Below are 55,800 nucleotides of genomic sequence, written 5' to 3' on the forward strand. Positions count from 1 at the left end.
AACATTTTCCTTTTCTCCCTTTTTGCTTATTATATCCTGATTCAGACGCTAAAGCAATCCTTTATCCTACAGGGGATCCTCCACAGGCTTAAACAGGCGGATTGTCCCCGTTTCGTTTAAATGGCACAGCAGTGAGAGCAGAATCGGGAACCCGAAAAGCCCCACGACGCCAAAGAGCTGGAGGCCCACAAACATACTGGCCAGCGTGATTACGGGATGAAGTCCAATCTGGCTTCCCACAATTTTGGGCTCGATGATGTTGCGCACCACCGTCACCACCAGGTAAACCAGCAGCAGGCCCAGCGCCAGGGGATAATTGCCCTGCAAAGCCGTGATCACCGTCCAGGGAATCATAATGCCGCCTGTGCCCAGCACGGGCAGAATATCAAACACCGCGATGACAAAGGCGATGAGCAGGGCATTGTCCACGCCGATGAGGGTCAGGCCCAGCACAAGCTCCACAAAGGTAATGCTCATGATGAGCGCGTAAGAGCGGATACACACAAAGAGCGTGCCCACCACATACGCCTTGATCTGGACAAACACGGTTTTGGTTTTTCCGCTCAGCTGATGCATGACAAAGCCTGTGAGGCGGTCATAGTCGATGGCGATAAAAAAGGTGGAGATGATCATCAGCAGCAGCTTGATAAAAAGCCCGGGCAGCGAGGAAGCGATGTCCGACACCGCGCCCATGGCCCCCACAGACAGGCTGGAGACCATCTGCCCCAGCGACTGCACCAGGCGGTCAAACATCTCCTCAAGGGCCGCCACCAGGGCCGGGTCCATCCTGAGCACGGACTGCTCGACCCCGTCAAAAATGCCCATGAGCACAGGCTCCACATGCCCCGCATAGATCTGGGGCAGGTTAAAGATCAGCTCTCTGGCGACGGTAAAGGCCTTGATCCCAAGGAGTGCGATCAGAATCCCGATGGTGCCGTAAAAAACCAGCACCACCACCACTGCCGAGACCTTCCGGTTCAGGCGCAGCCGGTCCGACAGCAGCCGGACCGGGCCTCTCAGCAGATAAGCCAAAAGAAAGCCGATCACAAAGGGCGCCAGCAGGGGCAGCGCGTATTTAAGCGCCGCGAAGCACAGAAGCGCCAGAATGGCAAAATACGTGAAATGAATAATAAAGGCCCGCCGTTTTTCAGTCTCCATCACACACCCTACCTCGCATAGACTTCCTGGCCGGCATCTACAGCCGTGCCCTTGCTGCTGGCCTGTACCAGCACCTCCCCGATGCTCAGAATATGGTCGCCAATGCTCTCGATATCCATGAGGATCTCGGAATAGATCACGCAGGCTTCATCTGAGCAGCACCCTTTTTTCATCCTCGCCATCTGGTTTCTCTGGTATTCAAGGGTCAGGTCGTCCATCTCCTGCTCGTAGTCGGCAATCTCGGCCAGTCTTTTTTCGGTGATGGCCTCCAGCCGGCTGAGGGAATCCAGCACCCCGATGCTCACCTGCCGGAGTGACTGTATCTCCTCCTGGGCCTCGTCGGAAAACGCGATCTGCTTCTGCTCCAGCAGACGGGCCTGCTCGCTGATGTTGACCGCGTGGTCTCCGATACGCTCGAGGCTGCCGCATATCTTAAAAAACGCCGATACCAGAATACCGTCCTCCTCATTGAGCTCATAGGTGATTACATGGGAAATGTACCGGGAAATCTCTGTATTCAGGTAATTCACATACGCTTCAGACTCGGCCACCGCCTCGGTATAGCGGCTGCTCTTCTCGAGAACACCCTGGAAGCCCTGCTCCAGATTTTCGTTGACCATTTCCGCCATGCGCCGCAGCTCACGCCATACCCCGTTCACAATAATCGCCGAGGTTCCCATCTGGTATTCCAGCGATGCCTCCACAGGCTTGATGTACAGAAGCTGGCGGCCACCGCTTTTCTCGGACGGGCGCTCGGGCAGAATCCTGACCGCCGCCTTTGCAAGCAGCGTGCCAAAGGGCAGCAGCATCAGCGTTGTGGCAAGATTAAACAGCGTGTGCATGTTGGCGATCTGGGCCGCCGGGTTGGCGGGAGACAGCGACTGGACAAAGGCGGTGAGCGGTGTCAGTATGCAGATCACGGTGAAAACAGTGGTTCCAATCACATTAAACAGCAGATGGATCACGGTGGTGCGCTTGGCGTTGCGGCTGGTGCCAATGGACGCCAGCACCGCCGTGATGCAGGTGCCGATATTCTGCCCGAACAGCACGTACACCGCACTGGGCAGGCCGATCACGCCGCTGACGGCCAGGGCCTGCAGAATCCCGACGGAGGCCGACGAGGACTGGATCGCGGCTGTAAAGACCGCCCCGGCCAGAATCCCAAGGGCCGGGTTGGAAAATCGCGTCATCAGGCTTACAAAGGCCGGCGAGTCGCGCAGCGGCATCATGGCCGCGCTCATCATATCCATGCCGATGAACAAAATGCCCAGCCCGGCGACGATAAGCCCCCAGTGGTGCAGCTTCACCTTCTTGGTAAAAACCACCAGGGCGACCCCGCAGAAGGCGAACAGCGGCGCCAGAGCCCCCACGTCCAGCGCGATGAGCTGGCCCGTGATGGTCGTGCCGACATTGGCTCCCATAATGATCCAGACGGCCTGGATCAGGGTCATCATGCCTGAGTTGACAAAACCCACCACCATGACGGTTGTGGCCGATGAGGACTGAATAACCGCCGTGATGGCCGCCCCGACGGCCACTCCCAGAAACCGGTTCGACGTCAGCCGTTCCAGTATCTGCTTCATACGGTTGCCCGCTGCGGCCTCCAGGCCGGAGCTCATCATCTGCATTCCGTACAGAAACAGGGCCAGCCCTCCGAGCAGGCCCAAAACATCCGTAACACCCATAACTTTTCTCTTTCCTCCTACCGGACGAACCGCCGCCATACAAAAAGACACACCCCGTATCCCTGAGGGTACAGGCTGTGTCTCACCTCTGTGCAATGCGTTCATTTTCAATCAAGGCAAGCGCAGCAGCAGCATTGTTCATCATCATTTCTCCAAATACTTCATTGATGTCATTATAAAAGAGTCCCTGCCAAAACACAATAGAATGCGCAAGATTTAACAAACATTTAACATTGCACCCTTGACAGCCTGCGGCGAAACGCCGTATCCTGCCATTTGGCTTTTTGGCCCGGAGCTGTTACAATAAAGTCATAAAATATTCATTCAGGAGGCGCCTATGTTCAGTACCCTTTACCTCAGCCGCTTTTCCATCGACCGGGACGATCCGGCCTACGGCCAGAGCTATCTCTCCGACCTTCCGGTTATTCAGCGGCTTGAGTCCTTTTCCTTTGAGAAAAATATCACCTTTTTCTGCGGCGAAAACGGCACCGGCAAATCCACCCTGCTGGAGGCTCTCGCGGTACGGTATGGCTTTAACCCGGAGGGTGGATCGAAGAATTTTAATTTTCATTCCCGCGATACCCATTCGGCCCTCTACCAGTTTATCCGCCTGACCAGAGGGCTGGTGCTGCCTGAGGACAACTACTTTCTGAGGGCTGAGAGCTTTTACAATGTTGCCTCGGAAATCGAGAACCTTGAAACGCAGGAATATGGAGGCGGCGGCCTTTATAACAGCTACGGCGGCATTTCGCTTCACGCCCAGTCCCACGGTGAGAGCTTTCTGGCCCTGATCCAGAACCGTTTCCGGGGCAGGGGGCTTTATATCCTCGACGAACCCGAGGCCGCCCTGTCCGCCTCCCGCCAGATGACCCTGCTGTCTCTGATCCACAACCTGGCCGAGGGCGGCTCCCAGTTTATCATCGCGACCCATTCCCCCATCCTGCTGGCCTGCCCGGACGCGGATATCCATGTTTTATCGCCGGACGGCGGCCTGGCCCGGACGCCCTACAAAGAGACAGAGCCCTACCTTTTGACCAAAATGTTTCTTGAGGACCCGGAGCGCATGCTCCACTATTTGCTGAACTAAAAAAACTTTATTTTCTTCCTTGACTCTGCCATTGTGTGAGGGATTATACTAAGGATGAGCTCAAAAACACCAACTTTGAAAGGAGATGGGAACATGCTGAAGATCGGAGAATTTTCCAAGCTTTGCTACGTCAGTGTCCGTATGCTGCGCCATTTTGAGGAGATGGGGCTTCTGCTCCCGGAAAGGGTGGATCCTTTTACGGGCTACCGTTATTACACCGCCGCCCAGCTGACCACGGTCAGCACCATTGTCTCTTTGCAGCGCATGGGCCTGAGCCTTACGGCCATCGGCGAAATTCTTGAGAGCGGCAGCGGCTCCCAGGCTCTTGAAACACACATTGAGGCCTGCTACCGGAAAAAGCTGAAGGAAGCTGAAAAACTGCAGGTTCAGCTCAGACAGCTGAAAACCGCCGGTGAGAGGCTGCGCAGAAAGGAAGAAACCATGAAAAATTATACCGTTATTGCCAAAGAACTGCCATCCTGCCAGGTTGCGAGCCTGCGTGACACCCTGAGCACTTACACCGAGGAGGGCCGCCTGTGGGGGCAGCTGTATGCCGAAATCGCGCCCCAGCACGCAAAATTCACCACGCCGCCCTTTAACACCGCCACCTACCACGACGCCGAATACAACGAAACCAACCCGGATGTGGAGGTACAGGCCGCTGTGCTTGGCACTTACCAGGATACCGGGCACGTTACCTTTAAAACGCTGCCGGCACGCCTGGTGGCCAGCGTTACCTTTACCGGGGACTACGACCAGATCACCGGCGTGAACATCGCGGCCATGCACTGGATCGAGGAAAACGGCTACCGGACAAACGGCACCATGTTCAACGTCTACCATGTGGGCCCTGGCGATACCAGTGATTCTGAAAAATGGGTAACGGAATGCTGCTTCCCCATTGCCAAAAAATAAACGAAACGCCCCCGGCCGGAAAACGGCCGGAGGGCGTTTTTGCTTTAGATAATAATTTGTTTTTGCAGATACAGCAGATCCAGATGATAGACCTCTTCTGAGACTACCTGCTGCTGGCCGTACCATTTTTCAAGGTCTTCGGCGTTTAAGAGCAGCAAGTTGGGCAGCTGCGGGTCAAACGCTATTTTCAGCTGGGTGCCGAGCGTTACCGCGAAATGGAATTTTTTAAACCGCTCCGGTTTTTTCTTGCGGGTCATGCGGGCTGTCTGAAGCTCTGCGTAGATCCAGGGGGTCTCCCCGACCGGCCCCGGCTTTTTCAGGGAGTGGTACGGGTTCAAAAAGATCACGCATTCACTCTGGGCGATCATTTTGCCAAACACCATGTGCAGTAAGGGATAAACATGGCCGGGCGCGTAGCCCTCGGCTACCAGTGTATCCGCGGCCTGCCAGACCCATGCGTCCACAAAAGCGGAAACGCCCAGCTCCTCCCGGAGCCAGCGCTCGAGCCGGGACACCAGGGGCGCGTCTGCCTGAGCATGGGACAAAAACACCTGAAACTGAAGCTCGGGAAAGCATGCCGCCTGCAGGGCCTCGCCGTCAAAATCCGCGCCCATGTCAAGGTACCGCCTCAGGTCTTTTACGACCTTTTCCTGATTTTCGTTTTCATTTTGCTCTGAAACGGCGGCTTCCTTTTCCAGACGGGCCATCTCTTTTTCATCCATGGTTAAGTTAAAGGCTGTAAACATCTCGTACCTCATTTCAAAATAGAATTCGTTGAATTTCCGTTAAAATAAAATATCCGGGGTGCAGCTGCAATGGTTTACGTTTCCTGTAAGCCAATTATAACGGGTTTATTTCTTTTTGTAAAATAAATTTGCAGATATATTTTGACAAAAAAAACCCGGTTTTGTTGCCTGTTCCGCACACAAAACCGGGTAAACCATGTCCAATTATTCCACTTCTTGTTCTTCATTCAAAACATCTGCCGCTTCGCCCTCTGGCTCCCGGTCGTCATGCTCCGGACGATGCGGGCCATGCGGGCCCCGGCCGTGTTGCGGCCCATGATGCGGCCCGTGATGGGGGCCATGATGCGGGCCGTGGGGACCATGCGGGTGGGGAGCCGGCGGCATTTCCTCGTCCATATCCGCGACCTTTTCTTCCAGCGCGGTGATCAGCTTGTCGAAAAGCCCGAAGAGGGTTTCCTTTTCTTCTTCGGACAGAACGTCAAACAGAAAATCTGCGGATTCGTCCTTTCGGCTTTTGATGGTGTCTGCCAGCTCTTTTCCGGCCTCGGTCAGATAAACGTCCATGTTGCGCTTATCCGTCTCATTTTTGCGGCGTTCCACCAGCTGGTTCCGTTCCAGCTTGATGATGAGCTCGCTCAGGGATGCCGGGCGGATGCCGGACTGCTCGGTCAGCTGCTTCTGGCTGACGCCGTCATTTTCAGACAGCATCACCAGCACCTTGCCCTGCCCGTGGTGCGGGTCCTCCTTGGGGCCTTTCGGCGCAAAGCGGCGCATGCCCTGGTGCATTAAAAACTGGTATTTTCTAAACTGCTCCATTAATTCTTCATTGAGGTGATTCATTTTTTTCTCCTTTGTGCTCTTTGAAGATACGGCGTTTCGCCGCATCATCTATTATTCAGGTACCTTATTATTGTATTCTACACCTTTGTTTTCCTTTTGTCAAGGTACCTTATTAATTTTTTTGAGCTTTTGTTGCGCATAAACGTTCCAACGTGTAAAATAAGGGTATCCTATTTAAAAAAGAAAAGGAGCAAATTATGTTACAACAAGGTACCAAGGCACCGGATTTCACACTGCCTGACAAAGACAACAACCCGGTCAGCCTTTCTGATTTTAAAGGCAAAAAGGTCATTCTCTACTTTTACCCAAAGGACAATACCAAGGGCTGCACCACCCAGGCCTGCACCTTTCGCGACGCGTACTCCGAGTTTGAGGCCCTGGGCGCGGTGGTCATTGGCATCAGCAAGGACAGCACCCGCTCGCACACCAATTTCGCAGCGAAGTACGAGCTGCCCTTCCTGCTGCTCTCCGACCCGGAAACCCAGGTCATCCAGGCTTATGACGTCTGGAAGGAAAAGAAAATGTACGGCAAAACCTACATGGGCATTGTCCGCACCACCTATATCATCGACGAGGCCGGCATGATCGAAAAGGTCTACGAAAAGGTAAAGCCTGCGGAAAACGCCGATCAGATTTTAAAGCATTTAAAAGGCGAAGCGTAATTAAAAAAGCAGCCCGGAGTTTTACCCTGGGCTGCCTTTATTTCCAATTTTCCAGCAGATTTTTCACATCCCGGTGGCTGCGGCAGAGATAAACCCTCCGGGGATCCTTTTCCTGCAGGCCGCGGTACCAGTTCCGGTGGCGCTTGCTGCGCCCGTCCTTTAAAATCCACCTGGCAAACACGTAATCAAATTTTTCCTCACAGCCGTCGGCCATGCTGTCCCGGACCTGGTTTTTGGAGCTGCGGTAGCGCATATAGGCTCTCGGGAAGCAGACGCGCCTCGGCAGGCAGAGCATAATGATCTTATCGGCCTCGGCCATGCGCCGGTCCAGGTGGAGCTCGCCGTAGTTGCCGTCGATGATCCAGGAATCCTGCGCCATAAAGGACGCGACCATCTCCCGGGCTTCATCGCGGTCCCGCTCCTGCCAGCCGGGGAGAAAGTTGACCTTATCCAGGTGGAGCACCGGGCAGTCCAGGGCTTCCCCCAGTTTTTTGGCCAGCGTCGACTTGCCTGCGCCGCTGTAGCCAATCACCGCGATCTTCATCGGGCCTTGTTCCTGAGCAGTACCATGGCGGACAGCGCCATGGACAGCATGAGCAGCATGGGCAGCGCCGCACTCAGGGCGTCCTCAACCATACCCGTTTCGGGTGTTTCACCGGCTGCTTCGCTGGGCGGCACCGGGGCGGCCAGGGTACGGAAGGCGATTTCGGGGCCATAGTGCATACCCGATTCGGTTTTGACATAGGCCATGGCGGTGTAAGCCATATCTGGCAGCAGGGTATCCAGCGTATAGCCAAACCGGGTCACGCTGTTATCGCCGTGCATCACCACGGTTTTATAGTCCTCGTCGCCGGTCTCGGCCGGCTTATAGGCAAAGCCGCGCTCGGTGATGTCCGCGCCGTCTGTATAGTAGACCCCTCTCAAAATGGCGGAGGTGTCTGTTATGGTATCGGCCGGGCTTGTCGTGACTGTGATGGTTTCCTCCGCAAAAACCGACACGCAGAAGCAGGTCATCAAAACCAGCAGGGTACACAAAAGTGAAACGCTTTTTTCTCGCATCATCGACTCTCCTCTGTAAAATTTCGGTAGTTTATTATAGCATAAAATCAGGCGGCTGTCCTTAGCCAATATGCATGACGGCCACCAGCGTTACCATGATCACAATGCTGATAAGAATGGACACCGAGCCCGTAAAGCTGGACAGGCCCGCGTCTCCCCCGCATTTTTCTGTAAAGACGGGCGACAGCACCGTGACCGGTGAAAAGAGCAGAATGACCAGCACCTGCCGCATCAGCAGCGGCAGCGGCAGATAAAAATAGGCCAGCCAGGAAAGCCCCGCGGCGGCCGCGTAACGGATCACCAGAATGAGGGCGGCTGACTTCAGATACGCGGGCTTTGCCCTGAACTCAAACATCATGCCAATGACGAGCATGGCCATAAACCCGTTGGACGCGGCGATGGGGCTGAGCAGGGTATCGACCGCCTCTGGAATCCTGACGCCCAGGCCGGCCAGCGCCAGCATGACCATGTAGGTATCAAAGGGCGTTGAGGACAGCAGCCGTTTAAAAAAGGACCGGACCGTCACCGGGCTGCCGTCGCGATTGCCCACCAGACAGGCCGTGACCGCGTAGGCGCCGCCCGTACACATGATGGCATTGCCGGTGTCAAACATACAGGTTGCCACCACGCCGGAGGGCCCCATAAAATTCTGGATAAAGGGCAGGGTAAAGGCCCCGATATTGTAGCCCGGCAGGTTGAGGGTATACAGAGCCTTCTTCGGCCGGCTGCCGCGCAAAGTCATCAGATAGCCCACGAGGTACATGCCCACATTGCAGAGAAACCCCAAAACCACCAGCGCAAAGAGCGTGCCGCTTTTCTCAAAGCCGCAGAAGCCTGTGATAATGGCTGCGGGCAGCGTAATGTTCAGCATGATCTTGGTGACCGTATCCGCCGCCCCTGGCCCGAAAAGCCCGGCTCTTTTTAAACCATAGCCGAGCAGGATCACCAGGACGAAGGCCGCGGCTTTCAGTAAAATGGCGGTCATGTTGCTGTTTCCCTCCAGTGCCTATACTTTCAAGCTTGATTTTATCGTTTATATACGATTTCCACTATTAATTTTACTTTAGGCGGCTTACTGTTGTCAACCATTAATCGTTATGCCAAAGCGCAATTTCTACTGCTCTGCACTCCAGCATACGCTGGTGAATTACCGAATCAGATACTTTTACTTCAAAATATAAGCCTCTGCGGGTTGTAAGAATACCATTATAGCAAGCCCTGGGATTGTCTTTAATTAATTTTAGACCGACAGATGTAAAAAGGCCCCTGTTTTCTTTTAAAACCAATAAACGACTGGCCCGGCTTTATACAAATCGGTGAAAGACGGATATCTGTTTCACTATCCCTGAATATATCAATTATTATATGGGCGGCAATTCCAATACGATGTAGAACGGATATTCCCGTGCTATTTAAGATAAGCTCATAAAACCCTTCCATGTTCTCGTTTAGGATCAATTTATTTCCGTTGTCATAGTGGATTAATACACGATGGCGTTTTTCGTGATAAACGGGTTGAAAAGCCGTGACGTTTGAATTATATATCGTTTTCATTTCATTAACAGTATATTTATTCTGCATTTCAATCTCCTTTTAAATGTGTTATTATCTATACAAAAAAACCGAAAGCTATACCAAGCTCTCGGTTTTTTTGGGTCACAGAGTCTGCCCCAATGATTATTTTATTCTAAATATGTTTCTTTTTTGCAGCATAAGCTGCAGCTCCTGCTACAATTAAAATACCCAGTCCTACTGCTATACTCAAAGCTCCATTTTGTGCACTGAAAATAGCTGTTAAAGGATTAGAATTCTTGATTGTTACAGAGTTTGTCGTATTACTGCCTCCATTTTCTGGATTAACCGGATCAACTGGGGCCGGAACATCCGTCAAAACAAAGGCAAATGTACCTGTTTTGCCACTGTCAAATGTTAATATTCCCTCTTTATATTCTGATTTAAGGATATTAATTTCTCCCTTGGTATTTATATATACCACATTTACGGCTCTATTGCCCACTAAAGAAGGATTTAATGGAATGCTGTAATGAACTTGACTACCTTCAGTTAAAGCTGCTTCATAATCCTTACCGTTTTTCTCAGGATAAGCATACGACAGATCATAACTTCCAATCATACTTGGATTGTTTTTAAAAGATACCAGAACCGCTTGTTTTTGGTTGTTTTCAATTAAAGAAATCTTTGCGGTCAGTCGGGTTTTAAGCGGAAGAATATTCGCTTTACCATCTGCTGTAATGGTCACATTGTTGACAATATCTTCGCTGTGGAATGGCGCTTCAAAAAGTGCGACAGCTTTATTCAACACTTCAATATTTGTAACCGCATTCTTCTCAAGCTGTGTTTCTAATTTATCATAAGCTCCCTTTGCATTGTATACTGTCTTCCGGTCTGATTCGTACAGATTCTCAAGATCAATTTTATTTATCATGTCTATAACTTTTTCGACAGCAACTTTTGAAACAACCGTAACCTTCCACTCTGTAGATTTTTCACCATAAGTTACAGTAAGTGTTTGTTCCCCAGTTTTGTCTTTGTCATAACCTGTTACCGTTACATCTTTTTCGTTCATGGCAAGTGTATCTGTTGTGCCGTTATTATAGGCCAGAGTTAGTTCTCCATCTTCTAAGTTTAATGAGTTACCAACAAAATACTCATTTTGAGGTTGTTTTGAAATGTCGATACTTTCCAAAACTTTTGCCATAATTTTAATATTAAAGTTTGTTTTACGTCCATTATAGAGAACCGTTACCGGAACTTCATCAGCTACCTGATTCATATCAACATTACAGACTACTCCTTCAGCGTCCAGTTTAACGTCCTGTACATCTCCGCCTTCATAAGTTATAGAAAGAATACCTCCTGAAGGGTCAAATTCCGTACCTTCCACATATTCTGTTTTTGTTGGAAGTTTTTTGATTGAAATTGACTCAATGTTTTTTTCAAGTGTTTTAATTTCAATTGGCTCCGACCAATATTCTACGCCATCTATTACAGTCGTTCCAATAAAATAATAGGTAGTATTTGGTAGTAATCCTTTAACCGAACCTCTTGAATACCGTCCAATCAAATCAGTATCGCCAGCCCCCAAGTATACTTGTTTGTCACCGTGATTATCCTTTGAAATAGGCCGATCGCTGTAATAAATTTTGTCATTATGATAATCGGACGGAATCGTATTGATATTCATTTTTACGCCCAGACTGTCCGCACCCAGAAAGTTTTCGGACAATGTTAAAATGACCGGTGTATCCGCATCCAAAGTTCTGAAACTTATCTGCTCCGTCGTGTATGATTCCCCTTTATATAAATCTTTTGCGACAGCATAATAAGTAGTTCCTGGTTTTAAATTTGTTAAAAACTCATTCGAAACTTTTTCACCGGGATTCTCATTTGTAATCGGTGATTCACTGAAATAGGTTGTGAACTCGTCTCCATCTGCTTCCCTTGCAAAAAGAAAATTGCCATCTCTCCATCTTAAACAATTCGCCTGTGTTTTCCCAAGTCCATACATTTTTATAACTGGTGTTCCTGACCTATCATTCTCCTGTGCTCTTGCCATATTGGGCATACAACAAGCCACCATACCAAATAACACTAAAAGTGCAATACATACTGCTAAATATTTGCTTAATACCTTATTTTTCATTTTTTTCCTTTCCTATCAACGTATAAATGATACTATATTTCATAATTATATACTATTATTCATAAAATGTCGAGAGATTTATGATGCTATTTTAAAGTTTTACCCTCAAAGGTCTGATAACGCAATAATTTCTTCATTTTTTATAATCAGTCTTGTCTTACAACTAGAGCAATCCCAACCTGTTGAGTCCACTGGAAAATAGACCATATTTCCACATTTTGGACATTTTATTTCGTAAAAACTTATGGTTATTGGTATAATTCCCTGAATAAACGAATAAATACTCAATGCCACTAAAATGACATCTCCTACCACCAGGTACCAAGCCACGAAACTACCTGTACTTGATAATAAAAATCCTCCAAAACAGAGCGCGCCAAGGCCCCCTAACAAAATCTTATCCCATCTTCGGTTCGTCGTTTCTTTCACAGGATAGTTCATCATTTTTATCTATCCAATCTTTTATCAATTAATTGACTTCAATTAAACCAGTTTCCTTAATGAATGCATCGGAAACGGGAAGAATATAAAACATAAGACTCTTATCCTCAGTTAGTGCGACCTTATAACAAATATGGTTATAGACAATAGTGCTCTTTCCCTGAGTTGCGTATTGCCAGGCCAGATCATAAAGCTCTGCGGCTTTCACCGAGTCAACATCTGAGGCAGCCGCAATTGCAATGATTGATACCGCTTGAAAATTATCATTATATTTTTGAAAATTTTCATTCGGTGTTGTAATAAGTATCGAATTAATATCTGGCCGTCCAAGTTCAAGATTTACGCCCAGCATGCTTCCACCTAATATATAAAGCTTTTGTTTTAGGGGTGTTCCACTTCTAGCTTGTTTCGAGGACAGTCCATCTTCCCATTGGCTGTAGGTAATTGAGTTATTATTTTCAATTGCATTAAAACGGTTCGTAAAATCTAACAGTGAAAAGGTAAAATGCGCCCCATTGTCTCCAGGCCCTGATTCGACCAGATTACTGTAGTTTTTACCAACGCTCGCGTTTTCTCTCTGATCTGTTGATCGTCCCTCCGTAGTTGGTGAAGGTTCTGTTTCTTTCTGCGTACTGCTTGCCGCAGAACCCGTATCACCAAACCATTTTTTGTTTAATTCATCCATTTTACCGTTGCTTTTCAACTTCTTGATCGCCTCGTTTACTTTATCCGCAAAGGCCTGTTCGTCTTTTGGAATGGCAATTCCCACAGGACGTTCCGCCAAATTATTGGAAGTGATGCTGTAGGTATCAGGCTTTATTTTCATATAAAATTTTGCGACAGAAAGGTCTGTGATAAGGTAATCAACTGTTTTTTTCTCAAGGGCATCAAACTGCTCTAAGGTGCTGTCAAAAGGTATAATATCATAGGAAGTACCGCTGGTTACTTTTATGCTTTCGGCCTGACTGGCCGCATTGGTATCTCGTTGAACCCCTACCTTTTTATTTTCCAATTCTCTTGCGTTTTTTGCTTCAGTGTCACCTTTTCGACCAAAGATCACGGTGCCATCAATATAATATGGTTCGCTCATGATAAAGCTTTCTTTTCGTTGCTCTGTGATGGACAAGCCGGCCATTACAATCTCATAACTGCCATTATCCAGACCATTAAAAATGCCATCCCAGGAAGTATCCACCCATTCTGCCTTAACGCCAAGTTCCTCTGCCAACGCGTTACCGAGGTCGATATCAAATCCTACCAGGTCATTGTCTTCAGAACGATATTCCATTGGAACATACGTGGCGTTGGTACCGATTTTTAAGACACCGTCCTTCAATGGATCTTTTTCTGCTGGTTGTTTTTTGTCACATCCAGTAAGAGTGATGGATAGTATTAAAAGAATCACAATAAAAACTTTTCTCTGATCCATGCGTTTCTTTTTCATCTCTTTCCCCTTTTCTTCTAAATATATTATTGCCCTGAAAAGCTCATAAGTTTGCTGTTTAATTCTGTGATTTTCATTTGAATTTCAGCAGAAGACATTGACGGCCGTCCGCCCATAGCTTCTGTCGTAACGGCTTCTGGCAACAAATTAACATAGTAATCCAATTGCTTACGTACTGTTTCGATATCGTTATACTCCTTCATGGCGTTTGCATAGGGATCACTGGTTTTTGTTATTGTTTGTTCTTCCTGTTGACCATAATCTTCATCGGTTGTGCTCCCTGCTGGCATTTGTACTTCTGAAGTATAATTATTATCGGAAGTATTATCAACCTGGTACTGCACTCCTGCATTTCTACCAATATTAATTATAATCATGATCAGTACAAGACACACAAGGGTGCCACCAATACGAAATATGTCAGAGTGATTTTTATTTTGTTTTTTCTCCCTTACCACAGTTTCTACTTTTGCTTCATCCTCTTGTTTTTCTTGAATTAATTTTGCTCCACAATAACCGCAAAACTGGTCTTCTTTTTGTATTTCATGCCCACAGTTTGGACAATTTAATATGTTTAACATTTCATCCACTCCTTATAATCATAATTCTATACTATCATTCATAATCAAGATTGAAAACAACCCGCCTTCTGAGTGCATCATAACCCATAAGGCGGGTTTTGTCCTAAGCAGACGGCTTAATCTTTCTTTTGCGCTGTCAATAAAAAATCATAGCTCCATCCAGCGCCGTCCGCACCGGGGTACACAGATGGTATCACTTTCCATTGGCAGGCATGGTTATTAAATGTACCGTTCAGCGTACGTCCTTCTGTGGTATCTTCTAACATAAGTTTGTTTTTAAAATCGGTATTGCTTTTTAAAAAGGTTAAAAAAGAAGCATCTGGACTTTCCCGGGTAAAGGCTGTGAAAATCATCTCAATGAGCTGGCACACTGCCGTCTTATCGGCTTCATCGACATGCATTACACGAATATAAAAGTTCGTTCCTTCTCTGTTAAACCAGACTTCTGCCTTAATCCCCTCCAGCGCATCAATGCTGACGCCTGTATCCACGCCGTCAATGGGTTTATAGCTGCTTTCTGAGGTGTCTGAAAAGGCTGTGACTGCTTTAATTGGTATCTGCTTTTGATAGTGCAGCTCTTTTTGGGCTGCCATCAGGCTGTTTTCAAAAACGCCTGCGGGGCTATTGTCCTCCGGCTTTGTTTTCTGGGCAATAACATATCCAAATACTGCCCCCAAGATTAAAAGCAGCACAATGGCAATCGCTGTCAAAACTTTCCATTTAACGGACAGGCGCCTGTTTTTTGGTGGTTTTAACACTTCCTCCTGTAACAGTTTTGTCATGCAGTTTGGACAAAAGGTCGCCTCTTCTGGAAGGGGAGACCCGCAGTGCGGGCAATGCTTTCTTTTATCTGTTGTCTCCATAATGGTCATGCTTAATAACTGAACTCTTCATCCGACACGTCTTCTTTGAGGGGTTCATCACTGACATAAAGCCATTCTTCCCCATTGATGGTGATCAAACCATCGCCCATGGGCGAGCAGTTAACATAGACTTTCTTCCCATCACTCGATACAAGATACCCCTTTTCACCGTTACTGCCAGACTCCACTTCATAGGTAATTATATATTGAGTAAGCCCAGTGCCCTCTCTCCCGTATTGTTCTTTATTATCCTTAATAGACATTAAACGCGAACTTCCAGGTTTTGACCACCGCCCCTGCACATTCTGCTTAAACACGGTCAGCTCCTCATCAGCGGTCATTTCTTTTTTTGGCGCTGGTGTCGCGGCGGGCGCGCTGATGATGTACTCGGCGGATTTGATATCGCTGGTATTGCCGTTTTTATCCACCGCATAGCTCTTGAGGGTTAATGTGGTCTGAATCGATACGGGGCTCTCATATTTTGTGGACTGTTTGGTCGGGTTACTGCCATCCAGTGTATAATAGACAGCCACTTCCTCCCCTTCTGGCGGGTTGATTGTGACCTGCTGCTCTCCGGCGTAGGTTCCGGCGTTGAGCGAGTAGGTTGGTGCGTCAAGCACGATTGCTTTCTTGCTTTCGCCTGGCGTACACCCCGCCAACAAGAGAACACTTGTCAGTGAAAGCGCAAAAAACAGTTTATGCAGATTTTTCTTTTTCATTTCTTTCTCCTTATCTTTATTTTGCTGGTGTTGTCTGATAAGCTTTTTCACCGTTAATCAGAATGCTGCCGTCCTCCGTCTCGGCAAAATCGACCTCCAGGGTGGAAAAGTCAAGAGGCTTATCATATCGGTCCGGCATCGCTGATGATAGTCCTTTGTTATCAATATTTTTGAGCGTTAAAACAGCTATACTGCCGTCCTTCATCTGAACGTCATAATCTGCCTCAAACCACAACTGATTGGCCTTTGAACGGTAGGATTCATAAACGTATTCCAGATGGCCCTCCACAAATTTGTAACGGGTGATAAAGGTATTGGTGTCCTCTGTTTCCCAGGAACCGTTGAGCCTGCTAGCCGCTTCTTCGGCTGTCATGGCCTTTTCCTTTGGGAGCGTTTCTTCCTGCACGCTCTCTTCCGGGACGCTTTCGGAGATAGCCTGCTCGATGGTGGTCGGTGTGATTGTAAACTGGAGTCTCAGGCCAGAATTATTCAGGTTATTTCCTTTTTCCTGATAGTGAAGGTAATGGCTGACAGTTTCTTTTTCAGTACTGTTACGGTAATTGTGAAGCGGGTCGCCAAGCGTACCTAAGCTGCTGTAAATTGCTTCCAGATTTGCCTCTGAATCGCAGCTTCTGATAACGACGGCCTGCCATACGCGGTAGGGTTTATCAGTCCCGGCGTTCATATTGAAAAAATCACGCTGGCTGTAGGCCATGGACAGGCTGACGACCTTGCCGCTTTTAGTCTCCGTGACAATGGTTATCTCAGGGCGCGCTCCCTTTTCTTCACAGATGTAAGCTGTTTCGGTGTCGCTTTTAGTCTCCTCACGCCAGTCATCATCTGTAAAACGTTCCAGTATGCCATCTTCTTGCTTCTCGCTGTTGACACTGTCATTCAGCCCTGCTTTCTGATGCTCCGGCACGTCCGGAAAACAGGCCAGCCAATCGGTCGTGTCTGCAATGGTTTTATTAATCGTCTGCACCAGCTCATCTTTTGTAAAATTAAATCGCGCCTCTTTTCCAAAATGAATCACCTGTACCCTGCCATGGGTAACGCCGCAAAAATAAAAACAGGCTGTGACTCCACCAGTCAACGCTAGTATGATGACAATAATAAGCCCAATCACAGGTGCTTTCCCAACAGATTTTTTCTTTTTTTCCGGCATGTCCTCGGCAAACAGGGTGGGGTCTGTTCTGACGTCTGCTGTTTCCTTCAGCTCTGTCTGATCATTATCCTGCGGGTCTGTTTTAGTGGTTTCTGACACTTTTACCTCGACGGGATCATCCTGGGCTGCGCCGCAGCTTCGGCAAAAGTGGTCTCCGGGCTTTATTTCGTTTCCACAATTTTTACAGTACATTTTTATCTTCTCCTCGTATATTTTGCGTTTACATTTTCACCTTTATTATAATCGCATTTATTCTTAAGGTCAAATGATTCTTTTAGTTATTTTTTATGGCTTTCAGTGTATTCATTAATGGATTCAGTTTGATTAAAATAAGTTTATAAGGAGTTTACCATGAATAGAGAATTAAATTTCACTGCTCTGGGTGAACGTGTTAAATCTGAGAGAGAGAAGAAGCACCTCACCCAGGAACAGCTTGGAGAAATTTGCGGCCTTTCGACGTCTTATATCGGTCATATCGAACGGGGAAGCCGTAAGCTTTCGCTTGAGACGCTGTATAAAATTTCCTCTGCGCTGGACGTCAGCCTGGATTATCTGGTTTTTGATTCCTTAGACAGTGACAAAAACCTTTTTAACAACATCGACGCCATGCTTAAGGACAAAGATCCCGCAAAAGTTAAAACCTTTATGACGACCGTCCGTATTCTGGCTGAAAAAATTGACGAATACTAAAAGACCGTTAAAATGATTTTACATCATTTAGCGGTCTTTTGTCCTATGCTGGCTGCTTAGTATAGAATCGCCCGTTTCAGAGCCTTTGCGTTTGCATACCGCTTTGACGGCAGGACATTGATACATTTTCTTATGACTCGTCCCATATGGCCTTTAACAGCAGATTTTGAGGGATGCTCTCCTGTGAGCATAACATTCATTAAAATCCCCATAGCGTAAATATCCGTACGGCAGTCGGACTGACTGATGTCAAACTGCTCCGGGGCGGCATAACCGGCTGTCCCAAGCGCAACGGTATCTTTCGCTTTTCCCTGTTTAAAAGTGCGTGCGGCATCAAAATCGATGAGCACAATCCGGTTCTCTCTGGTGATCATAATGTTTTCCGGCTTAATATCCCTGTGCACAATTCCGTTTGCATGGAGGATTGTAAGTGCATCACACAGGGCCGCGCCAACTTTCCGTACACCATTTTGGCTGTACAGGCCCGTTTCCAGAACTTCGGCCACTGTAACGCCATCAATGTATTCTTCTAACACCGTTACTTTTCCCTGTTCCTCAAACATCTGATAAATCCGAGGTAAATTGGGATGCTGTAATGTTAATAATGTCTGATAAACACTTTTCTCCCCTTTAAAAACTCGCTTTACAATTTTCTGTTGCAGCTCATTATGTATCCAGACGGATATCTCTGATTTTTCAGTTCGCTTTAAAACTTTCACGCGTGTGTAAGTCTGGTTTAAGCTCTCATTCAGCCATTTTTCCATTGCAGTTCCATTCTTTTCCTATTTGTGCTTTTTATTATAACATGTTACACTATCCCTGTGAGGTGATCTTATGATAAAAAAACCGACAGACGCACTTTTAAACGCCCTGATGGCGTCCAATACACTTGAAAACTATTTTCAATCGAACAAGGATTATCTGATTGACTGTACGCTTCCAGAGCATTTAAACGCGCTGCTTGAGGTGAAAAAGCAGACAAAGGCCGCTGTGATAAAAAACGCTGAGTTAAACGAAATATACGGCTACCAGATTTTCTCAGGCAAACGAAAGCCTTCCCGGGATAAACTGATCATGCTGTGCATTGGAATGAAGCTCACGCTTGAAGAAATACAGCAGGTCCTCAAATTAGCTGGTCACGCGTTTCTTTATCCTAAAAAACATCGCGACTGTATTCTGATTTTTGGCTTGAAGCACGGGCTTTCAATCTATGAGATAAATGAAATTTTATATGACCGCAAAGAGGAAACCCTTAACTGAAAAGAGATGATACGGCAAAACGCCGCATCATCTCTTTTAAATTTTACCGCCTGCTCCGCCGCCCATTCCGCACGGTGCTCACATTGATCGTGTGGCTCAGGGACTCGTAAAAGATCTGGGTCTCACGGGTAAAGACGGAGATGAGCAGCTGGACGATGAACACAGCAAAGACCAGGCCAAAGGCCAGGGCGATGACCATGAGCACCGTGTGGGCTGTGCCGGTGTACAGGGGCAGCAGCTCGTACACCTTCATGGCGATAAAGGGTGCGGGCACGACCAGCAGGTACTGCAGGCCGTAGCGCACAATGTACTGAAAAAGCCTGGGCGGCCGCTTGTTCTCAGACATGAGCCGGATCCCGACCAGAAATTTGCCGATGGTTCTGCCCCTGGTGATCCAGGGCAGGACGATAAAATACAGCACAATGACGATAACGTACAGCATCACCGAACGTTTGCCGTCCATGGCCAGCATATCGCTGAGGGTGGGGCTGCCAAGCACCCGCCCGGCAAGGTGCAGGACACCGGTGAGAATGGCCCAGTCAAAGAGAAAGGCAAAGCCTCTGCGCATATAGGTGACGGTGCGCCCCCGCTTGTAGGACACCTCGTCCAGCCGGTCCCGCGAGGGCAGGAAAAAGCTGAAAAGCGGGGCGATCCAGAAGCCCACCAAAGCCCCGAAGGTGTTGTTGATCAGGTCGTCCACCTGGAACAGGCGGTAGGGCCTCGGGTAAATCCCGAACAGGGCGCTGAGCTGGATCAGCTCAAAGGACAGGCTCACCAGAAAGCCGATGAGTATGGTCTGCCACCAGCTCCGCCTGAAATAATACCGCAGATAGACGCCCAGGGGCACCAGCAGCAGAATATTAAAAAAGGGCTCGTAGAAGCATTGCTCCTTCATGGCCCCCAGGTAGGTGCTGGGGTCTGTAAGGACCAGACTGGTGTTCTCCCAGAAATTCGTCCAGGCGTTGAAGGGCACCAGATCCACGGTGGCGCTGGTGTAATGGGCCACCTCCGCGATGGGTGGCAAGGGCAGCATGGTCAGAAAATAGGCGCAGGTCATGTACAAAATGAATGAATAGACAATGACCACCCGCAGAACCAGCAGGGACCCGAATTTACGGTATTGGTAAACAGCGTAGGGAACGGTAAAAACCGCCGCCAGGACTGGAAAAACCAGACAGGCGAACTTGATGGGAAGTGTGTAGGCACTCAGCAGTTAAATCACCCCTTTTTTATTTTTAAGCATTTTTTTCAATATTATCGGTTAGCCTGTTTAGTATAGCACAGTTTCTTAAAAAAATGCATATAAACTTACCGGGATTGACGTTGAAAACGCCTGCGAATCTTTTCGTTGACAAATTTAACTTTACACTATAATATATGTACTGTAAACATATTTTAGTCTACAACAAAAGAAAGGGCGGACACTGCCATGTATATTGATGAGGTATTAAAATTCGCGGACATTTTGATCGACTATGTGAGACATGTGACCACTGAGATCGACGCGCTCTTTGCCGATGTGCTGAGCGATAACGGGCTTACGATCCTGCAGAGCCGGGTCCTGACAGAGGTCCGGCAGGCGCGCACCCTCACCATCGGGGCTTTGGCCGAGGCCCTGAAGCTGAATAAGGCCAATGTTTCCAACATGTGCAAGAAGCTGGCCCAGGCCGGCTTTCTGAACCGCTTCAGAGACAAAAATGACGAGCGGGTCGTCCTTGTCTCTCTGACCGAAAAGGGCGAGGAAACCCTGAAGGAAATCGACCGGGTGATCCAGGGGCGTTACGCCCAGGTGATAGAAAACACCCCGCCGGAGGATTTTGAAGCTCTGCAAACCGGAATGGACACCATCGAGGCCCTGCTTGCGCGCATGCACGAGGCCAATCAGAACAGAAAAAAAGAGGAACTGACAGATGAATAAAGAAAAAATCGCCGTGCTTACGGATTCCTGCGCGGATATTCCAAAGGCATTAATCGACAAGCACGACCTGCATATTCTGCCGCTGAAGATCATCTTCAGCGACCGGGCCTACACAGACGGGGCAGATATCACCGCCGCCGAGGTCTATGACCGCCTGCCACAGGAGATCCCCAAGACCTCCCTCCCCGCGCCCGAGGAGGTGCGGGCCCTTTTTCAGAAAATTTATGACAAGGGCTACCGCAGGGTTTTCGCCATTATCTTTTCCAGCGGCTTGAGCGGCACCTATAACCTGGTGCGGCTGATCGGCAGCGAGTTTGAGGGCCTGACCGTGCACGCGGTGGATACCCTGAGCGGCAGCCTGGGCACAGGCGCCATCGCGGTGCACACCGCCGAGCTCATCGGCGAGGGCCGGAGCTTTGGGGAAATCAAAACCATTCTGCCCCGCCTCATCGCCAACACCAGGGTATACTTCAGCATCGACACCTTGGAGTACCTGCAGAAGGGCGGACGCATCGGCCGGATTACAGCCATGACCGGCACCCTGCTCAACGTGAAGCCCATCATCACCTTCGACGACGACGGCCAGCTCATGAGCGTGGCCAAGGTACGGGGCCGCCGGAAATCGATCCAGAAAATGATCGACCTGGCGAGTTCCCACGCCCGGGAGGGTATGCGCTATATCCTGATGGTCGCCAACGGCGGCTGTCCAGAGGAGATGGCCGCCGTCAGGGAACACTACACCCGGGTGCTGCCTGATTTTGAGAACCTGTACGAGGGCGAGGTAGACTGCACTCTGGGCACCCATGTCGGCCCCCATCTGCTGGGCGCGGGCATTCTGGTGTTGGGCGAGAATGATTAAGGTATCCTAAAACCAACAGGAGGCACCGCGATGAAAATCAGCATTCCCATACTGGCAGAATCCCTGAAAATGTACCCAAACCGTTATGAAATCGCCGATACCATGGATATTTCCCTGGTCAATATCCGCTATTACAGAGCCGGCACGGCTTTTAAGGATTCCATCCTCTATCTGGCAGGCGATGCGGAAATATTGGACCGGAGCCAGCCGCTCCCTCAAAATTTAATGGTTGTTTTTTCCAAGGATGCTTATAAAAAGCACTGCGGGCTAAAGCTTTCCAGCCCCAATTATTTATTCATCTCGGGGCTGGATAAGGAGACCGCTTTCGAGAAGGTCCAGGATATTTTTGAAAAATACAACCGCCTTTACGATGAGCTCATGGCAGCGGGGCTCAATTACGGGAGCCGCTCTTTAAAGGAGCTGCTCAATCTCATTGTCCGGGTCATGGGGAACCCCCTGTTCATCATGGATGCCAAGCATACCCTTTACAACTACGGCCTCCTCTTTTTTGACAGCTGCGACGCCGCCTGGCGCGAAATCATCGACACCGGTGTGCTGAACCGGAGCATCAGCGCTTATCTGGAGAACGTCAAAACCCATCAGAAGGAAAACACCTATGATTTTATCGCCATTCCCGGCGAGGACGGCCGCCACCCGGGCTATGCCCTTTATGTGTACGAAAACGCGCAGCAGACCGAGCCCTTTTTTATTATGGCCGTCATCGAAAACCGGCAGTCTTTTCAGTTGTACCATCAGCAGCTGCTGGTCTGCTTTTCCCATATCATCCGCGCCCTGTTCAAGCGGGATTTTATGCTGAATTTCAGCAAGGTCGATCTGCTGGAGCGGCTGATCTTCCGCTCGCTGAACAATCGGAGCATCGACGCTGATTTTTTAAACCACGCCCTGAGCAAAAACCGCTGGAAAAACGGCGAGGGCTTTCTGCTCAGCCGGATCAAGATCACCGCGTCCCCAGACGAACGGACCAAAAACCAGGTGCTGCGCTCGCTGAAGACCACCTTCACCGACAGCATCGCTGTGATTCCCGCCTTTAATAAAATCGAAGGCACGGTCTACAAGGTGGCAGACGAGCTCATTCTGCTGACCTTCACCGGCGCCAGAGATTTCCATCTGAAAGGCTTCCTGGACCGCCTCAGCCAGTTTTTAGAGCTGCACCACAGCCAGGCTGTGGTCTCGGATAAATTTTACTGCTTTGAGGAACTGAACCGCCATTACCAGAACATGGAGTTCATCATCACTACCTGCTTTGACCGGGAAAAGGGCCGGCGGCTTTTTCTCTACAGCGACTATTACAACGCTCAAATCCTGCGCCTGCTGGCAGAGCAGCTGGAGCTCCAGAGCCTCTGCCACCCGGACGCCGTCAAGCTGAAGCAATACGACCAGCAGCACCAGAGCCAGCTTCTGCATACGCTATACATTTACTGGCAGTCCAACCACGCCCTGGTCGATTCTGCCAAAACCCTGTGTGTGCACCGGAACACGCTGGTCTACCGCCTTGACCGCATCCGTGAGCTTTTGGGCATTGATCAGTTTGACCATGCTTACACCACCCGCATGGCTTTTTCCTACGAGATCTTCCACTATCTGGAAAGCTTCTGATTATTTCAAACATACAAAGCGTTATTTTAAAAAACCTTTAAAAAAGGAAATACGCAAGCATTACAAAATTTTCCTGTGGCTTCTGAGCTGTGAAAAGGGCTGAAATCCTGCAAATATGTGATTTCAGCCTTTATTCAGGTGCTGAAGCGGACATTTTTTCCATTGTACGAATCGTACAAAAACCACTGCGCTTTTTTTGATTCTATGAATAATGACTTCCTTTGCAAAAATCCGTATAATGAACTCAGAAAGTATAAATCGATTTAATTTTCCGAAAATCCATCAAAAATAAGGGGTAATATTATGGCCGAAAATCTAAAAAACAACTCAATATCCTATTATATTCACTGTATCATCGCCATCGTGATCATGCTGTGCTTCCGGTTTATTCCCGCTGTCGATCCCATTACGCCGCTGGGCATGGAGCTTGTGGGCATCATGATCGGGCTGATCTACGCCTACTGCACGGTTGATAACATCTGGCCGAGTATTCTCGCACTGGTCCTGCTCGGGCTGAGTGGGTACTGTAAGGTGAGCGAGGCTTTTATCAAGGCTGCCGGGAACGATACGATTTTATTCATCCTGTTCCTTTTATTTTTCGGCGGCATTATTGCCTGCACCGGCATTGGCAAAGAAATCGCGGAGCGGGTAACGCTCTGGAAATTTTTTAAGGGCCGGCCCTGGTTCTTAACGGTCGGCATCTTAATTGCTGCTTTCCTGCTGTCCTCAATCATCGGCAGCATTCCAATCATTCTTATTTTCTGGAGCATCATCTACGGTATCTGTGAAACGGTTGGTTTCTCGAAGCACGACAAATGGCCTACCTATATCATTTTCGGGATCGCCCTTATCTGCGCGCAGGGCGGACTCTTTCTTCCCTTCCAGGTGCCCATAACCGGGCAGCTTGCTGTCTACAAGGCCCTGGATCCGGGATTCAGCCTTTCCTATCCGCACTACCTGTGTTTTTCAAGCATTATGGGGGTGTGTCTGATTACGGCTTACACGCTGGTCGGTAAAATTATTGTTCGTCCCAAAATGGATGCCATTCTGAATTATCAGAGTGCCGCCAAAAAAGACAGGCTTAATTTTGAGCATAAAATCGCCATCGGGCTGATCCTGGCCCTGGTTCTCCTTTTAATGCTGCCAGGACTGCTGCCGCCGTGCGGCCTTAAAACCTTTTTACAGTCCATTGGCAATACCGGGCTCACGGCTCTGGTCGTTGGCGCCGCCCTGTTAATTCGGAAAAACGGCAAAGCGGTCTTTAATATCAAGACCATCTCTGACCGGGGCGTTCTCTGGGGAATGCTGTTTATGGTCGCCACGGCAGTCACCATCTCAACGGCCATGACCTCCAAGGAAACCGGCGTCACGCAATTTCTCAATCAGCTGCTGGCCCCTGTCCTTTCCAACACCAGCCCCTATGTCTTTTTGGTCCTGATCACGGTCGCCTCCGTTGTGCTGACAAACTTTATCAACAACTCGGTTGTCGGAATCATGATGCTGACCATTCTGTTCAGCTTCAGCGACAGCCTGGGCGTGAACAGCACGGTTGGTTTTATTCTCATCTCCTACGCCTCCTGCCTGGGCTTTATGCTGCCCTCGGCCTCGCCGTCGGCCGCTCTGCTTTACGGGAACCGGGACTGGCTGGACAGCCGGAGCATCATAAAGATGGCCCTGATCGTCATGGTGATGATGAGCTTAATCTTCTCGCTGATCGGAATACCGCTGGGTAACATTATTTTTTAAAAAAGGAGCCTCACAATGGAAAATGTCAAAAACCTTCAGGAAGAACGCAAACAGCTTTTTAATGATTTTTATAACAACCGCATCCCAAAGCGGATGCCCATTCAAATTCAGGTCCCGCATACCATTATGGGCGCTGTGGGAAAAATCAGCCCCTTTGAGTACCAGTATCACTTTGATTTGCTCAAGGACGCCGCTGATAAGATCTGCCTGTCTTTAAACAGTGACACCTGCCCCATTATCGGCGTGGGCCACAACGCCCGGGTGCCTGCCTATTACCAGTTTCTGGCCTCCAACAATTTTCAGATGGGCGCCAACGGGCAGATGCAGCACCCGGAGGTCTCGGGTATGACCGCCGACGAATACGGCGCCCTGATCGCGGATCCCTACGCCTTTATGCTGGAAACCGCCATTCCCAGACATTACGGAAGCCTTGCTCTGGATAAGCCCGTCGAGCGCACTCTGGCCTTAAAGGCCGCCCAAAGCGCGGTTCAGAGGCTGACGGGGCAAATGGGCCAGACCCTCCGGCACTTAACCGAAAAGTACGGTTATTATCCCGGCGCGCCCCTGGGCTCCGGGGGCTTCGTGGCCGCGCCCTTTGATTTTCTGAGCGACCAGCTGCGCGGATTCAACGGCATCAGCATGGATTTAAGACGCCACAAGTCTCAAATCAAGGAGGCCTGCGAGGCGCTGCTGCCCCTGATGTACCGCTTTGCGCTTCCGCCGAACCCGCATCCGGAGGGCTTTATCGGCAACCCGCTGCACATGCCGCCTTTCATGCGGCCGAAGGATGTGGAGGAGCTCTGGTTCCCCACCTATAAAACATTACTGGAGCAGCTGGCGGCCAGGGGCGCCCGGGTCCGGGCCTTCTGCGAGGGTGACTGGACACGCTATCTGGACCTTCTCAGAGAGCTGCCCGCCGGAACCATGCTCGCCTTTGAGTACGGCGATCCCAAGCTGTTTAAGGAAAAGCTGGGCGACAAATTTATCCTGGTCGGCTTCTACCCTCTCGCCCTTCTGAAAACAGGCACGCCTCAGCAGTGCATCGACAAAGCCAAGGAGCTGCTGGACATTATGCTGCCCGGCGGCGGCTACCTCTTTAACTTCGATAAAGCGCCCATGGCGGCCGAGGATATGAATCTTGACAACCTCTACGCCCTGACGGATTTCCTCCGGGATTACGCGGTTTACGACAATGCCGGCGACTCTTACGGCATGGCCCTAAACACCGAAAACTACCGCCCCGATCCCTCCGTTGAGGCCTTTGACTCCAAATACGCCTTTGACTGGGACCGACACCAGCGGATTTATCCGCTCACCCCAGAGGACGCGCGGCCATTTCTGGAGACCACCTACAACCAGAGCTTCAGAGACAATATTCTTTTACTGGTCTGAAATAGAGAAGATGCGGCGAAACGCCGCATCTTCTTTTTAGTGCTTTCTTATTTCCGGTGGTAAATCTCGTGCAGCCTGCCGTAGAGCCCGGACAGGCAGCCGTAGATGTTTTTAAACACCTCGCGGTACAGCTCGGTGTAGATTTTGTGCTGCTCCATATCCGGGACAAAGACGTCCTTTTTGCGCACCATGGCGGCCACGGCCTCGCCGTAATCCTTAAAGGCGCCCAGGCCTACAAAGGCGGCCTCAGCGCAGCCGATGCCGGCTACCTCGTGGGTCTGGGTGCGGACCGCGGGAATGCCGAACATGTCGGCGGTGATCTGGCAGATCTCGTCGCTCTGGGAGCCGCCGCCGCCCAGATAGATTTCCTCGAAGCAGTGGCCTGCCCGTCTTTCCATGAGGCGCATGCCGTCCATGAGGGCGAAGTTAATGCCCTCGATGATGGCCCGGTAGATATGAATCCGGGTGTGGCAGTCGGAAAAGCCAATGACCGCGCCCCGGGCAGTGGGCATGGTCACATTGGGGGTAAAATAGGGCTGGAACAGCAGGCCCTCACAGCCTGCCGGGATCTCCTTGAGCCGCTGGTTCAGCAGCGCCTCGGCGGAAACACCCAGCGCGCTGGCCTGACGCACCTCCTTCTCGGCAAACTCCTGCTTAAACCAGGAGATGAGCCAGTAGCCCCGGAAGATTTCGATCTCGGGGTTATAGCTGCCGGGGATAATGGCGGGATAGGGCGGGATAAAGCGCTCGGGCTCCAGGTAGCGGTCGATGGTAAAGGTGATCATGGCAGTGGTGCCCAGGCCGATGGCGGCCTTTTCCCTGGTGGTGCAGCCCATGCCCAGCACCTCGCAGGCCTTGTCGGAGCCGGAGGCGATGAGGGGCAGTCCCACGGCCAGCCCGGTGGCCCCGGCGGCCTCGGGGCTGATCCGGCCCAGTGTCTCGCCGGATTCCACAATGGGACAGAGCTTGTCCGCCGCCACATCAAAGATGGGGCGGGTCAGCGCGCCCTTTTTCTGCCAGCTCCGCTGCTGGCTGTCAAAGGGGATATGTCCGACCTGGCTGGCGGCGGTGTCGGCCATCTCGCCGGTGAGGCGGTAGATCAGGTAGCCGCTGAGCAGCAGGTACTGATGGGTCTTTTCCCAGATTTCGGGCTCGTTCTCGGCGATCCAGTTGCAGTGGGATTTCTGGTACTGGAGCCGGGCGGTGGCGTCCATGCCCACGGCCTTAAACAGCATTTTGGAGAGCTGGGACAGCTTGGGCGCGCCGCTCGCCAGACGCTTGTCCAGCCACAGGATGGCCGGACGCAGGGGCTTTCCGTCTCTGCCCACGCACACTACAGTGTCGCGGATGGTGGTGATGGACACGGCCTCGATCCGGGGCCAGAGCGCGGGACAGTCCCTCTTCAGCTGCCTGGCTGCCTCGCAGATGTTCTGAAAGTAAAGCTCCGGGTCCCGCTCGGCAAAGCCGGGCTGCGCGGAGATGTAGGGCGGCTCGTGCCGGATCTGGCTTTTCCCCAAAATATCGCCGTGGTCGTTTATCAGCTCGGCCCTTGAGCTCTGGGTGCCAACGTCAAACACGAGTACAATACGGTCGTTCATGCTTACCTCCCCCTTTTCATTTGGCCTTTCTTTTATTCTTCCTTAAGAAACCGTTTCTCTCCTTCTTCCAGGTCCAGCCCCAGGGTGCCGCCTGGGTTCATGTTGTAGCCGGGGTCAAAATACTGCTTGAGGGCTTTGTAGACCCCGTATTCCCTCCGGCCGATCTGGCCCTCCAGCCAGGGGGCGAACATCTTGCCGATGCCGTGGTGGTGGCTCATGGCCGCGCCGGATTTCTGAATGGCGTCCAGAATGGTGGCGTGGTAGGCCCGGAAGGCCTCGGCGTCGGACATTCGGGTGATAAAGATAAAGTACAGGTTGGCGCCCTGGGGGTAGCAGTGGGACATATGCGTGGTGACAATGGTATTGGGCAGGGCGTGGCACACGGCGCGCACCTCCTTGTGCACCTTGCCCATATTGGACCAGTTGACAGAGCACTCCAGGGTGTCGGTCATGACGCCAAAGTCCAGCATGGTGTCTCGGAGGTACGGGTCGTTAAAGCGGCCCTTTTCCCAGCTTTTGGTCACGTAGGCGGTCAGGCTCATGCCGCCGTAGCGGCGGGCGATCCGCTTGATGTTTTTGGCCACGTTTTTGGAAAAGCCCTTCTCGCCGTCGGTAAAGCCCAAAAACAGGCAGCGCCGCATATCCTCGTAGCCCCGGATGTCCAAAAGCTTCCACAGCGGGGTCTCGTCCACATTGTAGAGCCGCAGCATGAGGTTGGTCTCCTCGGCGTCGGACAGGCGGAAAACTGAGGAATAGCCGGCCTCGCACTGCATCATCTCGCGGGCGGCCTTTCTGGCGGTTTCCCAGTCTTTAAAAATATAGGAGAAGCGTTTCCGGTTTTCGGGCATGTAGCGGAACACCTTGAGGGTGACCTCGGTAAGCACGCCGAAGGCGCCCTCGCCGCCCATCATGATCTGGTTGAGGTCGGGCCCGGTGGCTTCTCTGGGGTAGTGGCTGGTCTGTATCACGCCGATGGGCGTGGCGTATCGCTGGGACAGCACAATGTCGGTGATACAGCCGTAATAGGTGCTGTTCTGGCCCGCGCCCCGGGTGACGACCCAGCCGCCCACGCTGCTGTACTCAAAGGACTGGGGAAAATGCCCGCAGGTGTAGGCCCGTCTGGCCCCAAAGCGTGTCTCGGCGTTTTCCAGAGCGTCCTCCAGCTGGGGGCCGGAGATGCCGCTCTGCACGGTGATGGTCTGGTCGGTCTCGTTAAAGGACAGCACCCGGTTAAAGTTCTTGCGCATGTCCAGGGACACACCGCCCTTGATGGGCTCGACGCCCCGGGTCACGCTGCTGCCCCCGCCGTAGACGTAAAGCGGTATGCTGTGCCGGGTGCAGTAGTCCACGACCGCTTCGATTTCTTCGGTCTCGCTGGGGTAGAGCACCACGTCGGGCAGGCTGTCCACCCGTTTTTCACGGAGCCGGGCCGCGTCGTAGCCGGTTTTGCCGTAGGCCACGGCCAGCCTCGGGTAGTCCTCGGTGGTCACGTTCTGCGGCCCCACTATTTTCCTGAAGGCCTCCAGGTGCGCCTCGTCCAGCTGGCAGGGAGCGTCGAGCTTCACGCTGTCCATGCCGATGTCGCCCGCGTAGGTTTTGAAATCCTCGTCGGTCATCTGGAATTTTTCTTTCATCATCTTGAACAGGGATTCCTTGGGGTATTTGACAAATTCGGGATCGCCCCATCTGAAAATCGAGCGGTAGCTGTCCGCCGGGGCCGGGGTTTTGACCCACTTGGGCTCAAAGCCCTTATAAGGTTTATGACTCATGTTTTTCTCCTTTCACGCTCGCGGCCAGCACGTCGCTGGTCACCACCACATCCACGCCCAGGCCCAGCACGTCGGCTGCCAGCACAGCGCCGCGGCCCACCGGGGCGGTTACGGTGAGGCGGTTAATGGCCGCCATCACCTCAAAAATACGTGCCTTGGGGATCTCGCCCGACACCCGCACGGGCACCACGGGCACGGCCGGGCTGGTGGTCCGGACGGTGGTGCTGATGGTGCGCATGGGGTTTGTCAGCTCGCTTATGGCAAAGGCCTCCCCCTTGGGGCACTGGTTGCCTGTCACCACGATACGGCCCTCTGTCTCCTCAACGGTCAGACGGCAGCCATTGGGACAGGTGATACAGGTCATTTCCCGCATTTCAGGCTTCCCCCTTTTCGATGGCCGCGGTCAGGCGCGTGTCCTGCTCCAGGCCAAGCTTTTCAAAATCAATGAGAAGCCGCTCCATTTCCGGCGGCTTGAGGTTTTTGAGCTTCTTCTCAAACACGGGCCGGCCGTCAGCCCGCAGGACAAAGGTCCCGCGCTTCAGGCTCTTCCGGCTCCTGAAATAAAAGATCACTGGCTCCGCCGCCCCGTCCAGCCGGAGCCGCTGGGGCACCAGGCAGCCCAGGGAGGCGTCCGCCCCGATCTCGGGGCCGCTCACCGGCGCGCCCGGACGGTAGTCCGCCGCGGCCTGTCCGGCCAGCTCGCCGCTCTCGGACACATAGTCCACCAGGTCGTTGACATGGAGGGCGTTGCCGCAGCAGAACACCCCGTCCACGCTGGTCATAAAGCGGTTGTCGCAGACCGGGCCTCTGGTTCTGGGGTCAAGGGCCACGCCCAGGCGCTCGGCCATCTCGTTCTCAGGGATCAGGCCCACGGAGAGGATCAGGGCATCGCAGGCAATGGTCTCCTCGGTACCGGGAATGGGTTTCTGCCTCTCATCCACCCGGGCGACCACCACGCCCTCCACCCGTTCCGGGCCAAGGACCCGGGTGACAGTGTGGCTGAGGTGCAGCGGTATGCCGTAGTCCTCCAGACACTGGACGAGGTTGCGGGTGAGGCCCGAGGGCTCGGGCTTGACCTCGTACACGCCCAGCACCTGGGCGCCCTCCAGAGTCAGCCGCCTGGCCATGATGAGGCCGATGTCGCCGCTGCCCAGGATCACGCAGCGCCGCGTGGGCATCTGGCCCATGAGGTTGACAAAATGCTGGGCCGTGCCGGCGGTAAAGATGCCGGCCGGGCGGGTGCCGTGGATCTGCACCTGCCGGGCGGTGCGCTCCCGGCAGCCGGTGGCCAGGATAATGGTCCGGGCCGTCAGCCCTGCCACGCCGTCCCGGGTGACCGCGGTGATCTCAAACCCCGGCCCGGTGCGCAGCACCTCGGTCACAAAGGTCTGGAGGCTGGCCTCGATGCCCAGGGCGTAAAATTCGTCCATAAAACGCTCCACATACTCGGGGCCTGAGAGCCGCTCGCCAAAGCGGATCAGACCGAAGCCGTCGTGGATACACTGCTTCATGATGCCGCCCAGACGGGCCTCACGCTCGATCAGCAGCACCGAGGCGCCTTTCTTTTTTGCGGCGATGGCAGCCGCCAGCCCGGCGGGTCCCCCGCCGATCACTAAAACATCCACCTGTTTCATGCGCTCACTCCTTTGTCTTTCCATAGCTGATCACCGCGCCCTTGCCGGCCTTGCGCACATCCTCCACGGGCACGCCGGTGGCCTCGCTGATGATCTGTGTGACCAGCGGCATGCAGAAGCCGCCCTGACAGCGGCCCATGCCCGGGCGCACCCGCTTCTTCACGCCGTCCACGGTGGGCACCGGAAGGGGCGAGCGCAGCGCGTCCAGAATCTCGCCCTTGCTGATCTCCTCGCACCGGCACACGATCACGCCGTAATCCGGATTTTCCTGAATCATGCGGTGCCGCTCCTCTCTGGGCAGGTCCCGCAGAACCGGAATGCCCTTGCGCCTTGGGTTAAAGGCCCTGTTCGGGGCCACCTTACGCGTCTGCCCCAGCATGCCCACGGCCATTTTGGCAATGTCCACCGCCACGGCCGGCGCGGTGGTGAGGCCTGGGGACTGGATACCCGCGCAGTGGATCAGGTTTTTGGTCCGCCGCCCCGGCTCCAGAATAAAATCTTCCTCGAAGGTCGCGGGGCGCACCCCGGTAAAGTAGGTGATGATGTCCTGCTGCCTGAGCCCGGCCGCGGTCAGCTTCTGCTTGTCAAACACCGCGTCGATGGCGTCCTGCCCGGTGGCGAAGTTTTCCTTCTCCCAGGTTTCCACCGCATTGGGGCCCACCAGCAGGTTGCCGTGTACCGTGTGCAGGATACCGCCGCCCTTGGTGTGGGCCGCATTTTTGGCCAGGGTCTTGATGGAGGCGATGCCTGAGAGCAGTCCCCCGGCCTTTTTGTCCAGAATCGAGTTGGTTCCCCGGCGGGGATGGATGGAATAAAACCGGTCCCCGGCCATCCGGGCAATGTCCTCGGCAAATGCCCCGGCAGCGTTGATGACCAGCCGCGGGTACAGGGTGCCCCGGTTTGTCTCGACCGCGGCGATGGCGTCGTTTTCAAGCTTCATGCCCAGCACCGCCGTGTTCAGGCTGATGCGCGCGCCGTTTTCGACCGCGTTCTCGCCGTAGGCGATGGTGAGGCCGTAGGGGCACACACAGCCCGCGCTGGGGTTGTACATGGCGAATTTAAAATCCGGGTTGAGGTGCGGCTCCCGCTCCCGCAGCTCCCGCTGCCCCATGAGGCGGGTATCGGTCACGCCGCACACATGGCGGCGCTGCCAGGCGTAGGCCCAGATAATGGGATACAAAGCCCTGTCCGTAAAGCCCACGTATTGGCCGCACCGGTCAAAGGGCACGTCCAGCTCGCTGCAGACCGTATCAAACATCTGGTTGCCCCGCCGCACGTAGCGCTGCTTGAGCGAGCCCTTGTTCAGATCGACTCCGGGATGCACCTCGCCGTCGTTTCTGCCCGAGGCGTGCATGGCCAGGTCGGCCTCCTTGTCCACCAGCAGCACGTCCATCTGCCATCTTGTCAGCTCCCTGGCAATGCTGGCCCCCGAGATGCCGCCCCCGATGATGAGCACATCGGGCCGCTCCCCGTCCAGGGCCTTGTCCCGAAGGGCAGGCACGCGCATCTCAGGCATTTCGGCCCCTGTCAGCACCACGTCGTTGACCACGTGGGTGCCCGGCGCTTTGCTCACGCACATGGCGCAGGCTGCGACAATATCCTCCCAGCTTGAGAGCTGCCCTGTCACCCGTATGATCCGGTCCTCGGTCTGAACCGAGAGTGTGCCGCCAAACCGCTTGCGCAGCCTGCGGGTCAGTTTTTCCGCATTCACTTGATCACCCCTTTATTGAATCGCCAAACGGCGCATTTTCCGGCTTTTCTCTGCGAAACGCTGGTTTTAAAATAAGGAAACATATAGTCGGTCACACAGCCGACTTCTTAGGCTAATAGTAACAAATTTCCCGGGGCACTGTCAAGGTTTACTTGTCCTCTCTTAAAAACGGCTCGACAAAAAAGAGATTACAGGCTATACTGTAAAAAAATGAAGGGAGCGATGAACATGGCCGCACCGCGCAAGGACGACGTCCGGGAGCTGATCATCCAAAAAACCGAGGAACTTTTGCAGACCCGAAAAATTTCAGACATCTCGCTGGCCGAGATCGCCGAGGCCGCCGGGATCTCCAAGGGCACGCTTTACTACCACTACAAGAGCAAAAACGACATTCTATTCGACATTACCGACCGCTACCTGGACGAGCAGTACGAAAACCTGGTGGCCTGGGTCGAGAACCCCGAGAAGGACACCTCCCTGCACCGGCTGATCAAGTTTGTGCTGGAGGGCGACGTGGGCACCGCGGGCATGCGGCTCCACCTCTTTTACGACGCCACGCTGGGCAACGAGCGCATCCGGGAAAAGCTGCTGTCACGCTACCGTGAGTTCGCGGCCTACATCGCCCGCAGCGTGGACGCGCGCACCGACGCGGTGCCCGCCGACTATCTGGCCTGGCTGCTCCTGTTTTTGTCCGACGGGCTCTTTATCCACCAGACCCTGGGCAACGAGCACCTGGACATCGCCCGCTTTATCGAGCAGACCGAGGACATCATCCGGCGGATCGAGTGAGGCCGGCATAAAAAACCCCCGGCCGAAAGGGGCCGGGGCGCACGGGATACAGCTCGTCTCAGGATGCCGTTCCCAGGATGATTGACGCTTTGTGAAGCTGTCTTTATGATAGCATCCTGACACCCTTTAAAAAAGGCTGTTCTTGTTAAATCGGACACGCTGTTTTTTTACATTTCCTTTTCAGGCGGTGCTGCCTCTCCGGCCGCTGCGTATTTGTCCGCCGGAATCTGGCGCCTGCTCAGCCGTTTGGCCGTGGCCTCGCGCAGCAGCGCGTAGCAGACCGAGCACAGCGGAATGGTGATGATCATGCCCGTAATGCCCATGGCGCCGCCGCCGATGGTAACCGCCACCAGCACCCAGATCGAGGGCAGGCCCACCGAGCCGCCCACCACGTGGGGGTAGATCAGGTTGCCCTCAATCTGCTGGATCACCAGGAAGATGACAATAAACCAGAACGCCTGCACAGGGTTGACCATGAGGATCAGGAACGCCCCGATAAAACAGCCGATAAAGGCCCCGAAAATCGGGATCAGGGATAAGAAGCCGATGAGCACGCCGATCATCAGAGCGTAGGGCAGCCGGCAGACCAGCATGACCACCACGAACATGGTGCCCAAAATCACCGCCTCGGTGCACTGGCCGGTGACAAAGCTGCTGAAGGTGCTGTTGGACAAACGGCACACCTCCAGGATTTTATCCGTCACCCGTTCCGGCAGATAGGCGTAAAAGAGCTTCCGGAACTGGGAGCCCAGCTTTTCCTTTTGGAGCAGCACGTACAGGGCAAAGATGAAGCCCAGCGAAACGTTGACCACCCCGCTGGCAATGCTGCTGGCCACGTTAAAGGTGGAGCCCACAAAGCTCATGAGGCCCTTTTGCAGAAAATCGACGATTTCCGAGCCAAAGTTGGTCCAGTCGATGGTGATCTCGCTGACCTGTCTGGCGATGTCCGGATAGGTGCCCGCCAGGCCGGCGGCCCATTCCTCCACCTGCTTCACGAAGCCGGGCACGCTGTTGGCCAGAACGCCCACCGTATTGGCGATTTCGGGTACGATGATAAAGATCACCACCGCGATGATGAGCAGCACCAGCAGCAGGGCCAGCACCAGGCTCAGGGGCCGCGCCAGCCTGCGCAGCCTGGGCCGGCGGACCCGCTTTTCTGAAAAAAGATGGCGCTCGATAACGCTCATGGGAATGTTTAACAGAAAAGCCATGCAGGCTCCCAGAATAAAGGGAAAGACCAACCCGATCACAAAGTCGAACCCCTCCCAGACCGATCCAAAATTCCGCAGTCCCGCTGAGAGCAGCAGGGTCAAAACAATGAGGCCGATGATGGTACGGACGGTTTTTTTGCTTAACTCCATAAATTCCTCCAGTCTAAATCATTATGATTGAAAGCATGCTTTTATGAGTACTTTACCATATTTACTCTTTAAAAGCAACGCGGCCAGGCTGTCCCCCGCGCGGCCGCTTAACTCCATTATAGAGCCTCGCCGTCCCGGATTCAAGCCAACCGCCTCAATGGACCTTTTCACCGCACCAATACCCGGGGCCGCCCTGGCTCAGCGCCAGATTTCCACATGGTCAAAGGCCAGGCCGGGGTACTCGATAACCCCGAGCCCCAGGGCCCGGGCCTGAGCCGCCACCTCGTCATAGGGCACGCCGGGGCAGTACAGGTCCGCGGCGTGGCCGTAAAGGTGCCAGGAACCCGCAATGCCGCCCACCTCGGCGTTGCGGGCCGGGCACCGCACGCCCGAGGTGATGATGACCGGCCGTCCCAGGGCGTTCCGCAGGGCCTCGACATGCTCCAGCAGCACAGGGTCCATGGCGTTTGGAAAGCCGTCGCAGTAGCCCGGACAGTCGCAGGCGTATTCCGCCATCAAAAAGTGCTCTGTGGCCCAGGGCCCGTCGGTGAGAATGGGGTCCTCGGGCAGAGGGTGCTCGATGACCGTGCCGCCGGGCGGGCTTTCGGGCTCCTGCGGCTGCTCCTGGCCGGGCGGCTCTGGCGGCGGATCCGGTTCGGTTATGCCCGGCTCGGCCGCTGTGGCCTGCGGGGGCCGGGTCTCCGGCGGATCCCCCGCTCCGGCCTGAAAGCTGGCGAAAAAGACGCCGGATACCAGGACCAGGATGGCTGTCAAAATTGCCTGGATCAGCCTCCGGCTGACCTGTCTGTGGCCGTTTCTCATTAAAATCTCCTTTCCTGAATAAAGGAACCGCTTAAGCGCCCATTTGTGCGGCAGCCCTTTCGCGCCCACTGTCCATTAAAAAAGGGGCCTCTGCCCCTTTTTTTCATTTTGGCTACTCCACGGCCACGTCGGTTTTGGTGGTGTCGGTTTTCAACGCGGCCACGACCTTTGTCAGGGCAAAGCCGTCCGGCTCAAAGGCGGCCTGGTCCACAATGGTCTGGGCCCCGGTCTTGATCTCGGCGTCGGTGATGCCCTCCTTGTAGTCTGGAATGGTCATTTTATGCTCCCTGCCGTCCGCGCGCTCAAAGGTAATGGTTAAATCCTTGCTGGTTGTTGCTGCCATGTTTTTAATCTCCTTTATATTTTAATTTTGTTGCCTGTTTGCGGCACGACGGGGGCGTCGTGCCCTGCCTTTTTTAATGGAAAATTGAGAATGGAGAATGGAGAATTTTGGAACAAAATCGCTATGCAATTTCAACCAACTCCTCAGCGGTGACCTTTACCTGCTTTTCCCGGATGGGCTCCTGCATACCGGCGATGGCCTTGGCCGTGGCGATAAAGGCGTCGTCGGTCACGTTCTCCTTAACGTCACCATAGGTCTTTGAGGTTCTGACGTTCTTCCCGTTCACCTCGCCATGATTCACCGTGATCTTCATGCCCACGGATTCGGTTGTTTTTTCAACTGCCATGCTGTTTACCTCCTGTTTTTGGATTTGGCATTTCTGCCTACACCTATACATTCTATTTTTTGACGAAATAAACGGCACGGTTATAAAAATTTTTTTATTTTTTTCAGGGCGCGCTCGTGGTAGGAGCGTACCGTGCTGGGGCTCAGGCCCAGCTCCCGGGCGATCTGGAGCAGCGGCACGCCCTTCTGGTAATGGCAATAGACCACCTGCTTCTGCCTTTGGGTCAGCGCCGCGAGCCCTCTGCGCAGCCGGCTGTGCCAGTCCTGGCGGCTCTGGGCCCGCAGGTGGCCGCCCTCAATATCGGTCTGGCCGTCCGCCACGACCTCCAGCAGGGTGAGCCCCTGGCCCACCGGGGTGTCCAAGGTCATGGAGGGGCTGACCGAGCGGTTAAACTGGCCGCTGCGCCATTTCATAAAATAACGCCGCAGGTAGGCCTTGATAAAGGCGTTAAAGGGGCTGCCACAGCCGGGGTCAAACTTATTCAGGCCCTCCATAAAGGCGACGCAGCCGTCCTGAAAGCCGTCCTCGAGCCGGTTTTCCGGCACCGGGCACTGGCTTAAGACCGACAGCACCAGGGGCTTAAAGGTGATGAGCAGCAGCTGGCCCGCCGCCCGGGCGTTTTCGCGCTCCGGGCTGTTCCGGGGGCCTTTCCGCCCTGCCTTGTAACATTTTACCAAAGCGTCTATTTCCTGATATTCCTGCATGCGCGCCTCCTATGCGTCCTCATAAAGGTCGGTGATGCCCAGCACGATTTCGGGGTACCCGTCCTCCACCGCCTGGCAGTATTCGCCGAACAGATCCTCGGCCTCTTCGGGTGTCCGGGCGTAAAAGCCCACCCGCACGTGGCAGTCTGCCTCCACCAGGTAGGCCCGCTTTTTATGCCGCAGGCCCGGGCCGCTGCCGTATCGGTTCATGGTGTTTCTCCTCTCTGCTTTTTCTCCCGCGCTTCCCATATGGCGTTAAAGGCCCCTACCTCATCGCCGGGATACTGTGCCCGGATGGCGGCTTTCTCGTCCTCGCTGATCTGGGGCAGCAGATTAAACTGGGGCATGAACGGCGTCGCCTCCTGATTACCATAGAATAGAGAAGCTGGTTTAGGGTTTAAAGGATTTATGTATGGTTGGGCGCCGGGTCGGGCCGGGGGCGCCGTTTGTGTCCAGACCAGGGTCGGGCCCGGACGGCTCTCCGACGCAACCGAAACCGCGGCCAGGCCTTTGTCAAAGGGGATCATGCTGTACTGCCCGGCCCGGGAGCCAATACCCGGGGTGTAGGTCAGGCGTTCTGCCCGGATCAGGGTCTGGCGCTGTGCCCAGACGGCCTGGCGGTTTTTAAGCCGCAGCCGGGCCATGAGGGTGGTGTTGGGCACGTTAAAGCGCACTGGCCAGTACCAGAGGCCGTCGGCCGCCTGCACGGCCGCCTTGTTGTTGTAATACATGAGCAGGTGCCAGTAGGCCTGCAGCAGCGGTGACAGGGGGTGGCTCTCCATAAAGCGGTAGAAATCCAGAAGTTCAGTCAGATAGTTCACGGGGCTCACCTATAACCGGACGGCTGCGTCCGGCCCGGCAATGTGGGCCTCGGCAGAGTAATCACGGCTGTAATGGCGGGTGACCACCTCCATAAAGTACTGCTGTCCCCGGGCGGTGACCACGGGCTTGCGGTACAGGCGCGTCCGGCCGCTTTTGTCCTCGGCCCGGCCCTCGTAAAGTTCCAGAACGCCCAGCTCCAATGCCCGCTGGGTGGGGTCGTTCCAGAACGCTTTGCGCCGGCACAGGTAGCCCTGGGCCCGCATCCAGGCAAAGAGGCGGTTCTGGCCCATATCCTTTACCCGGTGGTGGATCAGCTTGGCCATGGCGCCCACGGTTATGCTGTCGACCGAGGCCTTGATATCACTGGCGAAGCGGACATCGGGCTGCTGGCGCTGCCAGGCCTGCCGCCACGCGTGGGATTCTTGGGTCTGCTGCTCCAGGGCGGTCTCGGCGCTCTGGCGTTTTTCGGACTCCTGGCTCAGGGTGGCGATGAGGGTATCCAGGGCGGCCCTGTCCACGCGCACCTGGCTGAGCACCGCGTCCTCGACGTGGGCCCCGTGGCGGCTGACAGAGGGCAGGATCACGCTGGTCACATAGTGCTTAAACTGCCGCGCCGCGGGCAGGCAGCTGCCCATGATGAGGGCGTACAGGCCGCTCTCGTTAATAACGGTGGTGGGCATACGCCGGCCTCTGGCGTCGATGATGCGGCGTTTCGCCGTATCCTGGGCCTCGGCATGGCGTTTTACCGCGTGGCTGGTATCCTTAAAGCCCAGGGCGGCGCACACGTCCCGGGCCACAAACCAGACCCGGGCAGGGCCGCTGCCGCCGCCCGGCAGCTCGGTGAGGGTGCGGATTTCGTGAAAACACTCGTGCTCAAAGGCCTGCTCGATGGTGAGGCTATTCAGGTGGTTTTTATTCACAGCGGCCACCTCCCCGGTAGCTTTTATGGGCTTCACACGCCATGCGGCGGGGAATCACCCCGAAAACCTCGTCCTCCAGGGCTTTGTCCTCCCGGCAGGGCGAGCCCTCGAGGAGCCTGCAGCCCACAGCCTTGCTGACAAAGGGCGCGATGTCGATGAGATAGGGGTTCGCCCCCAGCGGGCGGACCATGAAGCGCCACTCAAAATCGCAGGCGTGCTCGTGAAACCAGCCCTCGCCGTCCTCATAGCCAAAGAGGTCCAGAAGCTCATAGGCGTTGTACCAGGGCTCCAGCCCCTCGCCGTACAGCATGGCGACGCGGCGGCCGCCCAGGGCGGCGGCGTCCAGAAGCTGTGCACTGCCGAGGGTGCGGTCGTTCAGGGCCTGCACGCCGCGGGCACGGTTTAAAAACTGCTCAAAGGCCAGGATCTGGTTCAGCTCGGGGATACGTTTTTCTCTGTTCATGTTACATTCCTTTGGGAACACCGGTGTTCGTTTGATTTAAGCTTATGAACGCATTATATCCGGGTTGCGCCCGTGGTTCAAACGGGCTTAGCGGCCCGCTTTGGGGCCGGATGGGTAAAAAAACGTCCGGCTCCGGGCCGGAAAATTACCCCCGGGCATCAAAAAACCGCCTGGCCGGATGGGTAAGGCAGGCGGTTCACGTTTTTTGAATTAAGCTTTACTTAAGTTTCAGGGCCAGAGGGCCAGCTCCACACTGCGGCACTCCCGCATGCGGGCGTCGATGGCCGCGTCGGAGACGTCCAGGCAGAAGCGCTGGCCGGTGCGGGTCTCGAGGCAGCCGCTGTAGCGGGCCTGAAAATTGTCCTTAATTAATTTTAGACCGGCATACATAAAGGGGCCCCTGCTTGCGTTTAAAACCCATAAACGCCATACCGGGCTTTATGTATATCGGGGGAAGCCGGACCTTTTTCCGGCTGGTCCGGTGCTTTTCTTTTACGACCTCCGCGGCCAGGGCCTGGCGGTGCGGCACGGATACGCCGGTGCTGTGGAGAATCAGCTCAAAAAAGCCGCTCTTGTTCTCCTTTAACACCCGGCTCTGGCCGTCGCTGTAGTACACGCGCACCCGCCGCCGGCCTTTTTTGCGAAGTGTCTCAAAGGCCACGATCTCGGTATTGATGATGGTTTTCATTTCCTGTTTGCTGTATTTTTGCTGCATTTCTTACTCCTTCTGTGCTGTTTCTTTGGGGCTTTATGAACCAAAAAACCGAGCGCGACAAAATCGCCCTCGGTTTTTTTAATGGGTCACAGGATTGCCCCAACGCTCTCTGTTATTCTCCGGATCCTCCGGTTTTTTTGCGGCCGCGCGCCGGACCGCTTGCTGCATGCTTACCTGTTCAGTATACACTATTTTCAGGGCCTTTTGTTGCCCTGCACGCTTTTAGCGTCAAATTACACTTTTTTAGCAGGGCGTATTTGACAACGCGCGCTGTTTTTTGATAGAATCTAGGCAAAACACCATAAGGAGGTGTCGGGTTATGCTGCGAATCGCGATCTGTGACGACGAGGACCGGAAGCCTGAACAAAGGGGCGCCCAGGTGCCGGCCTACGCCTGGTCCCATCCGGAGCTCAACATTACCTGCTGCCGGTATGGCGTGCCTGAGGGCCCGGCGGCGGCACCGGAGCAGGAAACCCCGCCGGATCTCTACCTGCTCAACATCGAGGATAACCGCCGCCTGCTCCTGCCGACCCACCAGGGCCTGAACACCCTGCCCTTTTACCAGATTATCTATGTGGAGTCCTACCGCCACCGCTTTTCCTGCGGCCTGCTCGACGGCCGGCGCCTGGAGAGCACGACGCGGCGGGAGTCCTTCCGCCGGTTTATCGCCCCGCTGCTGGACGACGACCGCTTTGTGCAGACCTCGGCCTCTCACGCGGTTAACATGCAGCATATCCGCACCATCACCCGCGAGGGCTTCTGCATGAAGGATGGCACCACGGTGCCCGTCACCCGGACCTTTTCCGGGGCGCGGCAGGCCTACCGCGACTACCTGGCTCAAAAGGATTAACCGGATGAACCCGGGCCTGGCACCGCGGGCGCGGCAAAATTTACGACCTACCAAGGAGGTTCCCATGAACGACAACGACACACTCAACCAGGCCCTGCTCGCCTTTATCAAGAGCAGCCCCACGGTCTTTCACGCCGTGGACACCATGAAAACCCTGCTGGCCGGGGCGGGCTACAGCCCGCTGGAGGAAAGCCGCCCCTGGCAGCTGCACCCCGGGCACGGCTACTATGTTACCCGCAACGCCTCGGCCCTCATCGCCTTCCGAATCCCGGAGGGGCCTTACACAGGCTTCCAGATTGTGGCCAGCCACGGGGACTCCCCGGCCTTTAAAATCAAGGATCACCCCGAGATCGACGTGGAGGGACACTACACCAAGCTGAACGTGGAGGGCTACGGCGGCATGCTGCGCGCGCCCTGGCTCGACCGGCCCCTGTCCGCGGCCGGACGGGTGGTTCTGCTGCGTCAGGGACAAATCCAGACCCGCCTGGTGGATCTGGATCAGGATCTGTTCCTCATTCCCAACCTCGCCATCCATATGAACCGCAAGGCCAACGCCGGACACGAGTACAACCTCCAGAAGGACATGCTGCCCCTCATGGGCGACGGCGCGGCCAAAGGACGGCTCTCAGAGCTGGTGGCCGGGGCTGCCGGCGTGGCCCCGGCGGACATCGCCGCCACGGAGCTGTTCCTCTACAACCGCGACCCGGGCCGTATCTGGGGCGCGAACCAGGACTTTATCTCCACGCCCCGGCTGGATAACCTCCAGTGCGCCTTTGCCTCGCTCCGGGGCTTTCTGGACGCGGAGGCTCCCCAAAACGTGGCGGTGCACTGTGTCTTTGACAACGAGGAGGTGGGCAGCGGCACCAAGCAGGGCGCAGGCTCTACCTTTCTCAAGGACACCCTGGCCCGCATCGCGGACGCCACCGGCGCCACCCGGGAGGAGGCCTTCCAGGCCGTGGCCGGCAGCTTCATGGTCTCCGCCGACAACGCCCACGCCGTACACCCCAACTTCCCGGAAAAAACCGACGACACCAACCGGGCCTACCTGAACGGCGGCGTGGTGCTCAAGCACAGCGCCAACCAGAAATACACCACTGACGCGGTCTCCGCCGGTATTTTTAAGGCAGTCTGCCAAAAGGCCGGGGTGCCTGTCCAGAGCTTTGTCAACCGCTCCGACATGCCCGGCGGCTCCACTCTGGGCAACATCGCCAGCACCCACACGCCCATGAACACCGTGGACGTGGGCCTGGCCCAGCTGGCCATGCACTCCCCCTACGAAACCGGGGGCGCGAAAGACACGAAAAGCCTCGTGACAGCCCTGAAGTGCTTTTATGAAACCAGACTCCGCTGCGAGGGCGACGGGCAGTATGTGGTTGAGTAGACTGCCATAAGCAAAAAAAGATGATGCGGCATTTCGCCGCATCATCTCTTAGAGAAGGATAATTTATTTTAGGACAGTATTTTCATTTTCCGCGCATCAGCCTTTAACGCCTCCCTGAAATCAGGATGGGCGATGGCAATCAGCGCTCTGGTTCTTTCGGACAGGGTTTTTCCCCGCAGCTCCGCGATGCCGTATTCTGTCACGATACGGTCCACATCGTTTTTGCTGGTTGTGACGACTGCACCCTGCGTAAGCATGGGTTTGATCCGGCTGACCTTGCCGTTAATGGCCGTGGATGGGAAGGCGATAAAGCTTTTGCCGCCAGGGGACAGCCGGGCGCCTCTCACGTAATCGCTCTGGCCGCCGGTCCCCGAGATATGCCTGTTCCCCACAGATTCTGCACACACCTGGCCCCAGAAATCAACCTCCAGAGCCGAATTGACCGATATAAAATCCGGGTGCTTCGCAATCACCAGAGGGTTGTTCACATAGTCTACCGGCAGGATTTCGATGGCCGGATTGTCATTGACAAAATCGTACATATTCTGGCTGCCATAAGCAAATGTGGCCACAGAACGCCCGGGGTGGATGGCTTTCTGGCTGTTGTCCGCTGCTCCGGAGGCAATCAGCTCCATCATGCTGTCTGTGAACAGCTCGGTATGGATGCCCAGGTGACGCTTTTTCTTCAGGGCATGGCCCACCGCCTCGGGGATTCCGCCGATCCCCAGCTGAATGGTGGCCCCGTCGGGGATCTCCGCCGCGATCAATTTGCCGATGATCTGGCTGACAGCGTCCGGCTCTGAGGGCTCTGCGGCGGGCAGGGGCACATGGTTCTCACACAGCGCGGTAACCTGGGATATATGGATTACCGGGCTGCTGAGCGATCTCGGCATATTTTCGTTGACTTCCAGAAAGATATGTTCCGCCTTTTTAAGCATGGCAAGGCTGTTGGACGCGGTACAGCCGGTAGAGAAGTAGCCGTGCCGGTCCATTGGTGACACCGTCGCACAAAAGGCATCCATATCAATATAGTTTTCAAACAGCTCGGGCATATCCCGGTAGTAGCAGGGCATCACATCTCCCACGCCGGCTGCCACGCCCTGGCGCGCATATTTTCCCGAAAACCAGGACACCCCCAGCTTGCCCATAAGCCCTTCATCGTAGCAGGGCATGGGCTGCACATCCAGAATGGTGTGCAGCTGCACAGTAAAATCCGCTTCCTGCTGAACCCGGTTCATCACCGCGCTGTAAATGGCTGGCGGATAGCCCAGCGCGATGTCGGAGCAGCACACCCAGCCGCTTTCCATAAGGGCCGCGATCTGCTCCGGCCGCTTTAGCTTTTGCTTATACTGACTGATCACTGTTTTCATTCACACACATTCCTCTGGCCCTTATGCCCCGGGCTGCGCCAGGGCTCTGGCATAATCCTTTCCCCTTTCCAGCGCCTGCCGGTTAACGGGGATAAACTTCGCTTTATTTTCGCCGAACACCTTGGTAAAGGCTTCCAGAACCGCCTCCTCCGAGATGGTATGGTCCGCCTCCAGCAGAGCCCCCAGCAGCACCATATTCATGAGCTTCGGGTTGCCCAGTTCCTTGGCAATATCACTGGCCGGAACATAGATTGTCCGGATATCCGTCCGATCCGGTTTTAAAGCGATGAGGTTGGCGTTGACGATCATGGCGCCGCCCGGCGCGATCACATGCTCAAACTTGCGGAAGGACGGCTCATTCATGACGACCGCGGACGACGCGTTTTTCGTGACCACCGGAGAGCCAATGGGGTTATCCGAAATGATTACCGTACAGTTGGCTGTTCCGCCCCGCATCTCAGGGCCATAGGAGGGACACCAGGAAACCTCCTTGTCCTTTATCATCGCCGCATAGGCGAGCAGCTTGCCAACACTCAGAACCCCCTGGCCTCCAAAGCCTGCAAAACAAATTTTCTGCGTTTCCATTTTATGACTCTGCCTCCTTGGTAATGTCTTTATAAACCCCCAGCGGGTAGTAAGGGATCATTTCTTTTTCGATAAACTGCATGGCCTTGACGGGCGGCAGCCCCCAGTTGGTCGGGCAGCTTGACATCACCTCGATGAGTGAAAAGCCAAGCCCTTTTTTCTGAACCTCAAAGGCCTTTATCATCGCCTTTCTGGCCTTCATCACATTGAAGGGCGAATTGACCGCAACGCGTTGAACATAGGCGGCTCCCTCAAGGGTGCTCAGCATCTCCGACACGCGTATGGGATTTCCGTCAATTTTGGGGTCACGCCCACTCTGGCAGGTGGTTGCCTTCATACCGGGCAGGGTTGTCGGCGCCATCTGGCCGCCCGTCATCCCATAGATACCATTGTTGATAAAAATGGTCGTGATCTTCTCACCCCGGGCCGCCGCGTGAATGATTTCCGCGGTGCCGATGGAGGCCAGATCACCATCCCCCTGATAAGTAAAAACCGTATTATCCGGGTGTACCCGTTTGATCCCGGTGGCCGTAGCCGGCGCGCGGCCGTGGGCCGCCTGGATACCATCCGTATTGAAATAGCTGGTCGCCATGACCGCACAGCCCACCGGAACCACCGCGATGGCTTCCTCCAGCAGCCCCATCTCCTCGAGAACCTCACCGACAAGCCGGTGGACAATACCGTGTGTGCAGCCTGGGCAATAGTGGGTCTTTGCATCGGTCAGCCCCTGGGTGCGTTTAAATACAGTGGTCATTCTTTTCCACCTCCCATCACAGATTTCGCAAATTCAACAATTTCCTCCGGCGTCAGAATCACGCCGCCGGTACGTCCGTAAAACTCGACCTTATGGACATCCTCACAGGCCAGTTTAACGTCATCAACCATCTGGCCCAGGCTCATCTCAACATCCATGATCTTCTTGACCGAAAGGTTTTTAAAGGCCTTTTCCGGGAAGGGCCACAGCGTTTTTGGCCTTATCAGCCCTACGCGGTAACCTTCCTCACGCAGGCTTTTAATGGCCGTCTTGACAATCCGGGCAGCGGTGCCGTATGCGGCAAAGGCGTACTCAGCATCTTCCATCATAAAGCTTTCCGCCTGCTGCTCATTTTCCTGGATCTGCTCATATTTTTTCTGCATTTCAAAATTGGCGGCTTCCAGCCCCTTGGCCTCCAGATCCAGATTAATGACAAGATGGCGCTCGCCCTTCCCCTTTCCGGTCATGGCCCAATCCTTGGGCTTCAGTTCTTTGGATGGTTTGTAATTGAACTCCACAGGCTCCATCATCTGGCCGATCATTCCGTCGGACAGAATGATTACCGGTGTGCGGTAATAGTCCGCAAGGTCAAACCCCTCCATGACCATATCCGCAACCTCCTGTACCGTCGACGGCGCCAGGACAATATTATGGTAATCCCCGTTGCTGCCGCCCTTTACACACATGTGGTAATCGGCCTGGCTTGGCTGTATGCCGCCCAGTCCAGGGCCGCCGCGCATCATATTGACAATCACTGCCGGCAGCTCTGCCCGGGTGATATAACCGATGCCCTCCTGCTTTAAGGCGATTCCGGGTGAGGATGAGCTGGTCATAACCCGTGCGCCTGCTCCTGCCGCACCGTAGACCATATTGATCGCTGCCACCTCGGATTCGGACTGCACAAACGTCCCTCCGATTTTTGGCAGCTCTCTGGACAGATACTCTGGAACCTCACTCTGCGGCGTGATCGGATAGCCAAAAAAGAACCGGCATCCCGCCTCCATCGCCGCCTTGCCAACTGCTTCATTCCCCTTCATTAAAACCTTTGTCACTACTATCCCTCCCTAATCGCATTTTTCTACTGTGATGGCCGCTTCCGGACACATCTTAGCGCAGTTTGCACAGGCGATACACGCGTCCATATCGGTGACCATACAGGGGTTATACCCGCTGATGTTCAGGTGTGTTTCATCCAGTGCTAAGATATCCTTTGGGCAGACGGACACACACAGTTCACACCCTTTACAATAAAATTCATCAATGATGATGCTTCCTTTGGCTTTTGCCATGTCTACTCCTCCATATTTGGTTTATTACATCCATTCTTCCCGCATGAAAAACTTCAGCGGCAGCCGCTCGCCAGACAGCTTTTCCGGTACGCTGCCAAGGATTTCTTCCATATAAGACGTATACCGAATGGGTACCCCCGTCCGTTGTGAGACATCCCTCAACACCGCGTCGCCAGCGATCAGGTTCTCAAGGGTACTCTCTCTCACAAAGTTCGTATTGTTAATGAACCCTGTCACCTGAAAGCCGGAAGCGTATTCAAGGGACTCTTTCTGAAGGAGAATTCCCTCCACACTCGCGGTATCCGGCCGGTTTACATTAACGACCATGAAAAAATCAACCTCGTCCCGGCTCAGAAGCGGCCTCAGGCGGGCCAGCGTGGTGGTGCCCACACTGTTTCCCCCAAGATCGATGATATAGTCACACGCTTTATCCTTTACCGGCGTCCCGATCTCTGCTGAAATGGCTGGAAGATCACAGTTATCCTGCTCAATGGAGGATCCGATTACGCTCACGCCGTATTCCTCCAGCTCCTTACGCCTTTCCCTGGACCTGAAAAAAACATTGACAATGTCCAGATCTGCCAGCACCACCCTTGATGCTTTTTGGCTCAGGGCCACCGCGTAATTGACCGCAAATTCCGTCTTTCCACTTCCATAATGACCGGCAATGATTCGCACGCGTTTATCTTTTCCCAACATTTTTCACCTCCGCAGCGTTTTCAGCATAATGACCGGCTGCCTTTTTGCAAAGCTTATGATTTTTATCTGGCAGGCCAGTGAAATTAACGGCTTCACTGGCCTGCCGCCAAGGCTTTTTAGTAAGAATCAGGCACGTCCGGCCTTGATGATATCCATCGCGTAGTGGTCTGCGGCCTCGTAGGTTGTAATGCCCTTGTCCTTGGCGTAATGGATGATGTCGAGGGTGGTGTCGTAAATTTTATCAACCTTTTCAACCACCTTGCTGGCATCGTATGGCTTCGTCACAATTTCTTCACCACAGTTGATAACGCCGCCGGCATTGATGATATAATCCGGTAAATAAAGGATGCCTCTTTCTTCCAGCTCCTCGCCGCTCTTCGGGTCAACCAGCACGTTGTTGGCACAGCCGCCTACAATTTTGCACTTCAAGGCCTTGGCGTTGCCGGTGTTGATCACCGCGCCCAGAGCACATGGGGCAAAAATGTCACATTCGGTTGTCAGCACCTCGTCTGCGCTCAGCGGAGTGGCGTCGAATTCCTCAACAGCCCGCTTTACAGCGTCCGGATTAATGTCATAAACCTTCAAGATAGCGCCTTCGTCGTGCAGCAGCTTTGCGACCATATAGCCAACACTGCCGAGTCCCTGAACCACAACGGTTAATCCTTCAGCTGTGTCCGCGCCAAACTTTTCCTTGATGCCGGCTTTAATGCCCATAAAGGTTCCTCTGGCTGTATAGGGTGACGGATTGCCGCCGATTTCCCGGGTGCCGGTAACATACTTGGTTGTCTCCTGCATGTAGGCAATATCCTGCGTATTGATATTGACGTCCTCAGCAGTATAATATCTCCCGGCAAGGGATTCGATAAAGCGGCCATAGGCCTTAAAAAACGCTTCATTTTTAAGCTTTCTCGGATCGCCGATGATTACGGCTTTTCCGCCGCCGTTCTTTAATCCACAGCCCGCATTTTTAAGGCTCATGCCTCTGGACAGCCGCAGAACATCATAGAGAGCATCCTCCTCGCTCTCGTAGTTCCACATCCGGGTGCCGCCAAGCGCCGGGCCCAGGGTCGTGTCGTGAATGGCGATAATGGCCTTTAAACCCGTTTCCTCATCCCGTGCGAATACCAGTTCTTCGTGGCCATAGAAATCCATCTTTTCAAAAATACTCATTTGTCATACCTCCAAAATATAATTTTTAATAATAATATATAGATACCAGCGGTTCTTAATCCAGCCAGTATAGATAACCCTTATCTTTTTTCTTTCTGCACTGTCCCTGCGGGATCAGGCCCCGGGACAGATATCTCTGGGATTACTTTTTTCTTGTCTGCCTTGATAAAATACCCGATCACACCACAGATCACGGTTGGCAGCAGCCACCCGAACCCAAAGTGGTGAAGCGGTAAATAGTTGATAAACTGGAAGCCCAGGCCATGATTGGCGGCCGTTTCCAGAACGCCGACCACAAACGCGCCCAGCGCGGCAACTTTAAAGACATTGTCATTTTTGATCTTGTCACCCACAATGGTCAAAATGATCAGCGTGAGGGCCGGTGCGTAGACAATGGACAGGACCGGCTCTGAGATGGAGATGATCTCATCCAGGCCGATATTGGCAATGACCGGTGAAATCACACACACGATGGTGACAATAACCTTATAGCTGACACGCCCTTTGCTCAACCGTGAGAAATAGGTCCCGCTGGAGCTCACCAGCGCCACCGCTGTGGTAACACAGGCCAGCGCCACCACAATCCCAAAGATGACCATGCCGGCATTTCCGAGAAGGTTTTTAATGATCTCAAGAATCAGTGTTGACCTGGAAACCTCGACCCCATACATAGTCGAGACTGTTGCCCCGAGGTGGGCCAGACCAAAATAAACAATCAGGAGCCCTGCCCCGGCAACCAGTCCCGCGCCTCCGATTACAGCGTTCTTGGCTTTGATCTCCGTATAGCCCTTTTCCTTGACTGTTTTTACAATAATGACCCCAAAAATCAACGCTGCCAGCACATCCATTGTCTGGTAGCCAGAGGTGATGCCGCTGCTGATAATGTTTGAGACCTTTGGCTCAGCCCCAATTGGCCCCAGCGGATCAATGATCCCCTTTATGATGACAATCATCAGCCCGATAAACAAAGCCGGTGTCAGGAATTTACCGACAATATCTACCACCGATGCCTCCTTCACGCACAGCACCCAGATAAGCACGAAAAACGCGATCGAGGCAACCAGTGGATTCACCTCCGGAAAGATGGGTGCAATGCCCATTTCAAAGGTCGTAGCCGCAGTTCTGGGAATGGCCAGCATCGGGCCCACACACAGCACTACCAGCGTTGACAGCAGCACGGCGGGTATCCTCCCAATGCGGCAGGTAATCCCTTCAATATCGCTGTCACATTTCAGCATGGCCAGGATGGCCAGCATTGCCAGTCCAATATCTGCGATGTAGTAGCAGATAAATGCCGGCACCCACATCGACGCAGCCGTCATCCCAAGATAAGGTGGAAAGATCACATTTCCAGCCCCGAAAAACATCGAAAACAACGCAAGACCAACAATCCATTTGTCTTTTCTTTGACTCATTTTACACGCTCCTCTTTAATCAGTGTTGCAGGTCAGATTCCCAGGTGATTAATGGCTGCCTCTTTGCAGCACACGGTGTATGCCGGCTTCTCTTTTCTGATGATGGTTTTATTATATTCTCAGTATGTTTTTTCCGCAAAGTTGCTTAACATTCTTTAGAATTTCAATTCCCATGCCAAAAATTTCTCTACGCGAAACTTTTAACCTGTTTTGGCCTGTTTTTCGTTTTTTGTTTTTCGCAAGAAAACATTTTCACAAAAAAACAGATTTATATGAAAACATTTTCTTGCTTTGACCTTTTTAAAATTTATCCAAAAAAATGAAAAAACCCAGGCAAAATAAAGCTTTTACTGGGTTTGTTAATCATTAAACGTTTTACCAATTTTTACACTTTAAGGGTCAATCACAAAGCAATGATCTTCTTTCAAACGTTTTATTTCTTCTTTTGATACAACAAAGAGCTCTTCCAATTCTTTACTGGTCATCAGCTCCTTTGAAAGAATCACCTTAATGGCAGTTGGTCGCATGCTGTAATTATCCATTCCTGTCAAAATTCCCGGAATTGCGGATAGCTTTTTCATGGGGATGAAAAAAGACAAATACGCAATCTCCGCCTCACAGTAAAGATTCTGCATGATGAAAATAATAAAATTATCCCGGATGTTCATAGCGCCATGATAAATGCCCTCGCATTTTTTGTAGTTTTTAATATCCTCCGGCTGGTAATAAAAGGTCGCGTAATTCTGGCCGTTTGCGCTCTCCTCACTAAGACGGATATAGGAACAATAATTTTTATTGCGTGACCGTTGATAAAGGTAAAAGTGATCAATATTTCCAAGCTGGCTCCGCGTCACTTCCATCGTCTTATCCTCTTTCGGAATATCCAACAGAAGAGAGACCCCAATGTTTAGTGTCGACGCAATTTCAAATAAAGTTGAAACATCCATACCAATCGTACCTGTCTCATATTTTGAGATTGTCGCCCGGCTCTTGCCAATGGTTCGAGCCATTTCGTCAATGCTGATCTTCGCCATTTTTCGGTACATCCGAACCTGAGCCCCAATTTGTGCATTCAGTGAATTCTCTGTCATAATCTGCTCGCCCCCTATTTTTTTAAATAAAAAAACGAAATAAACAAGCTGTCTATTTTTAGTTGCATTCTACACGATTAAGAAAGGAACTGTCAATCTTTATTTGAAAAAACATAAAATTTCAGTCATTTTAATAAAACTTTGAACATTCATATCTTGTGCAAAAAATAACGCAAAAAGAGATGATGCGGCATTTCACCGCATCATCTCTTTTTTGATTGCATACCTTTTATTCCACAGCCTTTTCCAAAATCTCCACACACTTTCCAATCCCCAGCTTGTTGGCGTCCAGAATCATGTGGTAGCCCTCGGGGTCGCTCCATTTGCGGCCCGTATGGCTGTTGTAGTAGCAGGCGCGGCGTTTGTCAAACTTCTTCAGCACCGTCTCGGCGCTGGCCGCGTCCACGCCGTAGGTTTCCACGGCCCGTTTTATCCGGGCGTCCCAGCTGCTGTGGATAAAGACATTCAGGACGTCCTTTCGCTTTCTGAGGGCGTGGCTGGCACAGCGGCCAATGATTACGCAGGGGCCCTCGGCAGCCAGCTCGGTGATGATTTCAGCTTCCGCCAGGCGCAGGGCGTCATTTTCCGGCAGGCCGGGCGTGTCCCCCCTCATATTTTTAGACAGCATATAGACCGAGTAAAAGAAGCTGTTGGTTGGGGTTTCCTCCAGCGCCTCAAGGTATTCCGGAGAAACGCCCTTCTTCCTGGCGGCCATCTCCAGTATTTCTTTTCCATAATAGGGAATGCCCAGCTTTTCAGCGGTGCGGTAGCCGATCTCCCGGCCACCGCTGGCGTATTCCCGCTCAATCGTCACAATATTGTATTTCATAACCGTTTTACGCCTCCTCTTCCACTTCAAACTGGCTGTTGTACAGGTCGGCGTAGAAGCCGTTCTGGGCCAGCAGCGCCTCGTGGGTGCCCTGCTCGATGATGTCGCCGTCCTTCATGACAAAGATGCAGTCCGCGTTTTTGATGGTGGACAGGCGGTGGGCAATGACAAAGCTGGTGCGCCCGTGCATCAGGTTATCCATGGCTTTCTGAATCAGGATCTCGGTACGGGTATCGACCGAGCTGGTGGCCTCGTCGAGGATCAGGATTTTGGGGTCTGCCAAAATCGCCCGGGCGATGGTCAGCAGCTGCTTCTGTCCCTGGGACACATTGTTCGCTTCCTCGTTCAGCACCATGCCATAGCCGTCGGGCAGGGTTCTGACAAAGTGGTCGACCTGGGCGGCCACAGCAGCCTGGTGTACCTCCTCGTCGGTGGCGTCCAGCCGGCCGTAGCGGATGTTGTCGGCAATGGTGCCGTTGTACAGCCAGGTATCCTGGAGCACCATGCCAAACAGGCTTCTGAGGTCGTTTCTTCTAAAGTCCTTAATGTTGTGGCCGTCTACCAGAATCGCGCCGGAATCCACATCATAGAACCGCATGAGCAGCTTGATGATGGTGGTTTTCCCGGCCCCAGTCGGCCCGACAATGGCCACCTTCTGGCCCTCCTTCACCTGAGCGGAGAAATCATTGATGATGATCTTGTTCGGGTTGTAGCCAAAACGCACATGGTCGAAGGTCACGTTGCCCTGAACCTCTGCCGGCGATACCGGATTCTGCGGGTCTGGCACTTCTTCTTCTTCGGCCAGGAAGGTAAAGACACGCTCAGCCGCCGCCATGGTCATCTGCATGATGTTGGACATGTTGGCAATCTGGGAGATCGGCTGGTTAAACTGGCGCACATACTGGATAAAGGCCTGAATATCCCCGACGGAGATCCGTCCGTTGACGGCCAGGTAGCCGCCCAGAATACACACCGCCACATAGCCCAGGTTGCCGATAAAGGCCATGATGGGCTGCATGAGGCTGGAGAGAAACTGCGATTTCCAGGCCGAGCCGTACAGGTTGTTGTTAAGGCCCTCAAAAGTCTTATAGGCCTCCTCCTCATTGTTAAAGGCCTGGACCACCGAGTGCCCGCCGTAGATTTCCTCGATATGGCCGTTGATATGGCCCAGGTATTCCTGCTGACTGCTGAAATACTTCTGGGAGCGCTTGACCACCAGCACGATGAACACAAAGGACAGTGGAATGATGCACAGGGTCACCAGGGTCATCTGCCAGCTGATGGAGAGCATCATGACCAGAATCCCGATCACAGTGGCCACCGAAGTGATGATCTGGGTCAGACTCTGGTTAAGGGTCTGGTTGACGGTTTCGATGTCGTTGGTCAGAAACGACAGCACCTCGCCGTAACTGGTTTTATCAAAATACTTAAAGGGCAGGCGGTTGATTTTCGCGAAGGTGTTCTCACGCAGCTTGTAGGTGACCCGCATGGACACGCCGGTCATCAAAAAGCCCTGCAGGGCCGAGAAGATGGCGGAGATAATATACAGGCCCACCAAAAACAGCAGAATTTTCGCGATGCCTTCAAAGTCAATGCCGCTGCCCGTGTTGGCGATCATGTTCATTACGCCCTCAAAAATCTTGGTGGTCGCCTGGCCCAGAATTTTCGGACCGACGATGTTAAAGATGGTTGAGGCCACAGCGAAGATCACAACAAAGGTCACCGCGACCCGGTGCGGCTTCAGATAGGCCAGAAGCTTTTTAAGGGTGCCCTTAAAGTCCTTTGCCTTTTCACCGCTCGCCATCACAGCGCCGCCGCCCATGGGGCCTCCACGGCGTTTTGGAGGCGTTGGAGTGTTTTTTTTCGTTACCTTATTCGACATTTCCTAATTCCTCCTTTGACAGCTGGGAGCTCGCGATTTCCTGGTAGGTACCGCAGGTTCTCAGTAGTTCTTCATGAGTTCCCTTGCCGACCACACGGCCTTCGTCGAGAACAATGATCTGCTCAGCGTTCATGATGGTGTTGATGCGCTGGGCCACGATCAGGACTGTGGCGTCCTGAGTATAATCCTTGAGGGCCGAGCGCAGCGCCGCGTCAGTCTTAAAGTCCAGTGCCGAAAAGCTGTCGTCAAAGATATAGACATCCGGCTTTTTGACCAGGGCTCTGGCAATGGATAAACGCTGCTTCTGCCCGCCGGAGACATTGTCCCCGCCCTGGGCGATTTCGCGCTCAAAGCCGTCGGAATTGGCGTTGATGAACTCCATGGCCTGGGCAATCTCAGCTCCCTTTCGCACCTCGTCGCCGGTGGCCTCCTTGCGGCCATAGCGCAGGTTGGAGTCAATGGTGCCTGAGAAAAGCACACCCTTCTGGGGCACATAGCCCACCTTGTCGCGCAGGTCGCTCAGGCAGACATCGCGGATGTCCATGCCGTCCAGGGTAATCTGGCCGTCGGTCACGTCGTAAAACCGCGGAATCAGGTTGACCAGCGTGGATTTCCCGGAGCCGGTGGAGCCGATAAAGGCTGTGGTCTTACCCGGGTCCGCCACAAAATTGATGTCGTGCAGTACATCCTCGTCGGCTCCCTCGTAATGGAAGGACACATGGTCAAATACCAGGCGTCCCGGCACATTCTGCGGGAAGTGTTTGGGGTGCTCCGGATTCTTGATCACCGGGTCCACCGCCAGCACCTCGGCGATACGTTCGCCGGAGACCGCGGCCCTCGGTACCATGATAAACATCATGGAGATCATGAGGAAGGACATGATAATCTGCATAGCGTACTGCATAAAGGCCATCATGTTCCCAACCTGCATGGTGGAATCCGCGATCTGGTGCGCGCCCACCCAGATGACCAGCAGGGTGATGCAGTTCATGATCAGCATCATCACTGGCATCAGAAAGACCATGGCGCGGTTGACAAAGAGGTTGTTGGCCGTTACCTTGGCGTTTTCAGTCTTAAAGCGTTCCCGCTCAAAGTCCTGGTTGCCAAAGGCGCGGATAACCGACATGCCGTTCAGGTTCTCACGCATGACCAGGTTCAGGCGGTCCACCAGCTTCTGCACAATCTTAAAGCGGGGCAGCACCAGTGAAAAGGCCACCAGAATGACGCCGATCAGCACAATGACCGCCACGGCAATGATCCAGCTCATGGAGGTGCTCTCACGCAGAGCCATGATGATGCCGCCAACACCCATGATCGGGGCGTAGCAGATCATCCGGATGCCCATGATGAGCAGGGTCTGCATCTGAGTGATGTCGTTGGTGCTCCTCGTGATGAGCGAGGCGGTCGAGAAACGGTTAAACTCCGTATTCGAGAAAGATTCCACCTTCTTGAAGATGTCCCGGCGCAGCACCTGTGAAAAGCCGGCGGCAACCTTAGCAGCCAGCAGACCCACACAGATGGCCGCAATCACGCCCAGCAGGGACAGCCCCAGCATGATGCCGCCGATTTTGAGAATATACATTGTCTGGATACGGCCGGTATCGGCTCCCAGCTCTTTATAAAACTGTCTGACAAAGATGGCGCCTGTCTGCTGCTGGGTGGACTCCGGCGTCTGCATGGCCTTTTCGCGGGCGCTGTCAAACTGTGCCTGGGGCACCATGCTCAGCATCGGGGTCATCTCATACAGCTTGGACAGATCCATGTCATCCACGTTGGCGGTCATGTCCTCCTGGCTGGCGGCAGCGCCGCTCTGGTCCGCCATGGCTTCGGCGAAATTGATAAAGGTCCAGTCCGCCTCGCCAAAGATGGGGTCCAGCTTCGTGTAGGTGTCCTCATCGGTATTTTTAAGCACGTAGGCGCTTTCGTTCTTCATTTCAGGGTATTTTTTGATCTGCTTGTCGGTTGCCTCAGAGGGCG

At 53.4% G+C, this 55,800-nt stretch carries 59 protein-coding genes (2 of these 59 only partly in view); 13 read left to right on the plus strand and 46 right to left on the minus strand.

Going from position 1 to position 55,800, the window contains the following annotated elements; translation table 11 throughout:
- From I2B62_RS10815 to I2B62_RS10825, 3 genes are all read right to left on the minus strand, one after another.
- A protein-coding gene (locus I2B62_RS10815; RefSeq protein ID WP_195269065.1) for a hypothetical protein crosses the window boundary here: on the minus strand, positions 1 to 5 show its beginning. The gene continues 244 nt to the left of window position 1, outside the view; the window shows 5 of its 249 coding nt (coding positions 1–5); the start codon lies at positions 3 to 5; the stop codon falls past the left edge of the window.
- A gap of 61 nt (positions 6 to 66) precedes the next feature.
- Entirely contained in the window at positions 67 to 1,158 is a 1,092-nt protein-coding gene (gene ytvI, locus I2B62_RS10820) for a sporulation integral membrane protein YtvI (RefSeq protein ID WP_195269067.1), read from the minus strand.
- Positions 1,159 to 1,166: 8 nt separating this feature from the next.
- A complete protein-coding gene (locus I2B62_RS10825; protein WP_195269069.1) occupies positions 1,167 to 2,843 on the minus strand; it encodes a Na/Pi cotransporter family protein in 1,677 nt (558 codons plus the stop codon).
- A gap of 337 nt (positions 2,844 to 3,180) precedes the next feature.
- On the opposite strand from I2B62_RS10825, the gene I2B62_RS10830 reads away from it, so the two are divergent.
- Positions 3,181 to 3,930 (plus strand): AAA family ATPase, encoded by a 750-nt coding sequence (locus I2B62_RS10830; RefSeq protein ID WP_195269071.1) that lies wholly within the window; start codon positions 3,181 to 3,183, stop codon positions 3,928 to 3,930.
- 93 nt (positions 3,931 to 4,023) lie between these two features.
- Positions 4,024 to 4,845, plus strand: a complete 822-nt coding sequence (locus tag I2B62_RS10835) for a MerR family transcriptional regulator (RefSeq protein ID WP_195269073.1) — start codon at positions 4,024 to 4,026, stop codon at positions 4,843 to 4,845.
- A 44-nt stretch (positions 4,846 to 4,889) separates the two neighbouring features.
- Here the strand turns inward: I2B62_RS10835 and I2B62_RS10840 are convergent, their stop codons facing one another.
- Together I2B62_RS10840 and I2B62_RS10845 are read right to left on the minus strand one after the other, a co-directional pair.
- Positions 4,890 to 5,591, minus strand: coding sequence for a toll/interleukin-1 receptor domain-containing protein (locus tag I2B62_RS10840; RefSeq protein ID WP_195269075.1), 702 nt, complete (start codon positions 5,589 to 5,591; stop codon positions 4,890 to 4,892).
- A gap of 204 nt (positions 5,592 to 5,795) precedes the next feature.
- The gene (locus I2B62_RS10845) at positions 5,796 to 6,431 is read right to left on the minus strand and encodes a MarR family transcriptional regulator (RefSeq protein ID WP_195269076.1); all 636 of its coding nucleotides are present in this window, start codon (positions 6,429 to 6,431) and stop codon (positions 5,796 to 5,798) included.
- Between the two features lie 197 nt (positions 6,432 to 6,628).
- On the opposite strand from I2B62_RS10845, the gene bcp reads away from it, so the two are divergent.
- The gene (gene bcp / locus I2B62_RS10850; RefSeq protein WP_195269078.1) at positions 6,629 to 7,093 is read left to right on the plus strand and encodes a thioredoxin-dependent thiol peroxidase; all 465 of its coding nucleotides are present in this window, start codon (positions 6,629 to 6,631) and stop codon (positions 7,091 to 7,093) included.
- A gap of 37 nt (positions 7,094 to 7,130) precedes the next feature.
- On the opposite strand, the gene I2B62_RS10855 is transcribed toward bcp, so the two are convergent.
- The 11 genes from I2B62_RS10855 to I2B62_RS10905 form a co-directional block, all read right to left on the minus strand.
- On the minus strand, positions 7,131 to 7,637 hold the full coding sequence (locus I2B62_RS10855; RefSeq protein ID WP_195269080.1) for a DNA topology modulation protein FlaR: 507 nt from the start codon (positions 7,635 to 7,637) through the stop codon (positions 7,131 to 7,133).
- Entirely contained in the window at positions 7,634 to 8,155 is a 522-nt protein-coding gene (locus I2B62_RS10860) for a hypothetical protein (RefSeq protein WP_195269081.1), read from the minus strand. The genes I2B62_RS10855 and I2B62_RS10860 overlap by 4 nt, the downstream gene beginning before the upstream one ends.
- A gap of 58 nt (positions 8,156 to 8,213) precedes the next feature.
- The gene (locus I2B62_RS10865) at positions 8,214 to 9,137 is read right to left on the minus strand and encodes an AEC family transporter (protein WP_195269083.1); all 924 of its coding nucleotides are present in this window, start codon (positions 9,135 to 9,137) and stop codon (positions 8,214 to 8,216) included.
- Between the two features lie 245 nt (positions 9,138 to 9,382).
- Positions 9,383 to 9,733 (minus strand): hypothetical protein, encoded by a 351-nt coding sequence (locus I2B62_RS10870; RefSeq protein WP_195269085.1) that lies wholly within the window; start codon positions 9,731 to 9,733, stop codon positions 9,383 to 9,385.
- Between the two features lie 106 nt (positions 9,734 to 9,839).
- Positions 9,840 to 11,816, minus strand: a complete 1,977-nt coding sequence (locus tag I2B62_RS10875) for a bacterial Ig-like domain-containing protein (protein ID WP_195269087.1) — start codon at positions 11,814 to 11,816, stop codon at positions 9,840 to 9,842.
- A gap of 105 nt (positions 11,817 to 11,921) precedes the next feature.
- On the minus strand, positions 11,922 to 12,260 hold the full coding sequence (locus I2B62_RS10880; protein ID WP_195269089.1) for a hypothetical protein: 339 nt from the start codon (positions 12,258 to 12,260) through the stop codon (positions 11,922 to 11,924).
- A gap of 25 nt (positions 12,261 to 12,285) precedes the next feature.
- Positions 12,286 to 13,701: an ABC transporter substrate-binding protein gene (locus I2B62_RS10885; RefSeq protein ID WP_195269090.1), complete on the minus strand. Its 1,416-nt coding sequence runs from the start codon at positions 13,699 to 13,701 to the stop codon at positions 12,286 to 12,288.
- 26 nt (positions 13,702 to 13,727) lie between these two features.
- Positions 13,728 to 14,282, minus strand: coding sequence for a zinc ribbon domain-containing protein (locus I2B62_RS10890; RefSeq protein ID WP_195269092.1), 555 nt, complete (start codon positions 14,280 to 14,282; stop codon positions 13,728 to 13,730).
- Between the two features lie 116 nt (positions 14,283 to 14,398).
- Entirely contained in the window at positions 14,399 to 15,040 is a 642-nt protein-coding gene (locus tag I2B62_RS10895; RefSeq protein ID WP_243259497.1) for a hypothetical protein, read from the minus strand.
- 116 nt (positions 15,041 to 15,156) lie between these two features.
- Positions 15,157 to 15,864 carry a chitobiase/beta-hexosaminidase C-terminal domain-containing protein gene (locus I2B62_RS10900; RefSeq protein WP_195269094.1) on the minus strand — a complete coding sequence of 236 codons (708 nt, stop codon included), beginning with the start codon at positions 15,862 to 15,864 and terminating at the stop codon, positions 15,157 to 15,159.
- A 16-nt stretch (positions 15,865 to 15,880) separates the two neighbouring features.
- Positions 15,881 to 17,221 carry a zinc ribbon domain-containing protein gene (locus tag I2B62_RS10905; protein ID WP_195269095.1) on the minus strand — a complete coding sequence of 447 codons (1,341 nt, stop codon included), beginning with the start codon at positions 17,219 to 17,221 and terminating at the stop codon, positions 15,881 to 15,883.
- Positions 17,222 to 17,380: 159 nt separating this feature from the next.
- On the opposite strand from I2B62_RS10905, the gene I2B62_RS10910 reads away from it, so the two are divergent.
- Entirely contained in the window at positions 17,381 to 17,719 is a 339-nt protein-coding gene (locus I2B62_RS10910) for a helix-turn-helix transcriptional regulator (protein WP_195269096.1), read from the plus strand.
- A gap of 56 nt (positions 17,720 to 17,775) precedes the next feature.
- Here I2B62_RS10910 and I2B62_RS10915 read toward each other — a convergent pair whose 3' ends face one another.
- Complete coding sequence (locus tag I2B62_RS10915) at positions 17,776 to 18,483, minus strand: serine/threonine-protein kinase (RefSeq protein WP_195269097.1); 708 nt, start codon at positions 18,481 to 18,483, stop codon at positions 17,776 to 17,778.
- Between the two features lie 70 nt (positions 18,484 to 18,553).
- Here I2B62_RS10915 and I2B62_RS10920 point away from each other — a divergent pair, with 70 nt between their 5' ends.
- Positions 18,554 to 18,979 carry an XRE family transcriptional regulator gene (locus I2B62_RS10920; RefSeq protein WP_195269098.1) on the plus strand — a complete coding sequence of 142 codons (426 nt, stop codon included), beginning with the start codon at positions 18,554 to 18,556 and terminating at the stop codon, positions 18,977 to 18,979.
- 43 nt (positions 18,980 to 19,022) lie between these two features.
- On the opposite strand, the gene I2B62_RS10925 is transcribed toward I2B62_RS10920, so the two are convergent.
- Entirely contained in the window at positions 19,023 to 20,066 is a 1,044-nt protein-coding gene (locus tag I2B62_RS10925) for a VanZ family protein (protein ID WP_195269099.1), read from the minus strand.
- 342 nt (positions 20,067 to 20,408) lie between these two features.
- Between I2B62_RS10925 and I2B62_RS10930 the strand changes: the two genes are divergently transcribed.
- The 5 genes from I2B62_RS10930 to I2B62_RS10950 all read left to right on the plus strand — a co-directional run bounded on the left by I2B62_RS10930 (position 20,409) and on the right by I2B62_RS10950 (position 26,511).
- On the plus strand, positions 20,409 to 20,897 hold the full coding sequence (locus tag I2B62_RS10930) for a MarR family transcriptional regulator (protein ID WP_195269100.1): 489 nt from the start codon (positions 20,409 to 20,411) through the stop codon (positions 20,895 to 20,897).
- Positions 20,890 to 21,756 (plus strand): DegV family protein, encoded by an 867-nt coding sequence (locus I2B62_RS10935; protein WP_195269101.1) that lies wholly within the window; start codon positions 20,890 to 20,892, stop codon positions 21,754 to 21,756. Before I2B62_RS10930 ends, I2B62_RS10935 begins: the two co-directional genes overlap by 8 nt.
- 30 nt (positions 21,757 to 21,786) lie before the next feature.
- Positions 21,787 to 23,373 (plus strand): helix-turn-helix domain-containing protein, encoded by a 1,587-nt coding sequence (locus tag I2B62_RS10940; protein ID WP_195269102.1) that lies wholly within the window; start codon positions 21,787 to 21,789, stop codon positions 23,371 to 23,373.
- A gap of 303 nt (positions 23,374 to 23,676) precedes the next feature.
- The gene (locus I2B62_RS10945) at positions 23,677 to 25,119 is read left to right on the plus strand and encodes an SLC13 family permease (RefSeq protein WP_195269104.1); all 1,443 of its coding nucleotides are present in this window, start codon (positions 23,677 to 23,679) and stop codon (positions 25,117 to 25,119) included.
- Positions 25,120 to 25,134: 15 nt separating this feature from the next.
- Positions 25,135 to 26,511, plus strand: coding sequence for a uroporphyrinogen decarboxylase family protein (locus I2B62_RS10950; protein ID WP_195269106.1), 1,377 nt, complete (start codon positions 25,135 to 25,137; stop codon positions 26,509 to 26,511).
- A gap of 47 nt (positions 26,512 to 26,558) precedes the next feature.
- Here the strand turns inward: I2B62_RS10950 and I2B62_RS10955 are convergent, their stop codons facing one another.
- The 5 genes from I2B62_RS10955 to I2B62_RS10975 are packed head-to-tail and all read right to left on the minus strand — an operon-like array spanning position 26,559 to position 33,223.
- The gene (locus tag I2B62_RS10955) at positions 26,559 to 28,109 is read right to left on the minus strand and encodes an FGGY-family carbohydrate kinase (RefSeq protein WP_195269108.1); all 1,551 of its coding nucleotides are present in this window, start codon (positions 28,107 to 28,109) and stop codon (positions 26,559 to 26,561) included.
- Positions 28,110 to 28,141: 32 nt separating this feature from the next.
- A complete protein-coding gene (locus I2B62_RS10960; RefSeq protein WP_195269109.1) occupies positions 28,142 to 29,878 on the minus strand; it encodes an FAD-binding oxidoreductase in 1,737 nt (578 codons plus the stop codon).
- Positions 29,868 to 30,251: a DUF1667 domain-containing protein gene (locus I2B62_RS10965; RefSeq protein WP_195269112.1), complete on the minus strand. Its 384-nt coding sequence runs from the start codon at positions 30,249 to 30,251 to the stop codon at positions 29,868 to 29,870. The genes I2B62_RS10960 and I2B62_RS10965 overlap by 11 nt, the downstream gene beginning before the upstream one ends.
- Before the next feature lies 1 nt (position 30,252).
- Entirely contained in the window at positions 30,253 to 31,512 is a 1,260-nt protein-coding gene (locus I2B62_RS10970; protein WP_195269114.1) for an FAD-dependent oxidoreductase, read from the minus strand.
- Between the two features lie 4 nt (positions 31,513 to 31,516).
- Positions 31,517 to 33,223, minus strand: coding sequence for an NAD(P)/FAD-dependent oxidoreductase (locus I2B62_RS10975; RefSeq protein WP_195269117.1), 1,707 nt, complete (start codon positions 33,221 to 33,223; stop codon positions 31,517 to 31,519).
- Positions 33,224 to 33,451: 228 nt separating this feature from the next.
- Here I2B62_RS10975 and I2B62_RS10980 point away from each other — a divergent pair, with 228 nt between their 5' ends.
- Positions 33,452 to 34,012: a TetR/AcrR family transcriptional regulator gene (locus I2B62_RS10980; protein WP_195269119.1), complete on the plus strand. Its 561-nt coding sequence runs from the start codon at positions 33,452 to 33,454 to the stop codon at positions 34,010 to 34,012.
- Between the two features lie 167 nt (positions 34,013 to 34,179).
- Here the strand turns inward: I2B62_RS10980 and I2B62_RS10985 are convergent, their stop codons facing one another.
- The 11 genes from I2B62_RS10985 to I2B62_RS11035 form a co-directional block, all read right to left on the minus strand.
- A complete protein-coding gene (locus I2B62_RS10985; protein WP_195269121.1) occupies positions 34,180 to 35,373 on the minus strand; it encodes an AI-2E family transporter in 1,194 nt (397 codons plus the stop codon).
- Between the two features lie 198 nt (positions 35,374 to 35,571).
- On the minus strand, positions 35,572 to 36,195 hold the full coding sequence (locus tag I2B62_RS10990; RefSeq protein WP_195269122.1) for a D-Ala-D-Ala carboxypeptidase family metallohydrolase: 624 nt from the start codon (positions 36,193 to 36,195) through the stop codon (positions 35,572 to 35,574).
- A gap of 112 nt (positions 36,196 to 36,307) precedes the next feature.
- Entirely contained in the window at positions 36,308 to 36,538 is a 231-nt protein-coding gene (locus I2B62_RS10995; protein ID WP_195269124.1) for a DUF2922 domain-containing protein, read from the minus strand.
- 121 nt (positions 36,539 to 36,659) lie between these two features.
- Entirely contained in the window at positions 36,660 to 36,884 is a 225-nt protein-coding gene (locus I2B62_RS11000; RefSeq protein WP_195269126.1) for a hypothetical protein, read from the minus strand.
- An 80-nt stretch (positions 36,885 to 36,964) separates the two neighbouring features.
- Positions 36,965 to 37,588: a sigma-70 family RNA polymerase sigma factor gene (locus I2B62_RS11005; protein WP_195269128.1), complete on the minus strand. Its 624-nt coding sequence runs from the start codon at positions 37,586 to 37,588 to the stop codon at positions 36,965 to 36,967.
- A 9-nt stretch (positions 37,589 to 37,597) separates the two neighbouring features.
- Positions 37,598 to 37,798: a hypothetical protein gene (locus I2B62_RS11010; protein ID WP_195269129.1), complete on the minus strand. Its 201-nt coding sequence runs from the start codon at positions 37,796 to 37,798 to the stop codon at positions 37,598 to 37,600.
- Positions 37,795 to 38,409, minus strand: a complete 615-nt coding sequence (locus I2B62_RS11015) for a restriction endonuclease subunit S (RefSeq protein WP_195269130.1) — start codon at positions 38,407 to 38,409, stop codon at positions 37,795 to 37,797. The genes I2B62_RS11010 and I2B62_RS11015 overlap by 4 nt, the downstream gene beginning before the upstream one ends.
- 9 nt (positions 38,410 to 38,418) lie before the next feature.
- On the minus strand, positions 38,419 to 39,330 hold the full coding sequence (locus I2B62_RS11020; RefSeq protein ID WP_195269135.1) for a phage antirepressor KilAC domain-containing protein: 912 nt from the start codon (positions 39,328 to 39,330) through the stop codon (positions 38,419 to 38,421).
- Positions 39,323 to 39,793 carry a hypothetical protein gene (locus I2B62_RS11025; RefSeq protein ID WP_195269137.1) on the minus strand — a complete coding sequence of 157 codons (471 nt, stop codon included), beginning with the start codon at positions 39,791 to 39,793 and terminating at the stop codon, positions 39,323 to 39,325. The genes I2B62_RS11020 and I2B62_RS11025 overlap by 8 nt, the downstream gene beginning before the upstream one ends.
- Before the next feature lie 228 nt (positions 39,794 to 40,021).
- Positions 40,022 to 40,183, minus strand: a complete 162-nt coding sequence (locus I2B62_RS11030) for a hypothetical protein (RefSeq protein ID WP_195269138.1) — start codon at positions 40,181 to 40,183, stop codon at positions 40,022 to 40,024.
- Positions 40,158 to 40,508 (minus strand): hypothetical protein, encoded by a 351-nt coding sequence (locus tag I2B62_RS11035; protein WP_195269139.1) that lies wholly within the window; start codon positions 40,506 to 40,508, stop codon positions 40,158 to 40,160. Before I2B62_RS11035 ends, I2B62_RS11030 begins: the two co-directional genes overlap by 26 nt.
- Positions 40,509 to 40,827: 319 nt before the next feature.
- Between I2B62_RS11035 and I2B62_RS11040 the strand changes: the two genes are divergently transcribed.
- Positions 40,828 to 41,358: a LytTR family DNA-binding domain-containing protein gene (locus I2B62_RS11040; protein ID WP_195269140.1), complete on the plus strand. Its 531-nt coding sequence runs from the start codon at positions 40,828 to 40,830 to the stop codon at positions 41,356 to 41,358.
- 64 nt (positions 41,359 to 41,422) lie between these two features.
- A complete protein-coding gene (locus I2B62_RS11045) occupies positions 41,423 to 42,739 on the plus strand; it encodes a M18 family aminopeptidase (RefSeq protein ID WP_195269141.1) in 1,317 nt (438 codons plus the stop codon).
- A gap of 68 nt (positions 42,740 to 42,807) precedes the next feature.
- Here the strand turns inward: I2B62_RS11045 and I2B62_RS11050 are convergent, their stop codons facing one another.
- The 12 genes from I2B62_RS11050 to I2B62_RS11105 all read right to left on the minus strand — a co-directional run.
- Positions 42,808 to 44,109, minus strand: coding sequence for an acetyl-CoA hydrolase/transferase C-terminal domain-containing protein (locus tag I2B62_RS11050; protein ID WP_195269142.1), 1,302 nt, complete (start codon positions 44,107 to 44,109; stop codon positions 42,808 to 42,810).
- 21 nt (positions 44,110 to 44,130) lie between these two features.
- Entirely contained in the window at positions 44,131 to 44,694 is a 564-nt protein-coding gene (locus tag I2B62_RS11055) for a 2-oxoacid:acceptor oxidoreductase family protein (RefSeq protein WP_195269143.1), read from the minus strand.
- A gap of 1 nt (position 44,695) precedes the next feature.
- Positions 44,696 to 45,448: a thiamine pyrophosphate-dependent enzyme gene (locus tag I2B62_RS11060; RefSeq protein ID WP_195269144.1), complete on the minus strand. Its 753-nt coding sequence runs from the start codon at positions 45,446 to 45,448 to the stop codon at positions 44,696 to 44,698.
- On the minus strand, positions 45,445 to 46,500 hold the full coding sequence (locus I2B62_RS11065; RefSeq protein WP_195269145.1) for a 3-methyl-2-oxobutanoate dehydrogenase subunit VorB: 1,056 nt from the start codon (positions 46,498 to 46,500) through the stop codon (positions 45,445 to 45,447). The genes I2B62_RS11060 and I2B62_RS11065 overlap by 4 nt, the downstream gene beginning before the upstream one ends.
- 12 nt (positions 46,501 to 46,512) lie before the next feature.
- Positions 46,513 to 46,737 carry a 4Fe-4S dicluster domain-containing protein gene (locus tag I2B62_RS11070; RefSeq protein ID WP_195269146.1) on the minus strand — a complete coding sequence of 75 codons (225 nt, stop codon included), beginning with the start codon at positions 46,735 to 46,737 and terminating at the stop codon, positions 46,513 to 46,515.
- Positions 46,738 to 46,761: 24 nt separating this feature from the next.
- Positions 46,762 to 47,436 (minus strand): ATP-binding protein, encoded by a 675-nt coding sequence (locus I2B62_RS11075; RefSeq protein WP_195269147.1) that lies wholly within the window; start codon positions 47,434 to 47,436, stop codon positions 46,762 to 46,764.
- Positions 47,437 to 47,562: 126 nt separating this feature from the next.
- The gene (locus I2B62_RS11080) at positions 47,563 to 48,606 is read right to left on the minus strand and encodes a Glu/Leu/Phe/Val dehydrogenase (protein ID WP_195269148.1); all 1,044 of its coding nucleotides are present in this window, start codon (positions 48,604 to 48,606) and stop codon (positions 47,563 to 47,565) included.
- A gap of 80 nt (positions 48,607 to 48,686) precedes the next feature.
- Complete coding sequence (gene brnQ / locus I2B62_RS11085; RefSeq protein ID WP_195269149.1) at positions 48,687 to 50,021, minus strand: branched-chain amino acid transport system II carrier protein; 1,335 nt, start codon at positions 50,019 to 50,021, stop codon at positions 48,687 to 48,689.
- Positions 50,022 to 50,413: 392 nt separating this feature from the next.
- The gene (locus I2B62_RS11090; protein ID WP_195269150.1) at positions 50,414 to 51,112 is read right to left on the minus strand and encodes a helix-turn-helix transcriptional regulator; all 699 of its coding nucleotides are present in this window, start codon (positions 51,110 to 51,112) and stop codon (positions 50,414 to 50,416) included.
- 229 nt (positions 51,113 to 51,341) lie between these two features.
- The gene (locus tag I2B62_RS11095) at positions 51,342 to 51,941 is read right to left on the minus strand and encodes a cytidylate kinase-like family protein (RefSeq protein ID WP_195269151.1); all 600 of its coding nucleotides are present in this window, start codon (positions 51,939 to 51,941) and stop codon (positions 51,342 to 51,344) included.
- 7 nt (positions 51,942 to 51,948) lie between these two features.
- Positions 51,949 to 53,823: an ABC transporter ATP-binding protein gene (locus I2B62_RS11100; RefSeq protein WP_195269152.1), complete on the minus strand. Its 1,875-nt coding sequence runs from the start codon at positions 53,821 to 53,823 to the stop codon at positions 51,949 to 51,951.
- Positions 53,813 to 55,800 carry the 3' portion of an ABC transporter ATP-binding protein gene (locus I2B62_RS11105; RefSeq protein ID WP_195269153.1) on the minus strand. 253 nt of this gene lie beyond the right edge of the window, so only the last 1,988 of its 2,241 coding nucleotides appear in the window; the start codon falls outside the window, past its right edge; its stop codon occupies positions 53,813 to 53,815. Before I2B62_RS11105 ends, I2B62_RS11100 begins: the two co-directional genes overlap by 11 nt.

Origin of the sequence: Eubacterium sp. 1001713B170207_170306_E7 (assembly GCF_015547515.1) — a bacterium.
GTDB lineage: Bacteria > Bacillota > Clostridia > Eubacteriales > Eubacteriaceae > Eubacterium.

What these genes read in the sequence shown, in the direction of transcription:
- ytvI (WP_195269067.1), bottom strand. Translation starts at nt 1,158, where the DNA reads ATGGAGACTGAAAAACGGCGGGCCTTTATTATTCATTTCACGTATTTT.
- I2B62_RS10825 (WP_195269069.1), bottom strand. Translation starts at nt 2,843, where the DNA reads ATGGGTGTTACGGATGTTTTGGGCCTGCTCGGAGGGCTGGCCCTGTTT.
- I2B62_RS10830 (WP_195269071.1), top strand. Translation starts at nt 3,181, where the DNA reads ATGTTCAGTACCCTTTACCTCAGCCGCTTTTCCATCGACCGGGACGAT.
- I2B62_RS10835 (WP_195269073.1), top strand. Translation starts at nt 4,024, where the DNA reads ATGCTGAAGATCGGAGAATTTTCCAAGCTTTGCTACGTCAGTGTCCGT.
- I2B62_RS10840 (WP_195269075.1), bottom strand. Translation starts at nt 5,591, where the DNA reads ATGTTTACAGCCTTTAACTTAACCATGGATGAAAAAGAGATGGCCCGT.
- I2B62_RS10845 (WP_195269076.1), bottom strand. Translation starts at nt 6,431, where the DNA reads ATGAATCACCTCAATGAAGAATTAATGGAGCAGTTTAGAAAATACCAG.
- bcp (WP_195269078.1), top strand. Translation starts at nt 6,629, where the DNA reads ATGTTACAACAAGGTACCAAGGCACCGGATTTCACACTGCCTGACAAA.
- I2B62_RS10855 (WP_195269080.1), bottom strand. Translation starts at nt 7,637, where the DNA reads ATGAAGATCGCGGTGATTGGCTACAGCGGCGCAGGCAAGTCGACGCTG.
- I2B62_RS10860 (WP_195269081.1), bottom strand. Translation starts at nt 8,155, where the DNA reads ATGATGCGAGAAAAAAGCGTTTCACTTTTGTGTACCCTGCTGGTTTTG.
- I2B62_RS10865 (WP_195269083.1), bottom strand. Translation starts at nt 9,137, where the DNA reads ATGACCGCCATTTTACTGAAAGCCGCGGCCTTCGTCCTGGTGATCCTG.
- I2B62_RS10870 (WP_195269085.1), bottom strand. Translation starts at nt 9,733, where the DNA reads ATGCAGAATAAATATACTGTTAATGAAATGAAAACGATATATAATTCA.
- I2B62_RS10875 (WP_195269087.1), bottom strand. Translation starts at nt 11,816, where the DNA reads ATGAAAAATAAGGTATTAAGCAAATATTTAGCAGTATGTATTGCACTT.
- I2B62_RS10880 (WP_195269089.1), bottom strand. Translation starts at nt 12,260, where the DNA reads ATGATGAACTATCCTGTGAAAGAAACGACGAACCGAAGATGGGATAAG.
- I2B62_RS10885 (WP_195269090.1), bottom strand. Translation starts at nt 13,701, where the DNA reads ATGAAAAAGAAACGCATGGATCAGAGAAAAGTTTTTATTGTGATTCTT.
- I2B62_RS10890 (WP_195269092.1), bottom strand. Translation starts at nt 14,282, where the DNA reads ATGTTAAACATATTAAATTGTCCAAACTGTGGGCATGAAATACAAAAA.
- I2B62_RS10900 (WP_195269094.1), bottom strand. Translation starts at nt 15,864, where the DNA reads ATGAAAAAGAAAAATCTGCATAAACTGTTTTTTGCGCTTTCACTGACA.
- I2B62_RS10905 (WP_195269095.1), bottom strand. Translation starts at nt 17,221, where the DNA reads ATGTACTGTAAAAATTGTGGAAACGAAATAAAGCCCGGAGACCACTTT.
- I2B62_RS10910 (WP_195269096.1), top strand. Translation starts at nt 17,381, where the DNA reads ATGAATAGAGAATTAAATTTCACTGCTCTGGGTGAACGTGTTAAATCT.
- I2B62_RS10915 (WP_195269097.1), bottom strand. Translation starts at nt 18,483, where the DNA reads ATGGAAAAATGGCTGAATGAGAGCTTAAACCAGACTTACACACGCGTG.
- I2B62_RS10920 (WP_195269098.1), top strand. Translation starts at nt 18,554, where the DNA reads ATGATAAAAAAACCGACAGACGCACTTTTAAACGCCCTGATGGCGTCC.
- I2B62_RS10930 (WP_195269100.1), top strand. Translation starts at nt 20,409, where the DNA reads ATGTATATTGATGAGGTATTAAAATTCGCGGACATTTTGATCGACTAT.
- I2B62_RS10935 (WP_195269101.1), top strand. Translation starts at nt 20,890, where the DNA reads ATGAATAAAGAAAAAATCGCCGTGCTTACGGATTCCTGCGCGGATATT.
- I2B62_RS10940 (WP_195269102.1), top strand. Translation starts at nt 21,787, where the DNA reads ATGAAAATCAGCATTCCCATACTGGCAGAATCCCTGAAAATGTACCCA.
- I2B62_RS10945 (WP_195269104.1), top strand. Translation starts at nt 23,677, where the DNA reads ATGGCCGAAAATCTAAAAAACAACTCAATATCCTATTATATTCACTGT.
- I2B62_RS10950 (WP_195269106.1), top strand. Translation starts at nt 25,135, where the DNA reads ATGGAAAATGTCAAAAACCTTCAGGAAGAACGCAAACAGCTTTTTAAT.
- I2B62_RS10955 (WP_195269108.1), bottom strand. Translation starts at nt 28,109, where the DNA reads ATGAACGACCGTATTGTACTCGTGTTTGACGTTGGCACCCAGAGCTCA.
- I2B62_RS10960 (WP_195269109.1), bottom strand. Translation starts at nt 29,878, where the DNA reads ATGAGTCATAAACCTTATAAGGGCTTTGAGCCCAAGTGGGTCAAAACC.
- I2B62_RS10965 (WP_195269112.1), bottom strand. Translation starts at nt 30,251, where the DNA reads ATGCGGGAAATGACCTGTATCACCTGTCCCAATGGCTGCCGTCTGACC.
- I2B62_RS10970 (WP_195269114.1), bottom strand. Translation starts at nt 31,512, where the DNA reads ATGAAACAGGTGGATGTTTTAGTGATCGGCGGGGGACCCGCCGGGCTG.
- I2B62_RS10980 (WP_195269119.1), top strand. Translation starts at nt 33,452, where the DNA reads ATGGCCGCACCGCGCAAGGACGACGTCCGGGAGCTGATCATCCAAAAA.
- I2B62_RS10985 (WP_195269121.1), bottom strand. Translation starts at nt 35,373, where the DNA reads ATGGAGTTAAGCAAAAAAACCGTCCGTACCATCATCGGCCTCATTGTT.
- I2B62_RS10990 (WP_195269122.1), bottom strand. Translation starts at nt 36,195, where the DNA reads ATGAGAAACGGCCACAGACAGGTCAGCCGGAGGCTGATCCAGGCAATT.
- I2B62_RS10995 (WP_195269124.1), bottom strand. Translation starts at nt 36,538, where the DNA reads ATGGCAGCAACAACCAGCAAGGATTTAACCATTACCTTTGAGCGCGCG.
- I2B62_RS11000 (WP_195269126.1), bottom strand. Translation starts at nt 36,884, where the DNA reads ATGGCAGTTGAAAAAACAACCGAATCCGTGGGCATGAAGATCACGGTG.
- I2B62_RS11005 (WP_195269128.1), bottom strand. Translation starts at nt 37,588, where the DNA reads ATGCAGGAATATCAGGAAATAGACGCTTTGGTAAAATGTTACAAGGCA.
- I2B62_RS11010 (WP_195269129.1), bottom strand. Translation starts at nt 37,798, where the DNA reads ATGAACCGATACGGCAGCGGCCCGGGCCTGCGGCATAAAAAGCGGGCC.
- I2B62_RS11025 (WP_195269137.1), bottom strand. Translation starts at nt 39,793, where the DNA reads ATGAACAGAGAAAAACGTATCCCCGAGCTGAACCAGATCCTGGCCTTT.
- I2B62_RS11030 (WP_195269138.1), bottom strand. Translation starts at nt 40,183, where the DNA reads ATGTATGCCGGTCTAAAATTAATTAAGGACAATTTTCAGGCCCGCTAC.
- I2B62_RS11035 (WP_195269139.1), bottom strand. Translation starts at nt 40,508, where the DNA reads ATGCAGCAAAAATACAGCAAACAGGAAATGAAAACCATCATCAATACC.
- I2B62_RS11040 (WP_195269140.1), top strand. Translation starts at nt 40,828, where the DNA reads ATGCTGCGAATCGCGATCTGTGACGACGAGGACCGGAAGCCTGAACAA.
- I2B62_RS11045 (WP_195269141.1), top strand. Translation starts at nt 41,423, where the DNA reads ATGAACGACAACGACACACTCAACCAGGCCCTGCTCGCCTTTATCAAG.
- I2B62_RS11050 (WP_195269142.1), bottom strand. Translation starts at nt 44,109, where the DNA reads ATGAAAACAGTGATCAGTCAGTATAAGCAAAAGCTAAAGCGGCCGGAG.
- I2B62_RS11055 (WP_195269143.1), bottom strand. Translation starts at nt 44,694, where the DNA reads ATGGAAACGCAGAAAATTTGTTTTGCAGGCTTTGGAGGCCAGGGGGTT.
- I2B62_RS11060 (WP_195269144.1), bottom strand. Translation starts at nt 45,448, where the DNA reads ATGACCACTGTATTTAAACGCACCCAGGGGCTGACCGATGCAAAGACC.
- I2B62_RS11070 (WP_195269146.1), bottom strand. Translation starts at nt 46,737, where the DNA reads ATGGCAAAAGCCAAAGGAAGCATCATCATTGATGAATTTTATTGTAAA.
- I2B62_RS11075 (WP_195269147.1), bottom strand. Translation starts at nt 47,436, where the DNA reads ATGTTGGGAAAAGATAAACGCGTGCGAATCATTGCCGGTCATTATGGA.
- I2B62_RS11080 (WP_195269148.1), bottom strand. Translation starts at nt 48,606, where the DNA reads ATGAGTATTTTTGAAAAGATGGATTTCTATGGCCACGAAGAACTGGTA.
- brnQ (WP_195269149.1), bottom strand. Translation starts at nt 50,021, where the DNA reads ATGAGTCAAAGAAAAGACAAATGGATTGTTGGTCTTGCGTTGTTTTCG.
- I2B62_RS11090 (WP_195269150.1), bottom strand. Translation starts at nt 51,112, where the DNA reads ATGACAGAGAATTCACTGAATGCACAAATTGGGGCTCAGGTTCGGATG.
- I2B62_RS11095 (WP_195269151.1), bottom strand. Translation starts at nt 51,941, where the DNA reads ATGAAATACAATATTGTGACGATTGAGCGGGAATACGCCAGCGGTGGC.
- I2B62_RS11100 (WP_195269152.1), bottom strand. Translation starts at nt 53,823, where the DNA reads ATGTCGAATAAGGTAACGAAAAAAAACACTCCAACGCCTCCAAAACGC.